The following is a 57,671-nucleotide window of genomic DNA, read 5'->3' on the forward strand; positions in this document are numbered from 1 at the left end:
ACCCGTACGAGCCGCCCGACCCGCACGCGCTCTTCCGGCCGCCCGCGCAGTCGCCGCCCGCGCAGCCGCCGTCCGCCGGGATGCCTGGTTCCCGCGGTCCCGCGGCGATCGAGTCCGCGCCGTCCGGGGGCGGTTCCGAGAGCCCGTACGGCGCCGCTGAGCTGGAATCCGTACGCCGCCCGTCGCCGCCCGTGCCCGCTCCCGGGTCCGGCGGCGCCGCCCAGGCGCGTGCCGCGCGCGCGGGCGCCATCGCCGCGTACCGCGCGGGTGCCCGAGCCGCCGCGCGCATCAGCGAGGAGGAGCGCCGGGCCGGTGCGGACGAGGCGCGGGACACCGGCACCCTGCCGGTCCAGCGCGAAGGTGCCGGTCCGGCCGGCCTGCTGCCGCCGGCGGGCTGGAGCCGTACGCCCGACGCCCAGGAGCCCTACGACCACGACGACGAGGACGACCCGTACGACGACGAGGACGGCGGGAGTGACAGCGGTGACGGCGGCGGTCAGGCTCCGCCCCGGCGGCTGCATCTGACGGGTTCCTGGGACGACGGCCCCGGCTCCGGGCGCCCGGTCCCCGCCGGCGGCTCCAGCGAGGACGCTCTGCGGGCCGACTCCCGGCGCCGGGGCGCCACCCCGCCCGCAGCCCGCCCGCAGCCGCTCGCGGAGCCCCCGGAGACCGCCCCCGGCCGCTGGGACGAGATCGTCGCCGGGAACCGCGACACCTCGGCCTACCGGGGCCCCGCCACCACCCTCGCCGCCGAGCGCGCACGGCAGGCCCGGATCGCCGTCGTCGGCGCCGTCACCGAGCGCTGGGCGCCCGAGCAGGCCGGGCCGGTCCACGAGAACTGGCGGCTGGCACCGCCCATCGGCCCCTCCACCGACCTCTGGGCGCTGGGCGCGCTGCTCTACCGCGCCGTCCAGGGCCATGCCCCGTATCCCGAGGAGAACGCCGCCGAGCTCGTCCAGATGGTCTGCGGTGAGCCGCCCGCCTTCGCTGAGGAGTGCGGCGCGCTGCGGCCCGTCGTCGAGTCGCTGCTGCGGCAGGACCCCACCGAGCGCCCGGACTTCGAGGAGCTGCGCGGCTGGCTGCGCTCCCTCGTACGGGCGGCGCCCGAGCCCGAGGCCGGTTTCGACGTCGTGCCGCTGCCGTCCGCGGACGACACCCGGCTGCCCGTCGTGCGCCGCCGGGGCGAGCTCGTCCGCAAGCGCCGCGGCCGCCGCAACGGCCCGGCGCACGGCCGCCACCGCCAGGGCAAGGGGCGGCCGGAGGCGGAGCCGGTACTCGCGGAGCCGCGCGAGCCCAGAGCCGTCAAGCCGCCGCGTGAGCCCAAGGGCCCCAAGGCGCTGCGCACCCCGCCCCGCCCGCCGCAGGACGGGCAGCGCGCGCCGCGACGGCTCGGCCGGCTGCTGCTCGTCCTGATACTGCTGGTGCTGGTCGCGGCGATCGTGTACGCCGTGAAGTTCATGCCCCAGTCCGGTGCGCAGTCCGGTGCGGGCGCCGGCCCGTCCCGTACGGCGACCGGAACGCCCGGTCCCGGCCCCAGTGAGCCCGCGCCGACCGGGTCGGGCGGTGCGCAGAAGCCGCAGACCAGCCGCTCCGCCGTCGCACTCGCGTCCGGCTACGTCCTGCGCAAGGACGACGAGGGCTTCGAGGTCGGGGTGCCCAAGGGGTGGCAGCGCAGCCCCGCCGACACGGACCGCCAGATCCGCTACGGCAGCGACGGCTTCACCCTGCTGGTCGTCCCCGGCCGCGACACCGTCAAGACGAACGGCGCCGACCCGCTCGCCTACCAGCGGGACAAGGAACCCGAGTTGAAGCCGTTCCGGGACTCCAGCTGGTCGTCCGCGAGCGGACTGCGCCGGATCGACGTCGGGCGACAGGCCATGGCGGAGGGCCAGTTCACCTGGCAGGACAGTTCCGGACGTGAGGTGTACGTACGCAACCTCGTGATGGTCGTCTCGGGCCGCTACCACATCCTTCAGGTCATCGGTCCGGAGGACCAGCGCGACAAGGTGTCGGACATCTACCAACAAGCCATCGCTTCCTACCGCGTGACGCCCTGATACGTGCGGGGACCCCAGAGCGACGGGCCGGCGCGACAAGCATCACAGTGCGATCTCGTGGGCGGTGCGAGGTTCCGTGGCCGCACCTCCCCTCCGTAACCTGTCATCCGAAGGAACGGGGCGGGTACACGTGGATCGATCACAGAACACGGACGCGGGACTGGTGCTGGCCGGGCGATACCGGCTCGGCGAAGTCCTCGGGCGCGGCGGCATGGGCAAGGTCTGGCGGGCGCACGACGAGGTGCTGCACCGCACCGTCGCCGTCAAGGAACTGACCGCCGGGCTGTACGTCGCGGAGGCGGACCGGCTGGTGCTGCACGCCCGCACCCAGAAGGAGGCCCGCGCGGCAGCCCGCATCACTCACCCTGGCGTGGTCACCGTCCACGACGTCATCGAGTACGACAACCGGCCGTGGATCGTCATGCAGTTCGTCGACGGACCGTCACTCGCCGACGCCGCCAAGGAATCCGGCGAGCTGGAGCCGCGCGAGGCCGCCAGGATCGGCCTCCACGTGCTGGGCGCGCTGCGCGCCGCGCACGGCGCCGGGGTGCTGCACCGCGACGTGAAACCGGGCAACGTGCTGCTCGCCCGGGACGGCCGGGTGCTGCTCACCGACTTCGGGATCGCCGCGATAGAGGGCGACTCGACGATCACCAGGACCGGTGAACTGGTCGGCTCCATCGACTACCTGGCGCCCGAGCGGGTGCGCGGGGGCGACCCGGGACCCGCGTCCGACCTGTGGTCGCTGGGCGCCACGCTGTACACCGCGGTCGAGGGCCGGTCGCCTTTCCGCCGCACCTCCCCGATATCCACCATGCAGGCCGTCGTCGCCGAGGAACCGCCGGCGCCCGTACGGTCCGGGGCGCTCGCCCCCGTCATCACCGCGCTGCTCCGCAAGGACCCCGCGGACCGGCCGTCGGCCGAGGAGACGGAACGGATGCTGCTGGAGGCCATGGAGGGGCGCGAGCCCCGGGCGGCCCAGGCGTACGTCCCGACGCAGCAGATGCCGGAGGAGGTCCTCCGCGCGATGGGCCCCGGCGGGATGTCCGGCGGTACGGCCCGGCTGCCCTACCCCGCCGCCCCGGCTCCCGGGTCCGCACCGGTGACCCGGCGCAGCCGCGGCCGGTGGCGCACGGCGATGCTGGTCGTCGCCCTGGCGGCGCTGCTCGGCGGTGGCGCGGGGATCGCCGTGATGAAGTACCGGGGCCACCCGGACGACAGCACCGCGAGCGGCGGCACCGGGACCCCAGGCGACCGGTCGCCGGACCCGGCGCCCCACAAGTCCTCGCCGGACTCCTCCCCGAAGCCCGACCCGACGCTGAAGGGTGTCCCCGACGGCTGGCAGCGGGTCCACGACCCGGAGGGGTTCAGCCTCCTCGTGCCCGACGGCTGGCAGCGCCGGAAGACCGGCGCGAACATCGACTACACCCCGGACGGGGGCAGGCGCTACCTCCGCATCAGCGTCGACGAGAATCCGGACTTCGAGAGCTCGTACCAGCACATGAAGAACCTGGAGACGAGCCTGCGGAAGCGGCTCCCGGCCTACCGGAACCTGGACCTGCGCAGCAACTTCTACCGTGACCACCCGGGATCGCTCTGGGAGTTCACCTGGACCGAGAAGAACGGCGAGCAGAGGCACGCCGTGGACCAGATGTACTACGGGGACGACGGCGGACCGGAGTACGCGCTGTACATGACGGGTCCGGCGGCGGACTGGGACACCACCCGCGAGCAGTTCGACACCATGCTGCGCGGCTGGCGCGCCCCGGGGGACTCCGACTGACGCGGTGGTGCGCCCACGTCCCGTCTGTCACGGGTGAGCCCCTGATCAGCGCTTATGTAGCCAGTAGCCACTGGCTCGATCGGCGGGTACCGCGACGGGCCGTTGTGGGGAGTATGAAAAGCTGTTACCCACGGGTATCCAAAGTATCCCGCTGGACGTACTCTCGGCCTCATGACGGACTCGCAGGCCTCCACGCCCACCTCCGCCGCCGGTGTCGGCACCAACCCGGTGGCGGCAGCGCCCGCGGGCGTGCGCACGGCCGCCGATGTCGTGACCCCCGAGGTGATCGCCCAGCTGACCCGTGGCGTCGTCGGCTCCGGCCGTACCGCCAACCACACCCCCTTCACCGGGGAGAAGCTGGCCGACCTGCCCGAGTCCACCCCCGAGGACGTGGCGACGGCCTTCGAGCGGGCCCGTGCCGCCCAGCCGGCCTGGGCCGCGACGGCCGTGCGGGCCAGGGCCGCCGTGCTGCTGCGCTTCCACGACCTCGTGCTCAGCCGCCAGTCCGAGGTCCTCGACCTCATCCAGCTGGAGACCGGCAAGGCCCGGCTGCACGCCCACGAGGAGGTGCAGGCCGTCGCCGTCGCCGCCCGGCACTACGGCCGCAAGGCCGGTTCGTATCTGCGGCCCAAGCGGCACACCGGAGTCGTACCGACCCTCACCAAGGTCACCGAGCTGCGCCAGCCGCGCGGTGTCATCGGCCAGATCGCGCCGTGGAACTACCCCCTCGAACTGTCAGTGGGCGACGCGCTGCCCGCGTTCGTCTCCGGCAACGCCGTGGTGATGAAGCCCGACACGGAGACCGCGCTGACCGCGCTGTGGGCCCGTGACCTGCTGATCGAGGCCGGGCTGCCCGCCGAGGTGTTCCAGGTCGTGCTCGGTGACGGACCCGTGGTCGGCCCCGAGGTCGTCAAGCACGCCGACTACGTCTCGTTCACCGGCTCCACCCGCACCGGCCGCGAGGTCGCCCAGGGGGCCGCGGCCCGGCTCGTCGGGGTCTCGCTGGAGCTCGGTGGCAAGAACGCCATGCTGGTCCTGAAGGACGCCGACGTGGAGAAGGCCGCCGCGGGCGCCGTCCGGGCCTGCTTCTCCTCCGCCGGCCAGCTCTGCATCTCCATCGAGCGGCTGTACGTCCACGAGTCGGTCGCCGACGACTTCGTGGCGCGGTTCGCCGCCCGTACCAAGGCCATGCGGCTCGGCAACTCCCTCGCCTACGGGGCCGACATGGGCTCACTGGTCGGTGAACGCCAGCTGGAGACGGTCAGCCGGCATGTCGCGGAGGCCGTCGAGAAGGGCGCCAGGCTCGTCGCGGGCGGGGTCGCCCGCCCCGACATCGGCCCGCTCTTCTACGAGCCGACCATCCTCGACGGCGTCGAGGCGCCGATGGCCGTCTGCACCGAGGAGACCTTCGGACCGGTCGTGTCCCTCTACCGCTTCAGTGACGAGGACGAGGTCATCGGCCTCGCCAACGGCACCCCGTACGGCCTCAACTCCAGTGTCTGGACCAAGGACGGCAGGCGCGGCCACCAGGTCGCCGCCCGGCTGCGGACCGGCACGGTCAACATCAACGAGGGCTACGCCCCCGCGTACGGCAGCGTGCAGTCCCCGATGGGCGGCATGAAGCAGTCCGGACTCGGCCGCCGGCACGGCTCCGAGGGCATCCTCAAGTACACCGAGGCCCAGACGGTCGCCCAGCAGCGGCTGATCCCGCTCGCCCCGTCCTTCGGGATGGACGACGAGAAGTACGCGGCCCTCATGAGCCGCAGCCTGAAGGCGATGAAGGCGTTCCGCCTGCGCTGACCCCCCGCACCACCGCAGCATTTCTGTCCTTTTCGTACGGAGGAGTGCCATGTCCCAGGACAGCCCTGCCCGGAACCAGGCCGGACCGCCCGGTGCGGCCGATGACGACGCCGCGTACGACTACGACGTACTGGTCGTCGGTTCGGGCTTCGGCGGTGCGGTGTCGGCTCTGCGGCTGAGCGAGAAGGGGTACCGCGTCGGCGTCCTGGAGGCGGGCCGCCGGTTCACCCCCGGCACGCTGCCCAAGAACTCCTGGGACCTGAAGAACTACCTCTGGGCCCCCGCCCTCGGCCTCTTCGGCATCCAGCGGGTGCACCTGCTCGGCAAGGTGATGGTGCTGGCCGGCGCGGGGGTCGGCGGCGGCTCGCTGAACTACGCCAACACGCTGTACGTGCCCCCGGCGCCCTTCTTCGAGGACCGTCAGTGGGCGCACATCACCGACTGGCAGGACGAGCTGAAGCCGTACTACGACCAGGCCACCCGGATGCTCGGGGTCCGGCTCAACCCGACGACGACCCCCTCGGACGTCCACCTGAAGGCCACCGCCGAGGCCATGGGGGTCGGTGACACCTTCCACCTCGCCCCGGTCGGCGTGTTCTTCGGCGACGGCAAGGACGCCGACGGCACGGCGAGGGCGAAGCCCGGCGGCACGGTCGCCGACCCGTACTTCGGCGGTGCGGGCCCCGCCCGCAAGGCCTGCACGGAGTGCGGCGAATGCATGACGGGCTGCCGGCACGGCGCGAAGAACACCCTCAACGAGAACTACCTCCACCTCGCGGAGAAGGCCGGGGCGGTCATCCACCCGATGACCTCCGTCGTCGCCGTCACGGACGACCCGGAGGGCGGTTACCGCGTCACCACCGTCCCCACCGACCGCCGCAGGAAGGGCAGGCCGACGCGGCTGCGCGCCCGCCAGGTGGTCGTCGCGGCGGGCACGTACGGCACCCAGACCCTGCTGCACACGATGAAGGACCGGGGACTGCTGCCCCGCATCTCGTCCCGGCTCGGGGAACTGACCCGGACCAACTCCGAGGGGCTCGTGGGAGCGCAGACCTCCGACCGGCGGTACCGCAGGAAGCACGGCCGCAAGGCCGACTTCACCAGGGGCGTCGCCATCACTTCGTCGATCCACCCCGACGAGAACACCCACATCGAGCCGGTCCGCTACGGCAAGGGGTCCAACGCGATGGGCGGGATGACCATCCTCCAGGTCCCCTACAGCACCCACCGGGTGCTGGGCTGGCTCGGCAACATCGCCAAGCACCCGACGCTCGCCGTTCGCTCGCTCTCCAACCGGCGCTGGTCGGAGCGGACCATCATCGGGCTCGTCATGCAGTCGCTGGACAACTCCCTGACCGCGTACCGCAAGCCCGGCGGCATCGGGAAGGGCCTGCTCACCGCCCGGCAGGGGCACGGCGCGCCCAACCCGACCCAGATAGCCGAGGCGACCCGGAGCGCGACACTGCTCGCCGACGAGATAAACGGCTTCGCGGGCTCCAACATCGGTGAGCTGATGGGCACCCCGCTCACCGCGCACTTCCTCGGCGGCTGCCCGATCGGCGCGAGCGCCGAGGACGGGGTGATCGACGCGTACCACCGGCTGTACGGCCACCCGGGCATCTCGGTGGTCGACGGTTCGGCGGTCTCCGCCAACCTCGGCGTCAACCCGTCGCTGACGATCACCGCGCAGGCCGAACGCGCCATGTCCTTCTGGCCGAACAAGGGCGAGCGAGACCCCCGCCCGGCGGCGGGCGAGGCGTACGAGCGGCTGGCCGCGGTCCAACCGCAGGCACCGGCCGTTCCGGAGGAGGCGTTCGGCGCGCTGAGGCTGCCGTTCCTGGGGATGCCCGCGGTACCGCCGAAGAAGACGGGGAAGACCGGGCAGACCGGGCAGACCGGGAAGGCCTGACCTGGAGCGGGACAGCAGAAGGGGCTGCACCCCCCTCCGAGTGCAGCCCCTCATGCTCTACCGGTGAAGCCGAGTTACGGATGTGACCGGTGGTTCCGCATGCATGACCTGCAAGGTGTCCCGATGGTTGTCCCGGGATTCACAGAATCTTTATGTGACGCCGCTCACGTCTGCTTCCGTGCTCAATCCGTGACCTGTGTCCGCGCAACTGTTCGTACGGGCCCGGGGTCGAACTCGTACCGCTGCCACAGCGGCCGCACAGTTCCCACCGACCCCCCCAGAAGGTCCCGCGATGAGAAGCACGACCCCGAGAGCGGCGCTGCGCCGCGCCGCAGGTGGATTCGCCGCCGCCGGTCTGATGGCCGCAGGATCTCTCGGCCTGACCGCTCCGGCGCAGGCCGCCGCCCCCGAATTCACGCTCGGCGGCCCGGCCGAGACCGCGCTGCACCCGTACCCGGCGACCGGTGCTCCGCAGAAGGCGTCCCTCGACTTCACGGTCAACAACCCGTCCGAGGACGAGGAGAACGGCGCCTTCCAGGGCGAGTACACCGTCCGCTTCGACCTCAGCGGGATCGAGGGCGTCGCGGATGTGTCCTTCGACAACGAAGGCGGTGCCGACTGCACCACCACCGGGACGAGCGCCGTCTGCCACGACTGGGGCATCTTCCCGGGCCTGAGCACGCTCGCCGAGCTCGACATCACCGCGGCCAAGGGCAGCGAGGACGGCGACACGGGCGCCATCGAGGTCACCGCGGAAGCGGACGGGGCCACGTTCACCTCGTTCACCGCCCGGGTCGGCATCGGCGGCCCCGACCTGTCGATGGAGCGGCTGCCCTTCAAGACGGAGCTCAAGCCCGGCGACGCCCAGCCGGTGCCCGTCACCTTCACGAACAACGGCACGCGCGCGGCCGACGGCGTGCTGCTCACCCTGCGGTACACCCGCGGCATGGAGTTCACCGAGCGGTACCAGAACTGCGAGTACAGCGAGTCCGACCTGGGCATGGGCAGTCCCGGCGTCTGGACCACCGCCCTGTGCTCCTTCGACGGCAGCTACGAGCCCGGCGTCACCTACACGCTCGCCGAGCCGCCCGCCATCAGGGCCACGAAGCGCGCGTTCTACGACTCGTTCCTCTACCGCATCGAGGAGGACGGCTCGACCGCCCGTGCGGCACAGCGGGCCGGTGCGCGGTACAGCCCCGGCAAGGGCGGCGCCACGCTGGCCCTGCGCAAGGCCCCGGAGGGCCTGACGGCCGACCTCGACCCGAGCGACAACCAGCAGGACGTCGACTTCCGTACCTCCAACAGCGCCGACTTCGTGGCCTACGGTGACCGGGCGAAGGGCGCCGCGGGCGACTCGGTCGAGGTGAAGGTCGGGTTCCGCAACCGGGGACCGGCGTGGATCGGGTACATCCGCTCCGGCGAGGACGTTGCCACCGTCGACGTCACCGTGCCGGAGGGCGCCACGGTCGTCGCCAAGCCCGGCACCTGCCGCGGCGTGACGGCCGACGGGGAGTACCGCGAGGACCAGACCGCGGCCCCGCGCTACTTCTGTTCCACCCCGATGTCCGTTCGCGAGGACGCCGACTTCGCCCTGCCCTTCGAGCTGAAGATCGTCAAGAAGGTCGAGGGGGCGTCCGGCAAGGTCGTGGTCCGCAACACCCACCTCGCGGAGCCGAAGCTGCCCTTCGACCCCGAGCCCGCCAACAACACGGCGTCGCTGGTGCTCAACGCCGACGACTCCGGTTCGGGCGACTCCGGAGCCACCACCGGCGACGGTGACTCGGCATCGGGCGGATCGGCGGCCACCGGCGGTTCCGCCGGGGGCTCGGGCGACTCCGGCGGCAGCGCGTCGGGGAGCTCGGAGGGCACGACCGGCTCGCCCTCGACGGGCACCACAGGCGGTGGCTCCGGCGGCGGCCTCGCCGCCACCGGGTCCGTCGCCCTGACGACCGGCGCCGCGGCCCTGGCCGCCCTGGTCGCGGGCGGTGTCCTCTACACGGTGTCCCGCCGCCGCGCGGCCCGCTGAACCGAACGGTTGCGCCGAACCGGAGCCGGACAGCAGAGAACGGCCGGCCCCGGGCGTCCCCGGAGCCGGCCGTCCTTTCGAGGATCCAGCCCCTCGGGGCGGACCTCCGGGTGACCGGGCTGCTGTCCCCTGCCGACCGGTCACGCACGCCGGTGCGTGGTCCCACGGCGTACATGCAGTACGCCACACGCCCCGGCGGAGCCACGCGTGGTTTCTTCCACAGCCGCCCCTGGCTGGCACGGACACCGGGACCAACGAAGCGGCGCCCGGCCCGGTCACGCGCCGTACGGGTGAGAGTCCGCCCGAACTGGGATACGCCCCTACAGCCCTGCGGCGGTACGGGCTGTCCGGCCCGCGGCGCGTCACACGCGGCCGCGGCACAGCTCCAGCAGCGTCATCGCGAGTGAGGTGCCGGGCTTGCCGAGCGCGTCCCGGTAGTGGCCCAGGATCTCCATCTCCCGGGAGAGGTTCACCCGGCGGCCCCCGGAGGTGATCCGGGCCTCCTGGATGACCGAGGAGACGGCCATCCGTTCCTGGACGAGACCGATGATCCGGTCGTCGAGGGCGTCGATGCGCGACCGGGCGTCGCCGATCAGGGACGCGGCCTCGTCGGTGTGCGCGCCGGTCTCCTCGGCGGCGGTGCGGACTGCGGTGGTGCGGGCGGTGGCGGTCCGGTCGGTTGCGGTGCTGGTCATGGCGGGTCTCCCGGTGGGGTGCGGCTCCCCGGGGCCGACCGGGCCCGGAACGCCAGAACGCCCCGGGCCTGTCGGCCCGGGGCGCCTGGAACGTTGCTTGTCAGTTGCTCAAGCAGCACGACCATGGCAGCCGGCGGGCCGGTTGCCATAGGTAAAGACGAAGGTCGTGTGCTGACGCATGGCAGACAGTATGGACCGGGCGGCGGACGGGAGCCAACGCCCGGCCCGGATGCTGAGACGGTCGTACGCCCGTGCCCCTGGACGGTGCGAGGGCGCCGGCCCCGCGCACCCCGTACCCGGCGCGACGAGCAGCGCCCCCGGCCGCCGGTAGAATCGGGAGGACCGACCCCTCTCCACCGCCGGAAGGCCGCCCCGTGCCAGCAGCACCCCCCGCCGCCCCCGACACCACCACCGACGTGGTCCTCGTTGTCGACTTCGGCGCGCAGTACGCCCAGCTCATCGCCCGCCGCGTCCGTGAGGCCCGGGTCTTCAGCGAGATCGTGCCGTCCACGATGCCGGTGGCCGAGATGCTGGCCAAGAACCCCCGGGCGATCATCCTGTCCGGCGGACCGTCCTCCGTGTACGCCGAGGGCGCGCCCTCGCTCGACCGCGCGCTGTTCGAGGCCGGGGTCCCCGTCTTCGGCATGTGCTACGGCTTCCAGCTGATGGCCACCACCCTCGGCGGCACCGTCGACGACAACGGTGCCCGTGAGTACGGCCGTACCGCGCTCGCCGTCTCCAAGTCCGGCTCGACCCTCTTCGAGGGCACCCCGGCCGAGCAGTCGGTGTGGATGTCGCACGGCGACGCCTGCTCCGCCGCCCCCGAGGGCTTCACCGTCACCGCGTCCACCGACGTCGTGCCGGTCGCCGCCTTCGAGAACGACGAGAAGAAGCTCTACGGCGTCCAGTACCACCCGGAGGTCCTGCACTCCACGCACGGCCAGCAGGTGCTGGAGCACTTCCTGTACCGCGGCGCCGGCATCGAGCCGAACTGGACGACCACCAACGTCGTCGAGGAGCAGATCGCGCTCATCCGCGAGCAGGTCGGCACCAAGCGCGCCATCTGCGGACTGTCCGGCGGGGTCGACTCCGCAGTCGCCGCGGCCCTCGTGCAGAAGGCCATCGGCTCCCAGCTGACCTGTGTGTACGTCGACCACGGTCTGATGCGCAAGGGTGAGACGGAGCAGGTCGAGAAGGACTTCGTGGCCGCGACCGGCGCGAAGCTGAAGGTGGTCGACGCGGAGAAGCGCTTCCTCGACGCCCTGGCCGGCGTGTCCGACCCGGAGCAGAAGCGGAAGATCATCGGCCGCGAGTTCATCCGGGTATTCGAGCAGGCCCAGCTGGAGATCCTCCAGGAGGACGGCCCGGAGGTCGCCTTCCTCGTCCAGGGCACGCTCTACCCGGACGTCGTCGAGTCCGGCGGCGGCACCGGCACCGCCAACATCAAGTCCCACCACAACGTGGGCGGGCTCCCCGACGACATCGAGTTCCAGCTCGTCGAGCCGCTGCGCCAGCTGTTCAAGGACGAGGTCCGGATGGTCGGCCAGGAGCTCGGCCTGCCGGAGGAGATCGTCCAGCGCCAGCCCTTCCCCGGCCCCGGACTCGGCATCCGCATCGTCGGCGAGGTCACCAAGGAGCGGCTCGACCTGCTGCGCGAGGCCGACGCCATCGCCCGCGAGGAGCTGACCGCGGCCGGCCTGGACCGCGACATCTGGCAGTGCCCGGTGGTCCTGCTCGCGGACGTCCGCAGCGTCGGAGTCCAGGGCGACGGCCGCACCTACGGCCACCCGATCGTGCTGCGCCCGGTCTCCTCCGAGGACGCCATGACGGCGGACTGGTCGCGGCTGCCGTACGAGACGCTCGCCAAGATCTCCACCCGCATCACCAACGAGGTCGCCGACGTCAACCGCGTGGTCCTCGACGTGACGAGCAAGCCGCCGGGCACCATCGAGTGGGAGTGATCCCCCTCCCGGTTCCCGCGTTTGATGCCGCCGTCCGTTCCCACGGGCGGCGGCATCGCCGCGTTCCCGCCCCGAATCGATGCACCGTGCCTCTGGTCACCTGCGGCAACCGGCGGTAGCTTCCGGTCCCTACGACTGATCCCGCACGACTGATCCCGTACGTCTGATCCGACACGTCTGATCCGATACGCCTGGGAGCACCGAGGAGCCGTCATGCCCGAGCCCACACCCATACCCGTGGAGCAACTGCACTTCGCGATGCCGCCCGCGCACGCCTCCGCCGGCGACGAGCGCGCGTACCGCAAGGAGCGGCTGGCCGGGGCGCTGCGGCTGTTCGGTGCGTACGGGTACGAGGACGGCGTCTCCGGGCACATCACGGCACGCGACCCGGAATTCCCCGACTGCTTCTGGGTCAACCCCTTCGGCGCCCCCTTCGAGGGGCTGCGCCCGGACGAGCTGATCCTGGTCAACGGGGAGGGCCAGGTCGTCGAGGGCCGCCACCACGTCAACCAGGCGGCGTTCGCCGTCCACGCCCAGGTGCACCGGGCCCGCCCGGACGTCGTCGCCGTCGCGCACACCCACTCCGTGCACGGCCGCGCCCTGGCCTCGCTGGGGGAGCTCATCGAGCCGATCACCCAGGAGTCCTGCGCCTTCTACGAGGACCACGCCCTCTACGACGCGTACACGGGGGTCGTCGTGGACGAGGAGGAGGGGCGCCGGATCGCGGCCGCGCTCGGCGCCCGCAAGGCGGTCATCCTGCGCAACCACGGGCTGCTGACCGTGGGCGACTCGGTGGACGCGGCGGCCTGGTGGTTCCTCACGATGGAGCGGTCCTGCCAGGTGCAGCTGGCCGCACGGGCGGCCGGGAAGCCGGTGCTGATCGAGCACCGGGACGCCGTCACCACCCGGGAACAGCTCGGCAGCGACCTGGTCGCCTGGATCAACTACCAGCCGCAGTGGCAGCGCATCGCTCGAACGTTCTGACGATCCAGGTTGCCCACCGCGCCCCGATGCGGGAGCAGCCCGCCCGGTACGGCACAATTCGCAGCAATCACAGCTGAGTTGGATTGAGCGACAGCTGTACCGGGGCGGGAAAGGGCGGCGTTCTCCGTGGCGTTGGACGAGGCACGACAAGGCACGCACGGCGGTGGCTGTACGTGCGGCGACTGCCCGCACGGAGCGCGCGAGGGACACCGGCGCGCGGTGGCCGCGTTCCTGACCAAGCGGGACGAACTCGCCGCAGGTCAGGGGCTGCCCAGCGGGGTCGCACAGTCCGCCTCCGCGACCCGGCAGTGGGTCTCGGACGAGCTGACCCAGTCGGCGCGCGCCGTCGCCGACCGCGGCCGGGAGGCGGGCGACGCCTGGCTGTACCGGGTGTGGCAGCGCACCCTGGTCATCGTGTGGGGCGCCGTCGCCGTACTCGCGATCACCGAGGCGGCCACCGCGATCGGGGCGGGCTGGACCCACGCCCGCACCGCCGGCCTGGTCGCCGGACTCGTCACCGCCGGGCTGCTGACCACCGCCGCCCACGTCCACCGGGCGCGCGGCGGTCTCCTCGCCCCGCTGATCGGTGAGGACAACCGGCTCTCCACCTCCCGCGCGGTCGCCGCGTCCTGGGTGCTGCTCGCGGTCTTCTCCGTACTCGTCCTCGCGCTCCAGCTGGCGGGCGCCTCCGGCCACGCACAGCGCGACGCGCTGATCGAGGGCCTGGACCTGGCGCGCGGCGCCGGGGTGGTGACCGTGCTGGCGCTGGTGTGCGCCATCGCCGTGGTGGTGCGGCGGGTGGTGAGCGTACGGGTGGTGTCCGGGCGGCTCCAGAAGCTGCGGGCCGACCGGCCGCGCGCCGCCGATCTGCTGACCGACGACTCCGGCCGGGGCGGCTTCACCGATGTGCAGTACGTGCTGGTGAGCACCGTCGCCGTGCTCTTCGCCGCGGTCCGGCTGGCCCGGCGGCCCGAGCAACTGCCCGATCTGCCCTGGGGGCTGGCCCTGCTGGTGGCCGTCTCCGCGGCGGCGTACTTCGCCGGGAAGTACACCGAGTCCGGCCGGCCGGTGGTGCTCTCGGTGGTCAGGGCGCGGGAGGCCGGCGATCTGGACGCCCCGATCCGTACCGGCGACGACATCGAGATCCGCGGCGCGGGATTCGTCCCGCCCGGCGCCGGGGCCCCCGACCGGCTGGCCCGCATGGTCGTCCGGATCGGCCCGGTCCACGTCCACGTCCCGCTGATCCCGGTCGCGGGCGGCTTCGCCAATCCGACCGACACGGTGCTGACCGTGCCGGTGCCGGTGGAGGTGGAGCCGGGGGTGGTCGAGGTGCAGGTGGTCACGGCGGCGGGGACGGAGTCGAACCGGGTCGAGATCGACGTGACCGACTGAGGCCTTCCGGGGCACGGGGCGGATCCGGCCGCATGTGACGTTCCGTCCGGCGACTCCCCGGCTCCCCCTTCCTGCCGCGGGGGAGGCCGTAAGGTCTGGTGACGGGTCGAACGGTCCGGCGAGGGTCGAATGGCTCTGTGGGTGGGACCCGGCGGTCCGCCGCGGGGCTGCGGAAGGCGGGAGAACCATGCACTACGGCATGAACGGGCGAGGTCTGGGCGAGGCCAGGAGCCTGCGGGAGCTGGCGCGGGAGCACGCTCTGCTGCCGCTGCGGATCTTCCTCGGGGTCACCTTCGTCTACGCCGGGCTCGACAAGCTGACCGACAGCGCGTTCTTCCACACCACCGGCAGCGGCTCCATCGGCGAGACCATGAGCGCGGTCCGGGACTCCTCCGCGATCCCGGCCCTCGTCGACCTCGCCCTCAAGAGCCCGTCCGGCTTCGGCCACGCCATCGCGATCGGTGAACTCGCCGTCGGGATCGGCACGCTCCTCGGCCTGTGGACCAGGATCGCCGCGCTCGGCGGTGCGCTGATCTCGCTGAGCCTGTGGCTGACCGTCAGCTGGCAGGCCGGGCCCTACTACCTGGGCAACGACCTGGCCTACCTCATGGCCTGGCTGCCGCTGCTGCTCGGCGGGGCCGCGTCCTTCTCCGTGGACGCCCTTCTCGCGTCGCGGCGGCGCCGGATCCGGTAGGACACCCAGGTGGTCAGGACGGCCAGCCAGAGGCCGCCGGTGAAGACCGCGACGAAGAACGGCCACGGAGCGTGCCAGACACCTGCGGCATCCGCCGCGTAACCGGCCGCCAGGCCCAGCATCACCAGGCCCGCCACGGCCCGTCCGGGCCGGATCTCATGACGCAGCACGGGCGACCTCCACCTGTCCGATGCCGACTTTCAGATCGAGTTCCACGGTGCCGGCCGGCGTGCCGCCCGACGGGGGACGCAGCGTCCGGTGCTCGTTCTCCGAGACCCTGAGGTCCACGTCGCCCTTGCGCCACTCGCCCGGCAAGGTGATGTCACCGAGACCGGCCCGCGCGTTCAACTGCACGGTGACTCCCTTCGGCACCCGCACGACGACCCGGCCGGCACCCACCTCCACCTGGGTCCTGAGGGTGTCGCCCTTCGGCACGGCGACCCGGGTGAGATCCAGATCCGCCACCCCGGAGCCCACTTCGTAACGTGGTTGCACCGCGGAGACCGAGGCGGGCCGCCACTCCTCGCGCATCCAGTGCGCGGTGATTTCGGCGGGGAGCGCGGACGCGCCCGCCAGCAGACCCGCGGTGATCACCGAGAGCAGCACCGTGCCGAAGCCGGTCCGGCCGACGAAGGCACTGACCAGCATCCCGGCCCCGAACACCGCGAGCGCGGCGGCCAGGCCGATCTGCAGACTCCTGCCCAGCGGCTGGGAGTCCCAGTTCGCCTGCGCGCCCACGACGCCCGCCACCACCGCCAGCAGGAAGACGGCCCCGGCGACCGAGGTCGCCTCCGGGTTCCCCCGCGACTGCCTGGGCGCCCGGAACGGGGCATCGGCCGTCGCCCCGCGCGGCCGGGCCGCCCCGGCGTCCATCACCGTGTCCGGGGGACCCCACAGATAGCCGGAGCCCACCGGTCCCGAGGTGCCGTCCTTGACGATCGGGTCCCGCCACCAGGACGGGCTGCCCGGCCGCGGCGGCGCCTTCACCTCGGGCGGCGCGTCCGACACCGCCTGCGCGGCTGCCGGATGCAGCGGGCCCTGCGGATCGGCCGTCCTGCGGTTCTGCGTCCAGACGGAGAAGCCGAGCACCGCCAGGGACAGCATCGCGGCGAACGCCAGCGTGCCGCCGTTGCCCAGCATGGACAGGAACAGGCCGCAGCCGATCAGCGCGAACAGCACCGCGATCAGCGACGCCCCCTCGACCCGGCCCGACAGCAGCCGGCGCGCCTCGTTCTCGTCCTCGCCCTCCAGCGGGACCAGCAGCCACGCGAAGCCGTAGAAGATCAGTCCGATACCGCCGGTCACGGACAGCACACCGAGCACGATCCGGAAGATCACCGGATCGACGTCGCAGTACCGGCCGAGGCCGCCGCACACTCCGGCCACCACCTTCTGCCGCGGGCTGCGCCGCAGCCGCGGGCCGGGCCCGGGGGGCGGTACGACGCCGGGCGGCGCATCCTGGGGAACGGTCATGGCTCCATGGTGACGGGCGCCGGGCCCGTGCGGCACCCGCCCCGACCCTGGCCGAACCCTGAGATCCGCGCCGTCCGACCCTGAAGGGGCCGTTCCGCCGCCCCGGCCCGTTCCCGTTCCGGGCGCCGGCTCTCAGGGTCGAAGTGGGGGCCGACCCTGATGCCACCACCCGCACGCCCGTGTGACGATCGGGTCATGTCAGCCGCCACCGCCCGAGCCGCCAGCTCCCTCAACTCCGACCCGGAGGAGCCACCGCTGCGCAAGCTGTACCGCAGCGCCGACGGGCGGCTGCTCGGCGGCGTCGCACGCGGCCTCGCCGGACACCTCGGACTGCCGGTCGCCTGGGTGCGGTTCGTCTTCCTCGGACTGTTCTTCGCGGACGGCCTCGGCGCGCTCCTGTACGCCGTGTTCTGGATCGTCGTCCCGCTCGGCGTCGGCGGCGTGGACAGCCCGCGCTCCCTCTTCGAGACCGCCCCCGACGGCAGACGCCGGCTCCGCAAGCCCGACCGGGGCCAGGTCTTCGCCCTCGTCGCGCTGTTCATCGGCGCCGTGATCTTCGTCGGCAACGTCGACATGGGCAGCAAGGCCGACCGCTACATCTGGCCGACGCTGCTGATCGGCGCCGGCTCCGTCCTGGTGTGGCGGCAGGCCGACAACGCCCGCCGCGCCCGCTGGATGGAGGTCGGCAGCCGCCGCCGGGTCCTGAACCTGGCCCGCGGGCTCGCCGGAGTCGCCCTGGTCGGCCTCGGCCTCACGGTCTTCCTGGTGGTACGCGGCTCCGCCGCCCAGCTGGGCAACGTCCTCACCGCGGCCATCGCCGTGCTCACCGGCATCGCCCTGCTGGCCGGGCCCTATCTCGTGCGGATGACCCAGGACCTCTCCGAGGAACGCCTGATGCGCATCAGGGCCCAGGAACGGGCCGAGGTCGCCGCCCATGTGCACGACTCCGTCCTGCACACCCTCACCCTGATCCAGCGCAACGCGGAGGACGCGGGCGAGGTGCGCAGACTGGCCCGCGCCCAGGAACGCGAGCTGCGCAACTGGCTCTACAACCCCGAGGGCACCGGCAAGGACGAGGACGACGAACCGGAGACCCTGGCCGAGGCCGTCAAACGCGCCGCCGCCGAGGTCGAGGACAAGCACGGCGTCCCGCTGGAGGTCGTCGTCGTCGGCGACTGCCCGCTCGACGAGAAGCTGACCGCACAGATGCAGGCCGCACGCGAGGCGATGGTCAACGCCGCCAAGTACGGTGGCGAGGGCGGCGCCGTCCAGGTCTACGCGGAGGTCGAGGGCCGCACGGTCTTCGTCTCGGTGCGGGACCGGGGCCCCGGATTCGATCTGGACTCCGTACCGGGGGACAGAATGGGCGTACGAGAATCAATCATCGGCCGGATGCAGCGCAACGGCGGTACCGCCCGGCTGCGTTCGGTGCCCGGCGGGGGCACGGAAGTCGAGCTGGAGATGGAGAGGACGAGCGATGAACGGGACCACTGAGGCGACCGGGGGCCACGAGGGTCCGGAGCGCCGGGTACGAGTCGTGCTCGTGGACGACCACCGGATGTTCCGCACCGGAGTACAGGCCGAGATCGGCCGCACCGAGGAGACCGGCGTCGAGGTCGTCGGCGAGGCCGCCGACGTCGACCAGGCGGTCACCGTCATCACGGCGACCCGCCCCGAGGTCGTCCTCCTGGACGTCCACCTCCCGGGCGGCGGCGGCGTGGAGGTGCTGCGCCGGTGCGCCCCGTTCATGGGCACGGTGGAGAACCCGGTCCGCTTCCTGGCGCTGTCCGTCTCGGACGCCGCCGAGGACGTCATCGGGGTCATCCGCGGCGGCGCCCGCGGCTATGTCACCAAGACCATCACGGGCGCCGACCTGGTCGACTCGGTCTTCCGGGTCCAGGACGGCGACGCGGTGTTCTCGCCCCGGCTGGCCGGCTTCGTCCTCGACGCCTTCGCCTCGACGGACGCGCCGCCGGTCGACGAGGACCTCGACCGGCTGACCCAGCGCGAGCGCGAGGTGCTGCGGCTGATCGCCCGCGGCTACGCCTACAAGGAGATCGCCAAGCAGCTGTTCATCTCGGTGAAGACGGTCGAGTCGCACGTTTCGGCGGTGCTGAGGAAACTCCAGCTGTCCAACCGGCACGAGCTGACGCGCTGGGCGACGGCCCGACGGCTGGTCTGAGCGCCCTGCTGGGTGACCGCGGACCGGCCGCCGGGTCACGGGGCAGAGGTCACCCGGCGGCCTCTCGGCCGGCCGGCCGCTCCGGGCCGAGCGAGATGTTCAGCTTCTCGCCGACCCCGCGGTAGCCGATCCCCGCGTAGATCCGTTCCACATCGGGGCCGCCCGGCTCCAGCCACACCACCCGGCAGCCCTGCGCGAACGCGGTCGCGGTCAGCCGGGCGGAGAGGGCGGCCCCGATGCCGCGGCGGCGGAAGTCCGCGGCCACGGCCAGGCCCACCAGCTCACTGAGCCCGTCGACCGGGACCGAGCAGCCGCCGACGCCCGCCGGGACGCCGTCCACGGTGGCGAGCGCGGCGACCCCGCCGCCCGCCGCCGCGTCGCGCAGCCACGCCGCCTGGCCGCTCTCGGGCTCGCCGGTCCCGCCGTACCCCAGGTGCTGCACGAGGGCGGCGGCGGCGTACTCCGCGTCCGTGGCCGGTTCGGCCGTCACCAGACCGTCCACCGGCTTCGGCGTCAGCAGGTCGCCGGGGGCGCAGGCGAGGATCGGGGCCCGGTTCTCGGCGGTGAACCCGGCGGCGAGCAGCGCGGGTTCGACCGCGGGTGCCCAGGTGGGCAGGTACTCCAGGCGCGGCATCCGGTCCCGCTCGCGGAACGCCGCGACCAGGGCGTCGAGTTCACCGGGTGTCGGTTCGGCGCCCTGGTCGGGGATCGCGTAATTGGCGTACTTCAGCGACCAGTTCACGTTGTGACGCACCGTGAACGGGCCGACCCGGTAGTGGTCCGGGGAGCGGAGGGTGAGCGTACGGGCGTGGGTCTGGACGTCGAAGTCCATCGGCATGTGGTGGGTGTCCCTCGGTCCGGTCGGTCGGATGTCCGCTCGGTCTGCTGTCTGGTGGGCCGGCTGTCGGGTGGGCCGGAGGGACGGGAGCCTATGCCACCCGGGCCGCTCCGGCGAAGGGTATTGCGTCGACCGGCGCGCTGCGGACCGGGGCTCCGGGGGCGCGGGGCGTGGATCTCCCGGGGGCCTACGGCTGCGCGGGAATCCGCGCCCGTGCACGGGCGAGCAGAGCGGCCGGATCCGGGTCCGCCTGAAGGGACTTCAGTATCAGCAGCCACCAGTGGTCAAGCTGCTCCCTCCACTTCCGCCCGCCCGGCAGGTCGTCGGTCAGCGTGCAGAGGCCGAAGAACGCGCACACGAGCGTCACGGCCGCCGCCGACGGATCCACCTCCGGCGCCAGTTCACCCCTCGTGCGGGCCTCGGCGAGCAGCCGGGTGACGGACAGGGCCCAGGCGTCGAACGGCGTGGGCACGGCGGACTCGATGCCGCGGCGCTCCGCCCACAGCCGCGCGCCCGCGCGCGCCACGACGTCCTCGTTGAGGGACTGTGCGACACCGAAGCTGAGGACGATCAGCTTCTCGAACGGGGGCATGTCGGCGGCGGCGTAGGGGGCGGCGAGCTGCGGCCAGGTGGAGAACTGCTCCCGCACCACAGCCAGTGCCAGCTTCTCCTTGCTGGCGTAATGAAAATAGATCGCCCCACTGGTTTTTCCCGAGTGATCGCTTATGTCATTTACGCTCGTTCCCGCATATCCCCGTTCGACAAATAGATGTGCTGCTGACTCCAGCAGTGCTTTTCGGGTTGCGTGGGCCCTGTCCTGCACTTCAGTTCCACCTTCGCTCAAACGTTCTGACGCTGCGACGGGGAATTCAGCCTCCCCTCGGGAGGACTCGGTCGCGGCGCGCGAAGATCTTATTATTTCGCCACGGCGCGCATGCGGGTGAGTGTTCACACAATCTGTCGCCCTGCCGGGAGAAATCGGTCCGCGTGAGCCCGCCGGCTCCGCCCCGAACGACGCCGCGGCGCACTGGAAGTGCGGCTCACCAGGCCCGATGAACGAATCCCGGGCGCCACGACCCCTCCTCCGTCCCGTGCGCGAGCCCAGGACGACCGCGGCCGCGGAATTTTCATGCACTCGAATTGGTGATTGCGGAAATCGGAGGGACGGAAATAACGTAATCGCTACGATGTTTTCGGCACGGGCCGAAAACGGCGATCTACGTCCGGCGCGACGCGCTCAGCGGCGCGCACACGCTCGCAGCAGCCGGCGAAATTTTTTCGGCCCCCCCATTTCTGCGAGTGGACCATCCGAATTCCGGCGCTCACCTGCACCCGTGAACCGAACAGGTCGGCGCAGACTCCGAGAACGGTAGTGACATGACAGCTCGTAACATCCTTTCGTGGTCCCCGTCCGCCATCGTCTTCGACTGCGACGGGACCCTGATGGACACGGAACGACATTGGCAGGAAGCCCGGACCAGCACCTTCCGGGCCTTCGGCCTCAAGCCGCCGGCCGGATTCGCAGGCCGTGCCAAGGGCGTGCACTACACCGAGTGCGGCGCGCTCATGGCCGAGGAGACCGGGAAACCGGATCTCGCGGACGACCTGGCCGACACGCTCCTCACCACCTTCACCGCGCTGGTCGACCAGGACCCCGTCACCATGCCGGGTGCTGCCGCGCTGGTCGGGCTGGCCGCTCGCCACCTCCCTCTCGCGGTGGCGAGCAACTGCCCTCGGGAGATGGTGGAATCGTGCCTCGGCCGGGCCGGTCTCCTCCGCTGCTTCAGACACGTGGTCGTCGCCGGGGAGGGCGTACGGCCGAAGCCGGAACCCGACGTCTACGAACTGGCTGCCCGCCTCTGCGACGTTCCGCCCGAGGAGGCTCTGGCCGTGGAGGACTCGATCACGGGCATGGAATCGGCCCGCCGGGCGGGCCTCCGCGTCATCGGCCTCGGCACCGTCCCGCCGGGTCCGGAGGCCGAGCAGGCCGATCTGTGGGTCGCCAGCCTCGCCGACCGTGAGCTGGTGAGGTGGGCCCGTAGCCGGATCGGCGAGTAGGCCCGGCCTGATCCGAACGGCAGGTCCTATGCCACCCGGGTCGCTCCGGCGAAGGGCATTTCGTCGACCGGCGCGATCCGGACCGGGGCTCCGGGACGCGGGGCGTGGATCATCCGGCCGTTGCCGATGTAGAGGCCGACATGGCTGATGCCCGAGAAGAAGAACACCAGGTCACCGGGGGCGAGTTCGGACCTCGTGACGCGCTGCCCGGCGTTGATCTGGGTGTACGTGGTCCGGGGGAGCGAGACACCCGCGGAGCGCCAGGCGGCCTGGGTGAGGCCGGAGCAGTCGAACGAGGAGGGGCCGGTGGCGCCCCACACGTACGGCTTGCCGAGGGCCCCGTACGCGAAGGCGACGGCTGCCGCGGCGCGGGCGTTCGGCGCCCGGTCGGAGCCGCGCGGGAAGCTGCGGTCGGCGTGGCCCGCGCCGCGGCCCCCGTCCGAGGCGTCGTACGCGGCGCGCTGGGCGGGGGAGAGGCGGGCCAGCAGCTCGCGGGCCTCGGACAGCTTGGCCCGGACCGTCGCCCGGTGCCTCTTCAGGTCGGCCTGGCGGGCGGTGAGCTCGGCCAGCTGCCCCGCCGCCTCGGACCGCAGCTGGGCCACGTCCGCGACCTGGCGCTGCACGGCGCGCACCTCGTCGGCCCGGCCGGCGGCGGCCCGCTCCACGTACGAGGCGCGCTCCAGGTACTGGTCGGGGTCCGAGGAGAGCGCCAGCTGGAGGGACGGGTCGAGACCGCCGGAGCGATACTGCGCTGCGGCGTACGCGCCCAGCGCGTCGCGCGAGGCGTTGAGCCGCTCGGTCCTGCGGGCGGCCTCGTCGCGCATCGCGTCGATGGACTCGGCGGTGGCCGCCGCCTTTACCTTCGCGCCGTTGTACTGCTCGGTGGCGACCTCCGCCTCCCGGTACAGCCGGTCCACCTCGGCCTTGACCCGGGCGGGAGTGGGCGTCGGGTCGGCGTGCGCGGATCCCGGCAGCGCGGCAGCGGTCGCGGCCCCGGCGAGGGCGAGGGTCGCTGCGGTGCGGGCGGCAGAGCCGGTGTAAGGGCGCTGCTTGGGTTTCCGGTGCGCGGCCACGAGGGCGGGGGTCCTTCCTGTCGACTGCCCGTCGGGGCCTACCGGCGGGCCCGCCCGGTCCGGCGGCGGGTCACCAACAGGGGGAGCGGCCCGCCGCCGGATCTCTCGGCGGGGCGACCGGACGGTGCCGTCCGGGTGCGGAGCGGCGGTGATCCGGTCACCTGGTAGGGACGCTAAACCCGGGGCACGGGCAGGAGTCGTAATGACGCCTATTGCCCGAATTTAGTGCAGCGTTGTTGCTGAATGACCGGAAAAATTGCACCAGAGTCAGGCAATTGGTGCATTTGTCGGTCAAGCCTCCAGTAAGCCTCACCTGGCTGCGGCAGGCTGATACGGCCAGGGCTAAGGTGCGGAACCATGCGTGTACTCATCGATGTCTTCGTCGCCCTGCACATCATCGGAATCGCCGCCCTGCTGGGGGGTTTCCTCACCCAGATGAAGGCGATGGGGGCGGGGACCGCGCGCTTCGTGCCGGGGATGCTGCACGGCGCGCTGACGATGCTGGTCACCGGTATCGCCCTGGTCGGGCTCGACCAGGCCGACGACCACCCCGTGAACAACGTCAAGATCGGCATCAAGCTGCTGATCCTGGTCGTCATCCTCGGGATCGTCTACGTCAAGCGGGACGAGGAGAAGGTCGAGAAGGGTCTCTTCGCGGCGGTGGGCGGACTGACGGTCGTCAACATCTTCATCGCCACGCTCTGGACCTGACGCGACCTGACCTGACGCGACGCGACCCGACCTGACCGGGCAGCAGCCGGCGGGTGGCCGCTTCCCGCGGGGCCACCCGCCGTACCGCAACGCCCCTAACCGGGCCGCACGCTCCCGTAGATCGGCATGTAGTAGATCGATTCCTCGCGCACGTTCGCCCCCGGCTTCGGCGCGTGGATCATCATGCCGTCGCCCTTGTAGATGCCGACGTGGCTGATGTCGTCGTAGAAGAAGACCAGGTCCCCGGGCCGCAGATCCGCCGTCGCGATCCGGGTGCCGACGTTCACCTGGTCCCAGGTGGTCCGCGGAATACTGACGCCCGCCGCCTTCCAGGCCGCCTGGGTGAGCCCCGAGCAGTCGTACGAGGACGGGCCGGTCGCCCCCCAGACGTACGGCTTGCCGATCTGGGCCCTGGCGAACGCGAGGACCTTCTCGGCCTTCGTCGTGGCGCTGCTGTCCGAGCCGGAACCCGTCCCGGTGCCCGTGCCGCTCCCGGTGCCCGTGCCGGTCCCGCTCCCGGCCTCCTTGGCCTTGCGGTCGGCCTCCGCCTCCGCGGCGGCCTGCTTCTTCGCCAGCTCCGCCGCCTTGCGCTCGGCCTCGTCCTTCTTCTTCTGCTCCAGCTCGGCGAGGCGAGCCTTCTCCTCGGCGGTGAGCTTCGACAGCAGCGTGCGGGCCTCGGTCAGCTTGTCCTGGACGTTCCGCTTGCTGGTGCGCAGCCTGGTCTGGGACGCGGTGAGCGTCTCCAGGCCCGTCACCGCCTCGGCGCGCTTCTTCGACGCCTCGGCCTGCTTCGTACGGAAGTCCGTGACGGCCTGCTGCTGGTTCGCGGCCATCCGGTTCATGAGGTGGGTCTGGTCGAAGAACGACTGCGGGTCGTTCGCCAGGAAGAAGGTGGCGGTCGGCGCGAGCGCACCGTCGCGGTACTGGGCTGCGGCGTAGTTCCCGAGCGTCCGGCGGGCGTCGTTCAGCTTGTCGGCGCGCTCGGCGATGTCGTCCAGCAGCGTGTCCACCTTGGTGCGCTGCTTGGCGGACGCCTCTTTCGCCTGGTCGTAGTGCTGGGTCGCGGTGCCCGCCTGCCGGTAGAGGTCGTCGACCTTCTTCTGGACGTCCTCGATGCTGGGCTTCGGGGCCGGGGCCGCCAGCGCGCTCTGCGTGGACAGCAGGGTCACCGAGGCGAGTGCGGCCGTCGTGAACCCGATGGCCGGGGTGGTGCTGCGCACCCGGGGGCGCGGTTTGCGATGCGACGCCAAGGCCGGCATCTCCTTCCGTGGACCGCCTACCGGGTTAGCTGTCGGGTTCGGGCGGAACGGAAGGCTGCCCTACGGTCCAGGTGGGGGATTCGGACCGATTCACCCCGGTGCTGCGTGTGGGTCCCCGGTTCCGGACTCCGTACGGGCAGCCCAGGATTCGGCGTGGACGCCCGCTCGGCGTGGTTCGCCTCTGGGGGTACGGGCCGCCCGAACGTGCACGCTAGCCAACTCATGGTGCCGCTGTGAAGGTTGATGTTCGATATGCCCGATACATTTTCGTGACCTTGGTGAAGTGGACGCGGTGCGGGCAGGTCAGGCGCGGGATCCGTCCACGCAGTGTGGGTCCGGCATCGCTCTGGGTGCCCGCGCGGCGGTGCGCGGAGGTGTGCGGTTCGCCATGCGGCCCCGGCCTTGATCCGCCGGACAGGCCCTAGACTCGGACAGCGATGAGCAGCCTCTTTGACGACAGTTTCCTGGCCGGCCTCCAGCACGCGGAGGAAGGGCCCCCGCCGCCCCCCGAGGACTCCGCACCCGAAGCGGTGCCGGAGGACCTCTTCGGGGGCGTGTTCGACGGGCCCCCGCCGCCCCGCGACGCGTACTACCGCGACGGGGCCCACCGCCCGGTGATCGACGCCGCCGCGCTGCTCGACGGGCTGAACACCGAGCAGCGCGCCGCCGTCGTGCACGCGGGGTCCCCGCTGCTCATCGTCGCCGGGGCCGGTTCGGGCAAGACCCGGGTACTGACCCACCGCATCGCCCACCTGCTCGCCGAGCGGGGCGTGCACCCCGGCCAGATCCTGGCGATCACCTTCACCAACAAGGCCGCCGGCGAGATGAAGGAGCGCGTCGAGCAGCTCGTCGGCCCCCGCGCCAACGCCATGTGGGTCATGACCTTCCACAGCGCGTGCGTCCGGATCCTGCGCCGCGAGTCGAAGAGGCTCGGCTTCACGTCCTCGTTCTCGATCTACGACGCCGCGGACTCCAAGCGGCTGATGGCCCTGGTCTGCCGCGATCTCGACCTCGACCCGAAGCGCTTCCCGCCGAAGTCGTTCACGGCGAAGGTGTCGAACCTGAAGAACGAGCTGATCGACGAGGAGACCTTCGCCGGCCAGGCCGCGGACGGTTTCGAGAAGACGCTCGCCCAGGCCTACGCGATGTACCAGTCCCGGCTGCGCGAGGCCAACGCGCTGGACTTCGACGACATCATCATGACGACGGTGCACCTGCTCCAGGCCTTCCCCGACGTCGCCGAGCACTACCGCCGCCGCTTCCGGCACGTCCTGGTCGACGAGTACCAGGACACCAACCACGCCCAGTACACGCTCGTACGGGAACTGGTCGGCCCGGCCGGTGCCGCCGACGCCCCCGGCGAGCTGTGCGTCGTCGGTGACGCGGACCAGTCGATCTACGCCTTCCGGGGCGCCACGATCCGCAACATCCTCCAGTTCGAGGAGGACTACCCGGACGCGACCACGATCCTGCTGGAACAGAACTACCGTTCCACCCAGACGATCCTGTCCGCCGCCAACGCCGTCATCGAGCGCAACGAGAGCCGCCGCCCGAAGAACCTCTGGACCAACGCCGGATCAGGCGCCCGGATCACCGGCTACGTCGCGGACACCGAGCACGACGAGGCGCAGTTCGTCGCCGACGAGATCGACCGGCTGACCGACGCGGGCGACGCCAAGGCCGGCGACGTCGCGATCTTCTACCGGACGAACGCGCAGTCCCGTGTCTTCGAGGAGATCTTCATCCGGGTCGGCCTGCCCTACAAGGTCGTCGGCGGTGTGCGCTTCTACGAGCGCAAGGAGGTCCGGGACGTCCTGGCCTACCTCCGGGTCCTCTCCAACCCCGAGGACACGGTCCCGCTGCGCCGCATCCTCAACGTGCCCAAGCGCGGCATCGGTGACCGGGCCGAGGCGATGATCGACGCCCTGTCGCTGCGCGAGAAGATCACCTTCCCGCAGGCGCTGCGCCGCGTCGACGAGGCGTACGGCATGGCCGCGCGCTCCGCCAACGCCGTCAAGCGGTTCAACACGCTGATGGAGGAGCTGCGCACGATCGTCGAGTCGGGCGCGGGCCCCGCGGTGGTGCTGGAGGCGGTCATGGAGCGGACCGGTTACCTCGCCGAACTCCAGGCCTCCACCGACCCGCAGGACGAGACCCGGATCGAGAACCTCCAGGAGCTCGCCGCCGTCGCGCTCGAATTCGAGCAGGACCGCGGCGAGGAGGAGGGCGCGGGCACCCTCTCCGAGTTCCTGGAGCGGGTCGCGCTCGTCGCGGACTCCGACCAGATCCCCGACGAGGACACCGACGGCTCCGGAGTCGTCACGCTGATGACCCTGCACACGGCGAAGGGCCTCGAATTCCCGGTGGTCTTCCTGACCGGCATGGAGGACGGCGTCTTCCCGCACATGCGGGCGCTGGGCCAGGTCAAGGAGCTGGAGGAGGAGCGCCGGCTCGCCTACGTCGGCATCACCCGCGCCCGCGAGCGGCTCTATCTGACCCGGGCGGCGATGCGCAGCGCCTGGGGCCAGCCCTCGTACAACCCGCCGTCGCGGTTCCTGGAGGAGATCCCGGAGCAGCACCTGGAGTGGAAGCGGAAGGGCCCGATGGGGGCTCCGGCGGGGCCGACGTCGGGCATCACCTCGTCGCTGTCCACGTCCCGTTCGCGCTCCGGGCCCTCGGGCTTCGCGACCCGGCGGACGTCGGACAAGCCGACGATCACGCTGGTGGTCGGCGACCGGGTCACCCACGACCAGTTCGGTCTGGGCACGGTGACGGCCGTCGAGGGCCTCGGCGACCAGGCGAAGGCCACGGTCGACTTCGGTGACGAGCGGCCGAAGAAGCTGCTGCTGCGGTACGCGCCGGTCCAGAAGCTGTAGCGCCCGTCCGGCGGGCCTGACCGGGTCAGCCCGGCTCAGGCCGCCTCAGGCCGGGTCGATGCCGTGGCTGCGGAGCCAGGGCAGCGGGTCGATGGCCGCGCCGCCGCCGGGCCGCACCTCGAAGTGCATGTGCGGGCCGGTCGAGTTGCCGGAGCTCCCGGAGTACGCGATGACGTCACCGGCCTTGACCGGGCCCGAGCGGATCCGGGTGCTGCTGAGGTGGCAGTACCAGGTCTCGGTGCCGTCGGCCATCGTGACGATCGCCATGTTCCCGTACGCGGTGTTGTACTGCGTCTGAACGGTGCCGTCGGTCGCGGCCATCACCGGGGTGCCGTACTGGACGGGGAAGTCGATGCCCGTGTGCACGGACATCCAGTTGACGCCCGCCTGGCCGAAGTACGCGCTGAGACCGTGTTCCTTGACCGGCATGACGTACTTGGGTCGCAGGGCCTCCTTGCGGGCGGCCTCCGCGATGCGCTTCTTCTTCTCGGCGGCCTGCCGCTCCTTCAGGTCGATGCGCTCCTGGGTGCGGCTGGCGCGGTCGGCGAAGTTCTCCGCGTCGGCGCTGAGGTTGGCGAGCTGGGTGTCCAGCTTGTTGTTGGCGGCGACCGGCTTGACCGTGCCGGGGTCGGCGGCCGCCATCGTCGTCGTATCGTCCTTCTTCTCCTCGCCGCCGCCCATTCCGCCCACGGAGGCGGCGGCGATACCGGCCACGCTCATCACGCAGGCGGAGGGAACGGCGACGGTGAGGAGAGCGGAACGCCTTGCGGGCGAACGCCTGCGGCTGCGGCTGCCGCCACCACGGGAGACCGGACGGCTCGCGGGGTGAGGGGCGTCGGCAGGGGCCGGGGCCGGAGACGGGTCCTGGTCCCGGGAGTGGTCTTCGTGAGTCTCGTACGTCTCGTGCGCCTCGTACGTCTCGTACGTCTCGTGAGTCTCGTGCGCCTCGTACATCTCGTGCGCCTCGTGCGCCTCGTACATCTCGTGCGCCTCGTGCGCCTCGTACATCTCGTGCGTCTCGTGAGTCTCGTACGGCTCGTGCGTCTCGTACGGATGCTGCTTTGTCTGTTCGGGCTCGTTCGACGCCGTCACATCTTGCGGTGATTGCTGTCCGTGCTCGGGCGTGGCGCCGGTGTTCCAGGCGGTGGCGTCATACGCACCGGAGTCGTGGACCGCCGTGTCGGTGCTTGACCACTGGCCGTTCGCGTACCACCCGGAGGTGTCCCACTGGCCGGACGAGTCAGGGGCGCCGCCCTGAGCCGGGATGTTCGCGCCGTAGCCGTCGGGCGCCACCCAGGTCGTGGTGGTGTCGTACTGCTGCGGGGCCGCGTCGTACTGCGGGGCCGCGGCGTACGGGGAGTACTGCTGAGGGTGGGGGGTGTAGGCCGCGTAGTCGGCGGCGTGGTCGTACGCGGCGGTCCGGTGTGCGCCGGTGTCCCACTGGGTGGTGTCGTACTGGCCGCTGTAACCGGCCTGCCCGCTGTCGTACGGGGCGGCGTATCCGGGCGTGGTGTCGTACGAACCGTCGTAGCCGTCGGGGAGGGAGCCGAAGAGCGGGTCGTTGTCGAAACCGCCCGTGGAGTGGCTGTCGTATCCGACGTAGCCGGCGTGGGGGTGCTGGTCGTTCACCAACTTCTCTCTCGCCTCGGCAGCAGGACCTGTGTCCGGGGCCCGTGGGGGGACACCGGAGGGGAAAGCAGTGGCCGCGACTGTACCCGGCGGTATGCGACGCCGACAATCTTCCACGGCTCGTCGGTGCTCAGGAAACGGGCAATCGGCCGTCTTTCGACGGACCGATCACACAGCCTTGGCCCTGTGTTCGAAATCCGTTCTATTTTTGAGCGAAAACCGCCGTTGACCGGACCGGCCGGACGGGGCGCGGCCTCCGGAATCCGGGGGCTCAGGCCACTGACGCGGCGCCGGTGGCCGCCCGGACCGGCTCGTGTGCGTCGTCGAGCACCTGACGGATCCCGGCAGCCACGGCCGGGTGCACGGGCAGTGCGAGATGGCCGATGCCGCTGACGCGTACGTTCGTCACGTCGAGGTCGGGGTGGTCGATGCAGGCCGCCTCGGCGGGGACGATCACCTGGTCCAGCTCGCTCCAGAAGCTGACGAACCGGGTGCGGCAGCCGGGCGCCGGCAGCCGCAGCTCCTCGATCGGAGCCGATCCGTTGCGCATCTGGCGCACGATCGGATGAGCGCTGGCCAGCGGGGCGACAGCGGTGCCCGCGTGCGGTGTGCCGAGAGTGACCAGGGTGCGGACCCGCCGGTCACCGCCGAGCCGCTGCACGTAGTAGCGCGCTATCAGGCCGCCCAGGCTGTGCCCGACGATGTCGACCTCGCGGTGCCCGGTGCGGGCGCAGATCTCCTCGATGTGGCGGCCGAGCAGCTCGGCGGCGGTGCGGATGTCGCAGGTCAGCGGGGAGTGGTTGAGCGACTCCAGATGACGCCAGCCGTGCCGGGCGAGGGAGCGGCGCAGCAGGACGAAGACGGAGCGGTTGTCGATGAATCCGTGCAGGAGCACGACGGGCGGCCGGTCTGTCTGCGCGGTGTTCCCGGCGCTCCGGGCGCTCCCGGTGTTCTTGCCGTTCTCACCGTTCTTGCCGTTCTCACCGTTCTTGCCGTTCTCACCGTTCCTGGTGTTCTTGCCGTTCCTGGTGTCCCGGGTGTTCCTGGTGGTTCCTGTCGGCAGGGCGGTGGTCCCGGACGGTGCGGGGACCGGACCGTCCGCCGGGCGTGGCGGGGTGCGCCGCTCGCCGGTGATGCCGGTGGGGTAGAGCAGCGCGTGTCCGGCGAGCACCACGAACTCCAGCGCGGTCGCTCTCAGCAGTGCGGACGACAGCCAGTCGTTGCGCGGGCAGGGCTGACGCAGAAGTGAGGGAAGAAAGGGCAGGGCCTTCATGGTCGACCTCCTGCTCCGGCACCCGGGGAGAGACGGATCCTGCCCGTATGCCCTCATGGGGTGCCGTATCCGGAAGTCCGGGCGGCAGTTCACCGTCCGGGACCCGCCGCCCGCCGTGCCTTCCGGATCACCCTCGGTGACCGGTCTGCGGGCGGTCGGTGAGCCGTACCACCGTGCCGTGCGGCTGACGGCGCGGTGGTACGACGACCTCGTGCGGCTCCCCGGCGGCCGGGTCCCGCACGGCAGGTGTGCCGCGTGCTGCGGGAAACGGCGCCCGGTGAACATGTCCCACGTGTGATTTCCCCCTCCCCGCCCACCGCGAAACAGCGGCTTGCGGGATGCTGTGGATAACGTTCGTTCACATCCCCGGCTCTTCAGGGACGGGAGACGCATGTGGAGGCAGTGATGGGTGTGACCGGTCCGATCCGAGTGGTGGTGGCCAAGCCTGGCCTCGACGGCCATGACCGCGGGGCCAAGGTGATCGCGCGGGCACTGCGCGACGCCGGTATGGAAGTCATCTACACCGGGCTCCACCAGACGCCCGAGCAGATCGTGGGCACCGCGATCCAGGAGGATGCCGACGCGATCGGCCTCTCGATCCTCTCCGGTGCGCACAACACGCTCTTCGCGAAGGTGATCGCCCTGTTGAAGGAGCGCGACGCGGAGGACATCAAGGTCTTCGGTGGCGGCATCATCCCCGAGGCGGACATCGCACCGCTCAAGGAGCAGGGAGTCGCGGAGATCTTCACCCCGGGCGCGACGACGGTCGAGATCGTCGCGTGGGTCAACGCGAACATCCGCCAGCCGGCGGAAGCCTGATCCCGCCCGACGCCTGACCCCGCTGTCCGTCCCACCGGGCCGGTCCGCCGGGATTCACCGGGCCGGTGCCAGCTCCGCGTCCATCGCCGCGCGGAGCCGCAGGGTGGAAACCAGCCGCTGGAACGCCTCCGACCAGTAGCCGTTCGCGCCGGGGGAGGCGTCCGCCGGTTCGTCGGGAGTCGTGGTGAGGACCTCCAGGCGGTCCGCCGCGGCCGGATTCAGGCAGCGTTCGGCGAGGCCCATCACTCCGCTGAAGCTCCACGGATAGCTGCCGGCGTCCCGGGCGATGTCGAGGGCGTCGACGACGGAACGGCCGAGCGGCTCCGCCCAGGGGGTCGGGCAGACCCCCAGCAGCTGGAACGCCTCCGACAGGCCGTGCGCGGCGATGAACTCGGCCACCCAGCCGGCGCGTTCGGCGGCGGGCAGCACGATCAGGAGCTTCGACCGCTCGGCGAGCGACGCCGTACCGGGGCCGTTCGACGGGGGTGTCGAGGGGGACCCGAGCAGCGCCCGCGCCCATTCGGGGTCCCGCTGCCGGACGGCGGCCCGGCACCAGGCCGCGTGGAGTTCCTCGCTCCAGCCGTCGGCCACGGGAAGCGCGACGATCTCCCGCGCCTCGCGTCCGCCGAACCGCGCCGGCCAGATCGCGAGCGGGGACGACTCCACCAGCTGGCCGAGCCACCACGACCGTTCGCCCCGCCCGGACGGCGGGAGCGCCACCACACCGTCGCGCTGCATCGCCGCATCGCATTCGTGCGGGGCCTCCACGGCCACGGACGGCCCGGTGCCGGTGAGGCCGGGGCTCACGCAGGACAGGGCGCGGTCCGCCATCCGGCGGGCGAGCGCCGATTCGGGAAGTGCGGAGAGCAGCTCGGCGGCCGTCGCACGGACATTGCGGCTGCGGTCGGCGAGGGCCTCCTCCAGGAAGGCCTCGTCGGCGCCGGAGAGCCCGGTACGCAGGGAGTCGACGAACATCAGCCGGTCCTCGGCCCGCTCGGTGGCCCAGGTGGTGGCGAGCAGGGCGAGAGCGGCGCCCGCCTCGTGCGCGCGTACCGCCGTGAGCAGAGCGACCCGTTCGGCGAACAGGCCTTCCTCCCACAGCCGGTGGACCGCTTCCGGGTCGGTCATGTCCGGCAGCAGTGAGGTGCCGGACGAGCCGCGCAGCGCGAACTTCCACTCGGGGTTCAGCCCGGCCAGCCAGAGGCCGCGCGGCCCGGCGAACGCCAGGGCCTGCGGCCGCAGATCGGTCCGCGCGCGGGCCGCGTCCAGCAGGGCGGGCAGGGCCGCGTCCGGTGCGCGGTAGCCGTGCAGATTGGCGGTGGCCAGCCACTGCGGAATCAGTTCCGTCAGGTCGGGAGCCGTGCCGCGTCTGCCGCCCGAACCGCTCGGTGCGGCCCGGTCCGCGAGCAGCCGCTCCAGCCGGCTCCGGGCGGCCCCCGGCAGCGGCTGCCGAGGGTCGGCGGGCGCGGGACCGGGCCGGGGGGCCGCAGGCGCGGGCAGCAGACCGGCCCGGCGCCGCACGGTGTGCAGGGCGGCGGCGTTCAGCAGCGCGGCCGCAGCGCCGTCCGGACCGGCCTGGCCCGGAACCTCGCCCGGCATCGTGCTCGGCGTCCCGCCCGGTTCGCTTTGCGGGCCGGAGTCGGATGCCGCCGCGAGGGGGCGGCGGTCCGTGCCGAGCAGCGCCGAGGTGACGAGCTCTTCCCACGGCGTCGCGGTGAGCAGGCCGGCGGTGGGGACGGACAGGGCGGCCGTCGCGGTCTTGGTGGGGGTGGCGGGTGTGATGGGCGTGGTGGTACGGGGCATCGGTCCTCCTCCTGGAGTCAGATGAGCGGCACGGTCTCGGCGTTGGCCGGCAGGGTGTGCGGGTCGTCCGCAGCCGTTTCGCCGCCGTCCTCGCGCACGGCCGGTGCCCAGGCCGCGAGCGGATCGAAACCGCGGTGACCGCACTCGCCGAAGACGGTGAGCGGGCCGCCGCCGGAGAGCGCGACGAGCTTCCACAGCGCGGGCCGGGACAGCGCGGCCGGGGCGACGGGCAGGGCCGAATCCCCTTCCGCGTCCGCCAGTTGCCAGCCGTCCTGGGACGGCACGGGTATGACGTCGCGCAGCGTCACCGGCCAGGACTCCAGCCACGGGTCGTCGCCCAGGGCCCGCCCGTACGCGGCGATCGCCCCGGTGACCGTGACACCCGGCGGCGGCGGGCCGGCCGGCACCGGCGTCCCGAACTGCGGTCCGGGCTCGGCCCGTAGCTGTCCCGAGCCCCGATAGGGCATGAGCTCGGCATCCAGCGTGACCCCCACCGGCAGGGCCTGGCCGGGGGAGCGGCCGGCGGCCCCGAAGGACAGCAGCAGCGCGGTCCGGCCCGACTCCCTCCCGTACAGCCAGATGCGACGGGCGACGATCTTGCCCTCGGGGGTGTCGTACTGAGCGAGGACCAGCCAGCGGTCGCGGACCGGCGGGCCATCGGCGCCGGCCGGCAGCCCGACCCGGGTACGGACCGTGGCCGCCAGCGGCGGCGGCAGCCGGTCGATGCCCAGCCAGCCCGTGTCCAGCAGATGCAGCAGTGCGCACTCCTCCAGCAGCCGCACCGGCCAGCCCGGCCCGGACGCGGGGATCGCGCCCAATTCCCGTACCCGGCCCGCGAGACCGGGCGCCTGGGCGTCGACCATGCGGGCCGCCGTCTCCTCCCACAGCCCGTACCCCGACTGCTCGGCCGCGGCCAGACCGCCGCGCACCAGATCCGTCAGGCGTCGTTCCAGCTCCCGCACCCCGCCGCTGATCCGCCCCGCCCGGCGCTCGGCCCGCCGCCGGGCGGCCGCCGGATCGGCGGGTCCGGCCGCAGCGCCCTCAGCCCCCTCCGGCCGCTCCCCCGCCTCCGCGGACTCCGTGCGCCGGCGTCGGCCCTCCAGCCACTCACCGGCCCAGTCCGGCGGATCGGCCGCCGGCAGGGCCTCCTCGGCGGACGCCCGGAGCAGCAACAGGCCCAGCGCGTGCTTGCAGGGGAACTTCCGGCTGGGGCAACTGCACTTGTACGCGGGGCCGGTGGTGTCGATCACCGTTCGGTACGGCTTGCTCCCGCTCCCCCTGCACAGCCCCCACACCGCACCCGGTCCGTCCCACCCGGTGTCCGACCACGGCCCGGCCGAACCGAGCCTGTTCCCCGCCTTGCGTGAAGCGTCGTCAGGAGCCAGGGCCAGGACCTGCTCCACCGTCCAGCGCACCGCCGGAGCGGCGGCGCTCAAGGGTTCTCCCCCGTCAGTCAGCAGCATGGATACGACGGTAGGCCGCAGCACTGACAACGGCTCCGACCTGCGGGAAAGCCGATTGTCAGTGCCATGGTGCACCGTGGGAACCACATCGGGTCGACCGATCTGGAGGGGGATCCATGACCGTGTCCGAAACCACCGCAGCCGTGGGCGCCGAGGCGCTGCGCCCGCACGCCGAGGACGCCTTCGCCGACGAGCTGAAGGCGCTCGCGTCCGCCGACGACCGCCCGCGGCCCGCCCGTTGGCGGCTGTCGCCCTGGGCCGTCGCCACGTACCTGCTCGGTGGCACCCTGTCCGACGGCACCGTGATCACACCCAAGTACGTGGGCCCGCGACGCCTCGTGGAGGTCGCCGTCACCACACTCGCCACCGACCGGGCGCTGCTGCTCCTCGGCGTCCCCGGCACCGCCAAGACCTGGGTGTCCGAACACCTCGCGGCCGCCGTCAGCGGCGACTCGACCCTCCTGGTCCAGGGCACGGCGGGCACACCCGAAGAGGCGGTCCGCTACGGGTGGAACTACGCCGAACTGCTCGCGCACGGCCCCAGCCGCGCCGCGCTGGTGCCCAGCCCGCTGATGCGCGCCATGTCCGAGGGCATGACCGCGCGGATCGAGGAGCTCACCCGCATCCCCGCCGATGTGCAGGACTCACTGATCACCATCCTGTCCGAGAAGACCCTGCCGCTGCCCGAACTGGGCCAGGAGGTCCAGGCGGTCCGCGGATTCAACGTCATCGCCACGGCCAACAACCGCGACCGCGGGGTCAACGAGCTGTCCAGCGCGCTGCGCCGCCGGTTCAACACGGTGGTCCTGCCGCTGCCGGCCACCCCCGAGGCGGAGGTCGACATCGTCTCCCGGCGCGTCGACCAGGTCGGCCGCTCGCTCGACCTGCCTCCCGCGCCCGACGGCCTCGCGGAGATCCGCCGCGTGGTCACCGTCTTCCGTGAACTGCGCGACGGGGTCACCACCGACGGCCGCACCAAGCTCAAGTCGCCCTCGGGCACGCTGTCCACGGCCGAGGCCATCTCCGTCGTCACCAACGGCCTCGCACTCGCCGCCCACTTCGGCGACGGCGTGCTGCGCGCGGGGGACGTCGCGGCCGGCATCCTCGGCGCGGTCGTCCGGGACCCGGCCGCCGACCGGGTGGTCTGGCAGGAGTATCTGGAGACCGTGGTGCGCGAGCGGGACGGCTGGAAGGACTTCTACCGCGCCTGCCGTGAGGCCTCCGCATGACCGGCGCCCCGCCCCCCGGCGGGCCGCTGCTGCTGGGGGTGCGCCACCACGGCCCCGGCTCGGCCCGTGCCGTCGGCGCCGCGCTGGAGGCCGCCCGTCCGCGGGCGGTGCTCATCGAGGGCCCGCCCGAGGGCGACGCGCTGCTGCCGCTCGCCGCCGACGAGCGGATGCGGCCGCCCGTCGCACTGCTCGCCCACGCGGTGGACGATCCCGGACGGGCCGCGTTCTGGCCGCTCGCGGAGTTCTCGCCCGAGTGGGTCGCGATCCGCTGGGCCCTCGCGCACGGCGTCCCGGTCCGCTTCATCGACCTCCCCGCCGCCCACTCGCTGGCCATGGCGGAGGAAGAGGAGCGCCGGGGCCCGGCGGAACAGGCCGGGGAGGCGGAACCCGCGCCCGTCCCGGTCGACCCCATCGGGGTGCTCGCCGAGACCGCGGGCTACGACGACCCCGAGCGCTGGTGGGAGGACGTCGTCGAACACCGCGCCCACGACGGCGGCCCCGGCGACCCGCTGGCGGCCTTCGCCGCGCTGGGCGAGGCGATGACCGCGTTGCGCGAGGTGTACGGGGACGGCGGCCACCCCAGGGACGCGGTCCGCGAGGCGTACATGCGGATCCGGTTGCGCACGGCGCGCAAAGAGTTCGGTGACGACATCGCCGTCGTCTGCGGCGCCTGGCACGTGCCCGCGCTCGGAGCGAGGACCACACTCGCCGCCGACCGGGCACTCCTCAAGGGGCTGCCCAAGGTCAGGGCCGAGCTGACCTGGGTGCCCTGGACCCACCAGCGGCTCGCCCGGCACAGCGGATACGGGGCCGGGATCGACTCACCCGGCTGGTACGCGCACCTCTTCGCTTCCCCGGACCGCCCGCTCGAACGGTGGATGACCAAGGTCGCCGGACTCCTGCGCGACGAGGACCGGTTCGTCTCCTCGGCCCATGTCATCGAGGCCGTCCGGCTCGCCGCGACCCTCGCCGCCATGCGAGGCCGGCCACTCGCCGGCCTGAGCGAGGCGACCGACGCCGTCCGGGCCGTGATGTGCGAGGGCTCCGACGTACCGCTGGCCCTCGTCCGGGACCGGCTGACCGTCGGCGGGACACTCGGAGAGGTACCGGACACCGCCCCCGCCGTGCCGCTCCAGCGCGACCTCACCCGCCGGCAGCGCACCCTGCGGCTCAAACCTGAGGCGTCCGAGCGGGACATGGAGCTCGACCTCCGCAAGGACACCGACGCCGCCCGCAGCCGGCTGCTGCACCGGCTGCGCATCCTCGGCGTCGGCTGGGGCGAACCCGCCGAGGGCCGGGGGAGCACCGGCACGTTCCGGGAGAGCTGGCGGCTGCGCTGGGAACCGGAGTTGTACGTGCGCGTCGCGGAGGCGGGCGTATGGGGCACCACCGTGCTCTCCGCCGCGACCGCCCGCGCCGAGTCGGACGCCCTGGCGGCGACCACCCTCGCCGAGGTCACCGCCCTCGCGGAACGGTGCCTGCTGGCCGAACTGCCCGAGGCGCTGCCCGTCGTGATGCGCGTGCTCGCCGACCGCGCCGCCCTCGACACGGACGTCGGCCACCTCGCCGACGCCCTGCCGTCCCTGGCCCGGACGCTGCGCTACGGGGACGTCCGGTCCACGGACACCGCGGCGCTCGGAGAAGTCGCGGCCGGGCTCGCGGAGCGGATCTGCGTCGGACTGCCCCCCGCCTGCACCGGACTCGACGCCGACGGGGCCGCCACGCTGTGCCGCCAGGTGGACGGCGTCCACACGGCGATCGGCCTGCTCGCCGGCGCCGTACCGGAGACCGCGGACGGGCTGCGCGAACGCTGGAGAGCGGTGCTGCACAAGCTCGCCGCCCGGGACACGGTCGCAGGCGTCATCCGGGGCCGCGCCGCCCGGCTGCTCCTCGACGACGGCCACCTCGAACAGGACGACGCGGCCCGGCTGATGGGCCTGGCCCTGTCGCCCGGCACACCGCCCGCCGACGCCGCCGCGTGGATCGAGGGCTTCGTCGGCGGGGCGGCCGGCGGCGGAATGCTCCTGGTCCACGACGAGAGGCTGCTCGCCCTGGTCGACTCCTGGCTGACCGGGGTCTCCCCGGACACCTTCACCGACGTGCTGCCGCTGCTGCGCCGCACCTTCTCGGCGTACGAGTCCGGCGTCCGGCGCACGCTGGGCGAACTCGTCCGGCGCGGCCCGGCCGCCGGGAGAACGGCCGCGGGCACGGGCGGGATACCGGGCGGCGGGGCGACGGCACCCGGATTCGGCCCCGTACTCGACGGGCCGCGGGCGGACGCGGTGCTGCCGGTACTGCGTCTGCTGCTGGGCCTGGACACGCACACGGTCACGGACACGGACACGGACACGGACACGCTGAGACACGACAACACCGAGGAACCGCTGGGGGCAACGGGATGACGACGGACGGGCCCGACAACTCGACGGGGACGGTGACGGACAAGCCGGCCGGGTCGGACAAGCCGGCCGGGTCGGACAAGCCGGCCGGGACGGACGAGACCGCTCGGGTGCACGGCGCGGACAACGGTGAACGGCTGCGGCGCTGGCGCCTGGTGCTGGGCGCGGACGGCGCGCAGAGCACGGGCCACACCCTCACCGGACGCGACGCCGCGATGGACGGCGCGCTGACCGCGCTGTACGAGGGCGGCGGCAGACAGCCCGGCGGCCGGGGCGGCAGCCGCCGCTCGGCCGGACTCGGCGCCTCCGCGCCCTCCGTGGCCCGCTGGCTCGGGGACATCCGTACGTACTTCCCCAGCTCCGTCGTCCAGATCATGCAGCGCGACGCCATCGACCGGCTCGGCCTCTCCGCGCTCCTGCTCGAACCGGAGATGCTGGAGGCCGTCGAGGCGGACGTCCACCTCGTCGGCACCCTGCTCTCGCTCAACAAGGTCATGCCGGAGACGACGAAGGAGACCGCGAGAGCCGTCGTGCGCAAGGTCGTCGAGAAGCTGGAGAGCCGGCTCACCACCCGCACCCGGGCGGCGCTCACGGGTGCGCTGGACCGCTCGGCGAAGGTCAGCCGGCCGCGTCACCACGACATCGACTGGAACCGGACCATCCGGGCCAACCTCAAGAACTATCTGACCCTCCCCGGCGAGGACGGGGCCGGGGACGGGGCCGGCACGATCGTGCCGGAGCGGCTCATCGGCTACGGGCGCGCGGCGCAGTCCGTGAAGAAGGACGTCATCCTCTGCATCGACCAGTCGGGTTCGATGGCGGCCTCCGTGGTGTACGCCTCGGTCTTCGGCGCCGTGCTCGCCTCCATGCGCGCCCTGCGGACCAGACTCGTCGTCTTCGACACGGCGGTCGTCGACCTCACCGACCAGCTCGACGACCCGGTGGACGTGCTCTTCGGCACCCAGCTCGGCGGCGGCACCGACATCAACCGGGCGCTCGCCTACTGCCAGTCCAGGATCACCCGTCCCGCAGACACCGTCGTCGTGCTCATCAGCGATCTGTACGAGGGCGGCATCCGCAACGAGATGCTGAAGCGGGTCGCCGCGATGAAGGCGTCCGGAGTGCAGTTCGTGACCCTGCTCGCCCTCTCCGACGAGGGCGCACCCGCCTACGACCGCGACCACGCGACGGCGCTCTCCGCGCTGGGCGCCCCGGCCTTCGCGTGCACGCCGGACCTCTTTCCGGAGGTGATGGCCGCGGCGATCGAGAAGCGGCCGCTGCCCGTGCCGGACAGGGAGGCCCATGGGTGACAGGCCGTCGTCCGGGCCGTCGTGCCCGCGCCGATTTGTCCACTGCGACCCGGCTACCAGGGCGATCTGTGACCGTAATCACCGCCCAGGTGTCATCTGTGATTTAGGGTCCTGCGGGGCACGGGGATAACCTGCGAGATGGACATGCCGCGTATTCGGTCACCGTGTGCGCCTTCCTTGTGACAGAGCAGTCACGTTGCCCCTCGCGGCACGCCCACGCAGAAAACCAACCGCGAGACCATTTGATAAGGGACGGACGCGCGTGGACCTGTTCGAGTACCAGGCGAGGGACCTCTTCGCCAAGCACGGTGTACCGGTGCTGGCCGGTGAAGTGATCGACACGCCTGAGGCAGCCCGCGAGGCGACCGAGCGGCTGGGCGGCAAGTCGGTCGTCAAGGCACAGGTGAAGGTCGGTGGCCGCGGCAAGGCCGGTGGCGTCAAGCTGGCCGCCAACCCCGACGAGGCGGTCGCTCGCGCGACCGACATCCTCGGCATGGACATCAAGGGCCACACGGTCCACAAGGTGATGATCGCCGAGCTGTCCCCGGAGATCGAGGCGGAGTACTACGTCTCGTACCTCCTCGACCGGACCAACCGCACCTTCCTGGCCATGGCCTCGGTGCAGGGCGGCATGGACATCGAGGAGGTCGCGGAGAAGTCCCCCGAGGCCCTCGCGAAGGTCCCGGTCAACGCCGTCGACGGGGTCGACATCGTCAAGGCCCGCGAGATCGTGGCCCAGGCGAAGTTCCCGGCCGACGTGGCCGAGGGTGTCGCCGAGGCCCTGGTGACCCTGTGGGACACCTTCGTCGCCGAGGACGCCCTCCTCGTCGAGGTCAACCCGCTGGTGAAGACCAAGGACGGTCGCATCCTGGCCCTGGACGGAAAGGTGTCTCTCGACGAGAACGCCGACTTCCGTCAGCCCGGCCACGAGGCGCTCGAGGACAAGGACGCAGCCAACCCGCTCGAGGCTGCTGCCAAGGCCAAGAACCTCAACTACGTCAAGCTCGACGGCGAGGTCGGCATCATCGGTAACGGTGCCGGTCTGGTCATGTCGACCCTGGACGTCGTCGCGTACGCCGGTGAGAACCACGGCAACGTGAAGCCCGCCAACTTCCTCGACATCGGTGGCGGCGCCTCCGCAGAGGTCATGGCGAACGGCCTTGAGATCATCCTCGGCGACCCGGACGTCAAGTCCGTCTTCGTCAACGTCTTCGGCGGCATCACCGCCTGCGACGAGGTCGCCAACGGCATCGTCCAGGCGCTTGAGCTGCTCAAGTCCAAGGGCGAAGCGGTCACCAAGCCGCTCGTCGTGCGCCTCGACGGCAACAACGCGGAGCTGGGTCGCAAGATCCTTTCCGACGCCAACCACCCGCTGGTCCAGCGCGTGGACACCATGGACGGCGCGGCCGACAAGGCCGCCGAGCTCGCCGCGGCTGCGAAGTAAGGAAGAGGGACTCAGACCACCATGGCTATCTTCCTCACCAAGGACAGCAAGGTCATCGTCCAGGGGATGACCGGCGCGACGGGCATGAAGCACACCAAGCTCATGCTCGCCGACGGCACCAACATCGTCGGCGGCGTGAACCCGCGCAAGGCCGGCACCTCCGTCGACTTCGACGGCAGCGAGATCCCGGTCTTCGGTTCCGTCAAGGAAGCGATGGAGAAGACCGGCGCGAACGTGTCCGTCCTCTTCGTGCCGCCGGCCTTCTCGAAGGCCGCCGTCATCGAGGCGATCGACGCCGAGATCCCCCTCGCCGTCGTGATCACCGAGGGCATCGCCGTTCACGACTCGGCCGCCTTCTGGGCGTACGCCGGCGCGAAGGGCAACAAGACCCGGATCATCGGTCCGAACTGCCCCGGCCTGATCACCCCCGGCCAGTCCAACGCCGGCATCATCCCGGGCGACATCACCAAGCCCGGCCGCATCGGTCTCGTGTCGAAGTCGGGCACGCTGACCTACCAGATGATGTACGAGCTCCGTGACATCGGCTTCTCGTCCGCCGTCGGCATCGGTGGCGACCCGGTCATCGGCACGACGCACATCGACGCCCTCGCGGCGTTCGAGGCCGACCCCGAGACCGACCTCATCGTCATGATCGGCGAGATCGGCGGCGACGCCGAGGAGCGTGCGGCGGACTTCATCTCGAAGAACGTCACCAAGCCGGTCGTCGGTTACGTCGCGGGCTTCACCGCCCCCGAGGGCAAGACCATGGGCCACGCCGGCGCCATCGTCTCCGGTTCCTCCGGCACCGCGCAGGCGAAGAAGGAGGCCCTTGAGGCCGCCGGCGTCAAGGTCGGCAAGACGCCGACCGAGACCGCCAAGCTGGCGCGCGAGATCCTCGGCGCCTGACGCCTGACGCCTCACCGCGTCGGAGCACCACCGCAGGTTCGCGTCACCGCAGGCAGAGAAGCGGGCCCGTACCCCCGACCGGGGGTACGGGCCCGCTTCTGCGCTCAACGCCCCGGGCTCAGCCCACTCCGGGAACCAGCCGGGCCGGACCGTGCACGAGTTCGCCGCCGAGCTTCTTCTGGAGCTTCTTGTCCTGCGGCGTGAGCTTCTGCGGACCGCCGAGCGGCGGCACCCCGCCGACCCTCTGCGCGGGCGACTGGGGTGTCTCGTACTTCCTCGGGGCCGTGGCCAGGGTGATCAGCGTCAGGCCGATCAGCAGCACGGTGAACGCGACAGCCGCCCGCGCCCAGAGCTGCGCCTTGCGCTCGCTGCCGTTACGGATCAGCTCCGGGACCGGCAGCGAGGACGCGGGCTGGGCGAGGGCGAGCGCCCCGAGGTGCTCGTGCAGCAGCGCGGACTGCTCGGCCGGTGTCGAGGGCGCCGCGAGCTCGGGCACCTTCTCGCCGACGGCCGCACGCGCGGTCATCAGCCGGCCGGCCGCCGCCGGGGTGCTCGCCTCCGTCTCCGCCGCGGTCTCCGGCAGCCCCAGCCCGACCCCGTCGTGGAGCAACAGCGTGCGACGGTACGAGGGCGGCAGGGCCAGCAGCGCGTCGAGCAGCGCACGGGGGCCTGGCGCCTCGGGCGGCGGATCGGGGCGCCGGTGTTCGCGGCGCAGCCGGTGCCACGGCGACATGGCGTGTTCGTGGGCGGCCGCCCGTACCCACCCCACCGGGTCCCGGTCCACGGCCACCTCCGGCCAGCGCTGCCAGGCGAGGTCGAAGGCCTTGCGGACGGCCTCGCGGGAGAGGGCGCGGCGGCCGGTCAGCAGGTAGGTCTGGCGGAACAGCGCGGCGGCGGTGTGCCGGTACAGGGCGTCGAACGCCTCGGCGGGCGAGAGCGCGGCCCCGGCCGCATCGGTCTCGGCCCCGGTCCCGGAGACCTCTGGGACCTCAGAGACCTCAAGGACCCCCGGAACCTCAGGGGTCTTGAGGAGCTCGGCGGGCTCAGGAGCCTCAGGCACGTCAACGGCCTCAGCCTCAGTCCTGGCACCGCCACCGCCACCGCCACCACCACCGCCACCACCGCCACCGCCACCACCGGCACCGGCACCGGAACCGCCACCGGCATCCTTCGACCACGTGTCCGGGACGGCCGGCTTGACCTCGTCGGCGGGCGGCGTGGACGGCGCGTCACCCGTTCCGATGAGCCTGGCGTACGCCTCGCGCTTGCGCCCGCGCGGACTGGTGCGGCCCGTCTCCCAGGCCCGGACCGTGGCCCGGGTGACCCCCACGGCCGCTGCGACCTGCTCCTCACTCAGTGACTTCGCCTCCCGCAGCCTGCGACGCTCCTTGGGCGACGGGAGCGGGTAGGCGGCTGCCGTGCCGGTCGTGCTCTGTGTCATGAGGGCTCTCCGCCCGGCCTGCGCTGGGTGAAAAAGTACATAAACGTATATTGAGCGACACAGCGGTCATTCGCCCGTTACATGGATTAAGCGCGTGTCGTTGGGAGCATTGCGCTGTGACCCAAGTGACCGAACGCAGCCCGTCGTTGTCTGCAGAGCCAGGACGGCCCGCCGTACTGGCCTCGGCGCTGCTGCGCGGGGCGCTTGCCGCAGGGCTCGGACTGGGCTCTGTCGCCGCACTCGTCATGGTGCTGTGGATCAGTTCCCCGGCCTCCGACAGCGGTCCCGGCGAGGCCGTCCACACGGCCGCCGGCCTGTGGCTGCTGGCCCATGGCGCCGAACTGATCAGAACCGACACCCTGACGGGGACCCCGGCCCCCGTCGGGGTCGTCCCGCTCCTGTTCGCCGCCCTGCCGGTCTGGCTGGTGCACCGCGCGGCCAGGGATGTGCTGGAGCCCGGCGAGGGACGCGCGGCCCCCTCGCCCGCGGGTGCGTTCGCCCTGGTGACGGGCGGATATCTGCTGGTCGGGGCGCCTGTCGCGCTCTACGCGCGGGGCGCCTCGCTGTCCGCCGAGCCGCTGTCCCTGCTGTTCCCGTCGGTCCTTGTGGTGGCGGGCGCGGCGGCGGCCGGGGTGTGGACGGCCTCCGGGCGCCCGCTCGGACCGCCGCCCTCCTGGGCGCCGGTGCGGCTGCACGAGGCGATGGCGCGCTCCAGGTTCGTCCGGCGGGCGGAGGTGGTGGGCCGGTCCGCGGCGGCCGGGGTGATGGTCCTGCTGGGTGGTGGTGCGCTCGTGGTCGCGGCGGCGCTGGTGTGGCACGCGGATCCGGTCCAGGACTCGTTCCTGCGGCTCTCCGACGACTGGGCCGGGCGGTTCGCGGTGCTGTTCCTGGCGCTGTTCCTGGTGCCGAACGCGGCGGTGTGGGGCGCCGCGTACGGGCTCGGGCCGGGGTTCGCGCTCGGTACTGCGTCCACGGTCGGCCCGGTCGCCTTCGCGGGCCGCCCGGCGGTGCCGGACTTCCCGCTGCTGGCCGCGCTGCCGGCCGAGGGCGCGGGGTCGCCGCTGAACTGGGTGACCGCGGCGGTCCCGGTCGCGGCGGCGCTGACGGTCGCCTGGTTCACCGTACGACGGGCGGCGCCCGCCAACGGGGTGCGCGAGGAGGCGTGGAGCCTGCGGGAGACCGCGTTCACCGCCGCGCTGGGCGCGCTGGGGTGCGGGGTCGGCGCCGCGCTGCTGGCGGCGGCCGCCGGGGGGGCGCTCGGGACCCGGGCGCTGGCGGAGTTCGGCCCCGTGTGGTGGCTCACGGGGGCGGCGGCTCTCGCGTGGACGGCCGCGCTCGGTGTCCCGTTGGCGCTGCTGCTGCGGGCCTGGCGACTGCGTGGACGTACCGCACCCGAGCAGCCGGCGGCCGAGACACCGACTGGAGCGAACACGGCGGAAGCGGCGGAAGGGGCCGAAGCGACAGGAGCGACAGCAGAGGCGGCCATGCCCACCGGCCGCAGGCGGTGGCCGCGGTGGGGCAGCCGAAAGGCGGAACCGGAACCGGAACCGGACGGGGCGAAGGACGGGGCGAAGGCAGGGGCGGACCCCGCCCCCGCCCCCGGCCACGGTCCGGCATCCGTGCCCGCACCTGCGCACGTGCCCGCATCCGCATCCGCGTCCCTGCCCACGTCCCCGTCCGAACCCGGACCGGGCGGCTCCACCGGGATCACCGGGATCACCGGGATCACCGGTGCCGGCCTGGGCGACCCGGACGTCGAGGGCGGCGAGCTGTACGACTTCCTGCCGACCGATCCCTGGCACGCGAAGGCGCCCGGTGAATGGGCGGACCGGCCGGCGGATGCCGGACCGGTCCACCCGCCGGACGCTACTTCTTGACGCCGAAGATGGGTTCCAGCTGCTTCGGCAGCAGATCGTTGCAGGCCATCTGGCCCGACTTGGTGAGGGCGTCGTTCACGCAGGTGTAGTAGTCCCGGTAGACCAGCTGCATCGTGAACGACGCCGCGACGATCGACAGAGCGATCAGCGCCGTCACGAGGCCGCTGACCGCGGCGGTCGTCTGCTGCCGGCTGCCACGCTGAGCGACGGTGGCGCCCGGTGCTGCCGCGGATCCCGGAGCAGGGGCCGGGCCGGCGGCGATACCGGGCCCGGTGCCCTGCCCCTGGGCATCGGCATGCGCGCCGGCGTCCGCGTCCGAGGACGAGCCGGCCGCTGTCCCGCCTGTCGTTGACGGTTCCTTCGGCTTGGCCCGGAGTGCGCTGATGGACCAGTAGGTCGCGAGCGCCCCCAGCAGCAGGGCGATCTCCGGGAGATCGAAGATCGCGAAGAAGAAGGCCCACATGCCGGCGAGCAGTGAGTAACGCGCCCGGCGCTGGACGGGGTCGGTCGGGTCCCAGCGCATACCGGGCTTGCCCTCCGGGCCGCCCCGGCCGCCACCCTGTCCGTTCGGCCCGGCGGGTCCGGTGGGCCGCCCGCCGAAGTCGCCGCTCTGGCGTCCGGGCTGGTGGCTGCTCCACTGGCTGCCCCAGACGGGCCGGTTGTCGGGGGAGCCGCCCTCGGGCGCGTCCCCGCCGTCCCCGCTGTTCCCGCCGTTGCCGTTGGTACCGCCGTTGACCGGTTGGCGCGGCTGCCACGGCTGGTCGGGGCGGTTCTCCGGCGGCGGCGCGAAGGGGTTGTCGTTCTCAGGACCGGCCCCCTGGGACCCGGAGGACCCAGACGGCGGGAAGGAGGGAGACGAGGAAGAGGAAGAAGAGGGAGTGGAAGAAGAGGGAGAGGAGCCCGGCGTGGGGGACTGGCGCTCCCGCATCAGCAGTGAGGCCCGCTCGGGCAGCGGGTGGCGGAAGGCGGTGCGGCGGCGTCGGTCCGGCATATGGTGAACGTCTTCCCCATCTCGTCATTTCCGCCCTGTGGACGGTTCGCTGTCACCTGACGCTACCTCCCGGCGAGGAGGGGCCGAAAGCTGGGCGTGCACGCGCGATGGCCCACAGCCGCCGCCCGGAGCGCCCGCTCCCGCCCGAACCGGAGCGCCACCGGCCCCTCACCCCCGTCAGGCAGGGGCCTCGCGAGGTGCCGGTATCGTTGCTGACGGTCGACTCGTTCGTAGAGTTCCCCGTATTGGGGGGCGTGCTTCTTTCGTACGACCGTACAAACAGCAGGGCCGCCGTGCCACACCTCCCGCAATGCGGCAGGCGGTGCGGCCGCTCCGAACCGCTCCACACGCGAGAAAGGGCCCAGCCGTGGCCTCCCCGCTCTCCTCCGCCGCCCCGGCCCGACTGGTCGTGCTGGTCTCCGGTTCCGGTACGAACCTCCAAGCCCTGCTCGACGCGATCGGTGACGACCCCGAGGGGTACGGCGCACAGGTCGTCGCGGTCGGTGCGGACCGCGACGGCATCGCCGGTCTGGAGCGGGCCGTACGGGCCGGAATCCCCACGTTCGTGTGCCGGGTCAAGGACCACGCGTCACGCGCGCAGTGGGATGCCGCGCTCGCCGCGGCCACCGCCGCGCACCGCCCGGACCTCGTCGTGTCCGCGGGGTTCATGAAGATCGTGGGCAACGGGTTCCTCGCCGGGTTCGGCGGCCGGTTCATCAACACCCACCCCGCCCTGCTCCCCAGCTTTCCCGGTGCCCACGGCGTGCGTGACGCGCTCGCGTACGGCGTGAAGGTCACCGGGTGCACCGTCCACTTCGTCGACGACGGCGTCGACACCGGTCCGATCATCGCGCAGGGCGTGGTCGAGGTGACCGAGGAGGACACCCCGGAGGGCGAAGCGGCTCTCCACGAACGCATCAAGGAAGTCGAGCGCAAGCTGCTCGTCGAGGCCGTGGGGCGGCTCGCCCGTAACGGCTATCGCATTGAGGGACGAAAGGTTCATCTCGATCATGTCGGTGAATAAGCCCATCCGCCGCGCCCTGGTCAGTGTCTATGACAAGACCGGGCTCGAAGACCTCGCCCGCGGTCTGCACGAGGCCGGTGTCGAGCTGGTCTCCACCGGCTCCACCGCCGGGAGGATCGCGGCCGCCGGAGTGCCGGTCACCAAGGTCGAGGAGCTCACCGGCTTCCCCGAGTGCCTCGACGGCCGCGTCAAGACGCTGCACCCCCGCGTCCACGCCGGCATCCTGGCCGACCTCCGCCTCGACGCCCACCGCGAGCAGCTCGCCGAGCTGGGCGTGGAGCCGTTCGACCTGGTGGTCGTCAACCTCTACCCGTTCAAGGAGACCGTCGCTTCCGGCGCCTCGGCCGACGAGTGCGTGGAGCAGATCGACATCGGCGGCCCCTCGATGGTCCGCGCCGCCGCCAAGAACCACCCGTCGGTGGCCGTCGTCACCAGCCCCGAGCGGTACGCCGACGTGCTCACCGCGGTCAAGGCCGGCGGCTTCGACCTGACCGCCCGCAAGCGGCTCGCCGCCGAGGCCTTCCAGCACACCGCCGCGTACGACGTGGCCGTCGCCTCCTGGTTCGCCGCCGACTACGCCGCCGCCGACGACTCGGGCTTCCCCGACTTCTTCGGTACGACGTACGAGCGCCAGAACGTCCTGCGCTACGGCGAGAACCCGCACCAGCCCGCCGCGCTCTACACCTCCGGCGCCGGCGGCCTGGCCGGTGCCGAGCAGCTGCACGGCAAGGAGATGTCGTACAACAACTACACGGACACCGACGCCGCGCGCCGGGCCGCGTACGACCACGCCGAGCCGTGCGTAGCGATCATCAAGCACGCCAACCCGTGCGGCATCGCGATCGCCGACGACGTCGCCGAGGCGCACCGCAACGCGCACGCCTGCGACCCGCTGTCGGCGTACGGCGGTGTCATCGCCGTCAACCGTCCGGTGACCGTCGCCATGGCCGAGCAGGTCGCGGAGATCTTCACCGAGGTCATCGTCGCCCCGGCGTACGAGGACGGCGCGGTCGAGGTGCTGTCCCGCAAGAAGAACATCCGCGTGCTGCGCTGCCCCGAGGCTCCTTCGGCCGAGGTCGAGGTCAAGCCGATCGACGGCGGTGCGCTGCTCCAGGTCACCGACCGCCTCCAGGCGGACGGCGACGACCCGGCCAACTGGACGCTCGCCACCGGCGAGGCGCTGACCGCCGATGAGCTGGCGGAGCTCTCCTTCGCCTGGAAGGCGTGCCGCGCGGTCAAGTCCAACGCGATCCTGCTCGCCAGGGACGGCGCCTCGGTCGGCGTCGGCATGGGTCAGGTCAACCGCGTCGACTCCGCGAAGCTCGCCGTCGAGCGGGCGGGCGAGGAGCGGGCGCGGGGCGCCTACGCGGCCTCCGACGCCTTCTTCCCGTTCCCCGACGGGCTGGAGATCCTGACCGCGGCCGGTATCAAGGCCGTGGCCCAGCCGGGCGGTTCGGTCCGGGACGAGCTGGTGGTCGAGGCCGCGAAGAAGGCGGGCGTGACGATGTACTTCACCGGCACCCGGCACTTCTTCCACTGACCCGAGCCGCACCCGGGTGGCCCGGGTAGCACTGAAGGCCGCCGATTCCCCGGAACGTACGGGGAGTCGGCGGCCTTCGCGGGTGGTGAGGGTGGTCAGACCTTCAGCGTGCTCACTTCGTCTTGACGACGATCGTGGCGGCGGCGCGGTCGTGCCAGCCCTGGAGCTTGCCCGAGTTGTCGAAGAAGGGGGAGAGGTAGACCAGCAGCGTACCGAGACCGCAGAAGAGCGAGCCGACCATCGGGATGATCCAGCGGATGAAGCCCGCACCCAGGCCGGGAGCCTGGCCGGTGCTCTCCTTGATGACCTTGACGTTGAGGACCATCTTGCCGAGCGTGGCGCCCCAGATGGAGACCATCAGCCACTCGTAGAGCAGTGCTATCAGCGCGAACACGGCGACGAAGCCGAAGAAGCCCGCGAGGATGCCGACGCTGGCCGAGGCCGCGTCGTTGACGCACTGGGTGTGGGCTGCGGTGCCGTACGCGGTGCTGCTGCAGTCGTCGACGGTCTTCGAGGCGCCCACCAGGCCCGCGATGCCGATTGCCGAGAAGATTGCGTAGAGGATGCCGTACGCGACGCCGTCCAGCGCACGCGCGCCCAGGCGGCGCCCCATCGTGGCGAGTTCGACGGTGCCGAGGCCCGGGACGTTGATGTAGCCGTTGTTGGCCTGGAGGGTGCCGCCCGGCTGCTGGGGCGGGTAGCCGTATCCGGGCTGGCCCTGCGGCGGGACGCCGGGCTGCTGCTGCGGGTAGCCGTATCCGGGCTGTCCCTGCGGCGGAACGCCCTGCGGAGCCTGCTGCGGGTAGCCGTATCCCGGCTGGCCCTGCGGCGGCTGGCCCTGCGGCGGCTGACCGGGCTGCTGGCCGGGCTGCTTGCCGTAAGGGTTGTTCGGGTTCGGGTCGCCGAAGCTCATCTGGGTGTTTCCTCCAACGGACATACGGGGACGAATGCGGCCGCACGGAGGAAAGAAAACATCAGCGGTCCGCCCCCCGGGTACTTCTGCGGCACTGCGGCCTTCATCGTTATAAGCGGGATGTAAGTTTGTCTAGCCGCGGTGCGAGAAGTTGTCCAAGTGCAACCTTGTGTCCACGGTCGGTACCTGTAATTGGTCCCGGGGTGGGTCATCCGCGAGAATGCCCGCATGACTGCCCAGATTCTCGATGGCAAAGCCACCGCAGCCGTGATCAAGTCCGATCTCACCGCCCGCGTGGCGGCCCTCAGGGCCCGGGGTGTCACCCCCGGCCTGGGAACCCTGCTGGTGGGGGATGACCCGGGCAGCAGGTGGTACGTGAACGGCAAGCACCGCGACTGCGCGCAGGTCGGCATCGGCTCCATTCAGCGCGAACTCCCCGACACCGCCACCCAGGAGGAGATCGAGGACGTCGTACGGGAACTCAACGCCGACCCCGAGTGCACGGGTTACATCGTGCAGCTCCCCCTTCCCAAGGGGATCGACACCAACCGCGTTCTGGAACTGATGGATCCGGCCAAGGACGCCGACGGCCTCCACCCGATGAGCCTCGGCCGGCTCGTGCTCAACGAGTCGGGACCGCTGCCCTGCACCCCGCAGGGTGTCGTGCAGCTGCTCCGCCACCACGGTGTGGAGATCAACGGGGCGCATGTCGTGGTCGTCGGACGCGGTGTCACCATCGGCCGGTCGATCCCGCTGCTGCTGACCCGCAAGTCGGAGAACGCCACGGTCACCCAGTGCCACACCGGCACGCGTGACCTCTCCGCCCACCTGCGGCAGGCCGACATCATCGTCGCGGCCGCCGGTGTGCCGCACATCATCAGGCCCGAGGACGTGAAGCCGGGCGCGGCCGTGCTCGATGTCGGGGTCAGCCGGGACGAGAACGGCAAGATCGTCGGCGACGTCCACCCGGGCGTGGCCGAGGTCGCCGCGTGGATCTCGCCGAACCCCGGCGGTGTCGGCCCGATGACCCGCGCCCAGTTGCTCGTCAACGTGGTCGAGGCGGCCGAGCGCGACTCCGTCCCGTCCGCGGGCTGATCCGAACCGGAAGGAACCCCATGGGTGCTGGTACGAGTCCGGCCGACCGGGCCGCCGCTGCGGACGGGCCGGTCGCCGAGCAGGCCGAGGTCCCGGCCGAGGTCCCGGACAGGGGCCCCGCCGACGCTCTGGCCGCCGACGCCGCTGATGCTCCGGCCGGCGAGGGGCCCGCGGCTTCGGACGAGGGGGCACCGGCCGCACCGGACGACGGTCCGGACGCCCGCACCGGCAGCCACCTGGCACCCGGTCCCGCGGCGGGCCGGCCGCGGGCGGCGGCCTCGCTCACCCGGGACACAGCGCGTCCCGAGGGCGGCGGCCGGGCGGCGGGCGGGGACGCCCCGGCGCCCGCCCGTCAGTGGCCGTTGCTCGCGGTGCTCGGCACGGCCGCGATCGGCCTGCTGATCGTGGCCTCCGACCCCTTCGAGGGGGCCTTCCGGATCGGCACGATACTGATCGGCGTGGCGCTCATCGGGGGCGCGGTGCTCCGCCTGGTGGTCCCCTCGGTGGGCATGCTCGCGGTGCGCTCCCGCTTCACGGACCTGGTGACGTACGGACTGCTGGGCGTCCTCATCGTGATGCTCTCGCTGATGGCGCAGCCCAAGCCGTGGCTGGACATCCCGTTCCTGGAGAACGCGGTCCACTTCACGATCCGCTGATCCCGCAAGGCAGGCATGATCCGAAGGGGAGGCCCCGGGGCCGCATACCGGGGCCCGTCCCCTCCCCCGAGAAGGGACGGACGCCGGAGGCGGGGCGCGCCCGGAGCGAAATGCTCCGGAATGCGGCGAGTTGAGCGGCCTTGCCCCGTCCTGACTCCAGCCTTGTGGTTGGGGGAGGTCTGTTCAAGGGTTGGCTGTGGCCTGTGGCACGGAAGTGACCATTCCGCCACGGTGTGATCGTCAGGCAACGATGGCAGACTGGCCCGGCAGGCGGCAGGCGGCAGGCGGCAGGGGCGTGCACGGGGGGTGTGCGCCGGACTTCCGAGTGCAACCGTGCGCTCTCGCTCCAGGAACTGGCGGCCCGCGTTCGCGCATCTCCCTGGGTAGTCCGGCGGAAGACCACCGGTTCCGGACAGAGGGCGAGCGGCGTGCGATGCGCCGGCGCGTTCGGGGGCAGCGGAAGCCGAAACGACGTGAAGTGGGAATGGGAAGCAGGGGGAAGTAATGCCTCGTTGGAAGGCACTGCCGGAGGATCTCGACCCACAGGTACGGGAGTTTGCCGGCCAGCTGCGCAGGCTCGTCGACCGCAGCGGTCTGAGCATCTCCGCGGTGGCCGACCGCACGGGGTACAGCAGGACGTCGTGGGAGCGGTATCTGAACGGGCGGCTGCTCGCCCCCAGGGGTGCGATCGTCGCGCTGGCCGAGGTGACGGGCACCAACCACGTACATCTGAACACCATGTGGGAGCTGACGGAACGGGCCTGGAGCCGTGCCGAGATGCGCCACGACATGACGATGGAGGGCATGCGGATAATCCAGGCGCGTGCGGCGCTCGGCGAGACCGCACAGCCGTCGCGCGGCCACGGCAGGAGCCGCCCCTCCGGTGCCGTCGGCACGGCCGAGGGCGCGGCGGGTGCGAGCGACGGCTCGCCGTCCGTACCGGTCCGGCGCGGGACCGTTCCGCAGGTACCCCAGCAGCCGTACGCCTGGCCGGACCAGCAGATGGACGCGGGGCCCGGCCTGCCGCCCGCACACCGTGGCACTGGTGGTGGACGTCGCCGTGACCGCGGCCGCCGCAAACAGCTCGTGGTCGCCGCGGCCGCGGTGGGTGTCCTGCTGGCGGTGACCGGCGTCGTCCTGCTGACCGGTTCGGGTGGTGACCCCGACGCCGACAAGGCCGCCGCCCCTTCCCCGACGCCGACGGCCAGTGCGCCGGAACTGCCGGCCGGGGTCGGGTGCAGCGGCTCCGACTGCACCGGACAGGACCCCGAGGACATGGGCTGCGGCGGCGAGTACGTCCGTACGGTCTCCAGCGCCACCGTCGGCGGAAGCGTCGTCGAGGTGCGCTACAGCAAGACCTGCGGGGCGGCGTGGGCCCGGATCACCAAGGCGGCCACCGGCGACACCGTACGGATCAGCGCGGGCGGTGCGGGCCAGGACGGCACGGTGTCCGCCGCCGCGGACACGTACACCCCGATGGTCGCGGTGAAGCGGATCGCCGACGTCAAGGCGTGCGCCACCCTCGCCACCGGCACGAAGGGGTGCACGGCCGAAGCGTCCGGGTGAGCGGGGGGCGCGGGGGGAGCGGTCGCGGTGGGCGAGCCGGTGATCGGGGAGTGACCGGTTGTGTGCGCTGCCACAGGGGGCCGGGCGGCCACGGGGTTCCGGGTCGGATAGCCTGATCGCTGGATATCTCTTCACATCAAGATTCAGGGATGTCCAGCACCAGGGGCCAGGAGCCCCCACCGCCAGCTGTCTAACGGAGATCGCCATGACCCGCACTCCCGTGAATGTCACCGTGACCGGCGCAGCCGGCCAGATCGGCTACGCGCTGCTCTTCCGCATCGCCTCCGGCCACCTGCTCGGCCCGGACGTGCCGGTCAACCTGCGTCTCCTGGAGATCCCGCAGGGTCTGAAGGCCGCCGAGGGCACCGCGATGGAGCTCGACGACTGCGCCTTCCCGCTGCTGCGCGACATCGAGATCACCGACGACGCCAATGTCGGCTTCGCCGGCGCGAACGTCGCCCTGCTCGTCGGCGCCCGCCCGCGCACCAAGGGCATGGAGCGCGGCGACCTGCTCTCCGCCAACGGCGGCATCTTCAAGCCGCAGGGCAAGGCGATCAACGACAACGCCGCGGACGACATCAAGGTCCTCGTCGTCGGCAACCCGGCCAACACCAACGCGCTCATCGCGCAGGCCGCCGCCCCGGACGTACCGGCGGAGCGCTTCACCGCGATGACCCGCCTCGACCACAACCGCGCGATCTCGCAGCTGGCCGCGAAGACCGGTGCCGCCGTCTCCGACATCAAGAAGCTGACGATCTGGGGCAACCACTCGGCCACCCAGTACCCGGACATCTTCCACGCGGAGATCGCCGGCAAGAACGCCGCCGAGCTCGTCAACGACGAGGCCTGGCTGGGCGACACCTTCATCCCGACCGTCGCCAAGCGCGGCGCCGCGATCATCGAGGCCCGTGGCGCGTCCTCGGCCGCCTCCGCCGCGAACGCCGCCATCGACCACGTGCACACCTGGGTCAACGGCACCGCCGCCGGCGACTGGACGTCCATGGGTATCCCGTCGGACGGCTCCTACGGCGTTCCCGAGGGCATCATCTCGTCCTTCCCGGTCACCACCGAGAACGGCACGTACAAGATCGTCCAGGGTCTGGACATCAACGACTTCTCCCGTGCGCGCATCGACGCGTCGGTCAAGGAGCTCACCGAGGAGCGCGACGCGGTCCGCGAGCTCGGCCTCATCTGATCCACCGCCCGTTCGCGGGTACGCCGACGCCCCCGGCACAGCGTTCAGCCGCTGTCCGCCGGGGGCGTTCGCGTTTTCGCGCGTACGGGAGCTGGGGCTCAGGCCGTCCGCAGCCCGTCGGCGATCCCGCGTACGGCGGCCATGGCCCGGTGCTGGAGACCGGGGCCGAAGGTGATCCGGGCGGCGCCCAGTTCCCCGAGCCGGCGCGGCCCCGGACCGTCCGGCCCGGCCAGCGCGTTGAGCGGTGCGGGTACGGCGGCGGCCAGGCGGGGGAGCGACTCGGCCGGGGCGCCGATCGGGTAGACGCAGTCCGCGCCCGCGGCCACGTACAGCAGGGCCCGGCGCACGGTCTCGGCCTCCTGGTCCGTGCCCGCCGGGACGCCGCGGACATAGGTGTCGACGCGGGCGTTGACGAAGAGCCGGTCCCCGGCCGCCGCCCGCACCTCCGCCAGCCGGTCCGCCTGCCGGTCCGCGTCCCTCAGGACACCGTCCTCCGAGTCCTCCAGATTGCAGCCGACCGCCCCGGTGGCGAGCAGCCGCTCCACCAGCTCCTTCGGCGCCAGCCCGTACCCCGCCTCGACATCGGCCGACACGGGGACGGGGACGGCGCGGGCGATCCGGGTCACCGCGGCGAACATCTCGGCCGCGGGCGTCCGGCCGTCCTCGTACCCGAGCGACGCCGCGACGCCCGCGCTCGGCGTGGCCAGGGCCGGGAATCCCGCGTCGGCGAAGACGCGGGCGCTCGCGGCGTCCCACGGGCCGGGCAGGACCAGGGGATCGCCTGCGGTGCGGCCGTGGTGCAGCGCGCGGAGGTCGGACGCGGTCATCGCGGTGGCTCCTGAGTCGGATCGGGGGTACGGGTGAGCGGATCAGCGGTTGTCGCCGGGGGTGTAGTGGCCCGGGACCATTCGGGTGGTCACGGCGAACCGGTTCCAGGCGTTGATCGTGATGATCGCGGCGATGAGGTGGGCGAGCTCCGCCTCGTCGAAGTGCTTCGCGGCCTTCGCGTACACCTCGTCCGGCACGAAACCGTCGGTCAGGACGGTCACCGCCTCGGTCAGCTCGATCGCCGCGATCTCCTTCGGCGTGTAGAAGTGCTGCGACTCCTCCCACGCGCTGAGCTGCACGATCCGCTGGACGGACTCACCCGCCGCGAGCGCGTCCTTGGTGTGCATGTCCAGGCAGAACGCGCAGTGGTTGAGCTGCGAGGACCGGATCTTCACCAGCTCGGCCACGACCGGGTCGAGCCCCTTGCGGGACGCGGCCTCCATGCGGGCCATCGCCTTGTAGACGTCGGGAGCGTGCTCGACCCACTGCATGCGGGGCGTGTGCTCGGTGGTGTACTCGGACGTTGCGTGGCTGTGCTCGTTCGTCGTCATGCATACGACGCTACGGGGTGGGTGGCGCAGCGGTATGGTCCATTTTCATGACAGATTCCTGGGCCGCTTTCGGTGCCGACCTGCACATCGACCCGACCGGCGCAACCGGACTGCGGGCCGGACTGATGGAGGCCCTGCGCGAGGCGGCCCGGACGGGGCGGCTGGCGCCGGGAACCCGGCTGCCGTCGTCCCGCACCCTCGCGGCCGACCTCGGCATCGCCCGGAACACGGTCGCCGACGCCTACGCGGAACTGGTCGCCGAGGGCTGGCTCACCGCCCGGCAGGGCTCCGGCACCCGGGTGGCGCAGCGCGCCGAGCCGCGCCGGGCGTCGGCCAGGGCGCCGCGCTCCCGGCCGCCGCGCACCAGCCCCGCCTACAGCCTGCTGCCCGGCTCGCCCGACCTGTCGACGTTCCCGCGCGCCGAGTGGCTCAAGGCGGCCCGGCGCGCCCTCGCCGCGGCACCCAACGAGGCCCTCGGGTACGGCGATCCGCGCGGCCGCATCGAACTGCGCACCGTGCTCGCCGGCTATCTGTCACGGGCCCGCGGCGTGTACGCGGACCCCGAACGCATCGTCATCTGCTCCGGCTTCGTCCACGGACTGATGCTGATGGGGAAGGTGCTGCGGGAGCGCCGGGTGCGGGGGGTGGCCGTCGAGTCGTACGGACTCCATGTGCACACCCGCCTCCTCACCGAGGCCGGGCTGCGCATCCCCTGCCTGCCGCTCGACGAACTCGGCTCCAGGACCGGCGAACTGGCCGGGATACGGGGCGCGGGTGCGGTGCTGCTGACACCCGCGCACCAGTTCCCGACCGGGGTGCCGCTCCACCCCGACCGGCGGGCCGCCGCCGTCGACTGGGCCCGGAGCACCGGCGGCCTGATCCTGGAGGACGACTACGACGGGGAGTTCCGCTACGACCGCCAGCCGGTCGGCGCCCTCCAGGGACTGGACCCCGAACACGTCGTGTACCTCGGCACGGCCAGCAAGTCCCTGGCGCCGGGGCTGCGGCTGGGCTGGATGGTCGTCCCGCAGGAGCTGGTGGGCGAGGTGACGGCGGCCAAGGGGCTGAGCGACTGGGCGTCCAGCGCGCTGGACCAGCTGACGCTCGCGGAGTTCATAGCCTCCGGCGCGTACGACCGCCATGTGCGCTCGATGCGGCTGCGCTACCGCAACCGTCGCGACCAGCTCGTCGCGGCGCTGGCGGAACGGGCCCCGTCCATCAAGGTCAGCGGGATCGCCGCAGGGATGCACGCCGTACTCGAACTCCCGGAGGGAAGCGAGGCGGACGTGGTCCGGTCGGCGGCCTGGCAGGGGCTGGTGGTGGAAGGGCTGTCCTTCTTCCGCCACCCGGACGCCGAGGTGCGCCGGGAGGCGCTGGTCATCGGCTACGGAACCCCGACCGACAGCGCCTGGGCCGGCACGCTGGACGCGCTCGTACGGGTGCTGCCGTGAGGTGCGGTGCGCGGGTGCGCCGCCCGGCGCCGCCGGTGCCCGCCCCACGGCTGGAGCCCGGCCCGACCGGACGCGCCGCACGGCGAGTGTCACCAGCAGTCCGGCGGCGGGGTCGACCACGGTGAACGCGTCGGGGCACCCCGATTCCAGCCGCGCCATCGCCTCGTCCTGCTGTGCTTGCTCCTCGGCCCAGGCCCGAAGCCCGTTCAGCACGGTGCGGCTCCGCAGGATGGCCGACCGTACGCCCGCCCCTCCGGAACGCCGCGAGCCGGACCGAGCACCCGGCCCCTCCGCGAGCCGAACCGCCCGCCGCCGCAGCCAGCGCAGCGCGAGCCGGCGATTGCGCACCACGACCTCGCCCAGCGAAACGGCACGCTGCCCGTCGGTCACGGTGATCTCCGCCGCGTAGCCCGCACCGGTCATGCGATCCCACGCCGGGGGTGGCTCGCCGGCGTGATCAGGGGCGCGCTTCACGACGGCTCCTCGCGTTCTCCGTG

The 57,671-nt window shown here is 72.3% G+C and carries 44 protein-coding genes and 1 riboswitch (2 of these 45 running past the window's edge); of the genes, 28 read left to right on the forward strand and 16 right to left on the reverse strand.

Translation table 11 applies throughout. The features are described from left to right. From AB0I52_RS07810 to AB0I52_RS07830, 5 genes are all read left to right on the forward strand, one after another. Positions 1–2,057: the 3' portion of a protein kinase gene (locus AB0I52_RS07810; RefSeq protein ID WP_363069985.1), read on the forward strand. The gene continues 817 nt to the left of window position 1, outside the view; 2,057 of the gene's 2,874 nt are visible here — the last part of the coding sequence; its start codon lies off the left edge, out of view; it ends in the stop codon at positions 2,055–2,057. Between the two features lie 130 nt (positions 2,058–2,187). Then, a complete protein-coding gene (locus tag AB0I52_RS07815; protein WP_363069987.1) occupies positions 2,188–3,840 on the forward strand; it encodes a serine/threonine-protein kinase in 1,653 nt (550 codons plus the stop codon). A 171-nt stretch (positions 3,841–4,011) separates the two neighbouring features. After that, positions 4,012–5,640 (forward strand): succinic semialdehyde dehydrogenase, encoded by a 1,629-nt coding sequence (locus tag AB0I52_RS07820; RefSeq protein WP_363069989.1) that lies wholly within the window; start codon positions 4,012–4,014, stop codon positions 5,638–5,640. Positions 5,641–5,689: 49 nt separating this feature from the next. Further along, positions 5,690–7,549, forward strand: a complete 1,860-nt coding sequence (locus tag AB0I52_RS07825) for a GMC family oxidoreductase (protein ID WP_363069991.1) — start codon at positions 5,690–5,692, stop codon at positions 7,547–7,549. Positions 7,550–7,841: 292 nt separating this feature from the next. Then, positions 7,842–9,575 (forward strand): peptidase, encoded by a 1,734-nt coding sequence (locus AB0I52_RS07830; protein WP_363069992.1) that lies wholly within the window; start codon positions 7,842–7,844, stop codon positions 9,573–9,575. A gap of 362 nt (positions 9,576–9,937) precedes the next feature. Here AB0I52_RS07830 and AB0I52_RS07835 read toward each other — a convergent pair whose 3' ends face one another. After that, positions 9,938–10,270: a chorismate mutase gene (locus AB0I52_RS07835; RefSeq protein ID WP_363069994.1), complete on the reverse strand. Its 333-nt coding sequence runs from the start codon at positions 10,268–10,270 to the stop codon at positions 9,938–9,940. Positions 10,271–10,644: 374 nt separating this feature from the next. Between AB0I52_RS07835 and guaA the strand changes: the two genes are divergently transcribed. The 4 genes from guaA (at position 10,645) to AB0I52_RS07855 (ending at position 15,301) form a co-directional block, all read left to right on the forward strand. Beyond that, positions 10,645–12,231 carry a glutamine-hydrolyzing GMP synthase gene (guaA, locus tag AB0I52_RS07840; RefSeq protein ID WP_363069996.1) on the forward strand — a complete coding sequence of 529 codons (1,587 nt, stop codon included), beginning with the start codon at positions 10,645–10,647 and terminating at the stop codon, positions 12,229–12,231. 213 nt (positions 12,232–12,444) lie between these two features. Beyond that, entirely contained in the window at positions 12,445–13,215 is a 771-nt protein-coding gene (locus AB0I52_RS07845) for a class II aldolase/adducin family protein (RefSeq protein ID WP_363069998.1), read from the forward strand. A gap of 126 nt (positions 13,216–13,341) precedes the next feature. Beyond that, on the forward strand, positions 13,342–14,607 hold the full coding sequence (locus AB0I52_RS07850) for a hypothetical protein (RefSeq protein WP_363070000.1): 1,266 nt from the start codon (positions 13,342–13,344) through the stop codon (positions 14,605–14,607). Between the two features lie 187 nt (positions 14,608–14,794). Beyond that, complete coding sequence (locus AB0I52_RS07855; RefSeq protein WP_363070002.1) at positions 14,795–15,301, forward strand: DoxX family protein; 507 nt, start codon at positions 14,795–14,797, stop codon at positions 15,299–15,301. Between the two features lie 156 nt (positions 15,302–15,457). Here the strand turns inward: AB0I52_RS07855 and AB0I52_RS07860 are convergent, their stop codons facing one another. Continuing rightward, complete coding sequence (locus tag AB0I52_RS07860) at positions 15,458–16,774, reverse strand: PspC domain-containing protein (protein WP_363070004.1); 1,317 nt, start codon at positions 16,772–16,774, stop codon at positions 15,458–15,460. A 195-nt stretch (positions 16,775–16,969) separates the two neighbouring features. Here AB0I52_RS07860 and AB0I52_RS07865 point away from each other — a divergent pair, with 195 nt between their 5' ends. Further along, on the forward strand, positions 16,970–18,268 hold the full coding sequence (locus AB0I52_RS07865) for a PspC domain-containing protein (RefSeq protein ID WP_363070006.1): 1,299 nt from the start codon (positions 16,970–16,972) through the stop codon (positions 18,266–18,268). Next, positions 18,252–18,956 (forward strand): response regulator transcription factor, encoded by a 705-nt coding sequence (locus tag AB0I52_RS07870; protein WP_363070008.1) that lies wholly within the window; start codon positions 18,252–18,254, stop codon positions 18,954–18,956. The genes AB0I52_RS07865 and AB0I52_RS07870 overlap by 17 nt, the downstream gene beginning before the upstream one ends. 49 nt (positions 18,957–19,005) lie before the next feature. On the opposite strand, the gene AB0I52_RS07875 is transcribed toward AB0I52_RS07870, so the two are convergent. Further along, positions 19,006–19,794 (reverse strand): GNAT family N-acetyltransferase, encoded by a 789-nt coding sequence (locus AB0I52_RS07875; RefSeq protein WP_363070010.1) that lies wholly within the window; start codon positions 19,792–19,794, stop codon positions 19,006–19,008. A 187-nt stretch (positions 19,795–19,981) separates the two neighbouring features. After that, positions 19,982–20,617 (reverse strand): ScbR family autoregulator-binding transcription factor, encoded by a 636-nt coding sequence (locus tag AB0I52_RS07880; RefSeq protein WP_363070012.1) that lies wholly within the window; start codon positions 20,615–20,617, stop codon positions 19,982–19,984. Between the two features lie 554 nt (positions 20,618–21,171). On the opposite strand from AB0I52_RS07880, the gene AB0I52_RS07885 reads away from it, so the two are divergent. Then, entirely contained in the window at positions 21,172–21,852 is a 681-nt protein-coding gene (locus tag AB0I52_RS07885; protein ID WP_363070014.1) for an HAD family phosphatase, read from the forward strand. Between the two features lie 26 nt (positions 21,853–21,878). Here AB0I52_RS07885 and AB0I52_RS07890 read toward each other — a convergent pair whose 3' ends face one another. Continuing rightward, positions 21,879–22,925, reverse strand: a complete 1,047-nt coding sequence (locus tag AB0I52_RS07890) for an NlpC/P60 family protein (protein WP_363070016.1) — start codon at positions 22,923–22,925, stop codon at positions 21,879–21,881. A gap of 357 nt (positions 22,926–23,282) precedes the next feature. On the opposite strand from AB0I52_RS07890, the gene AB0I52_RS07895 reads away from it, so the two are divergent. Next, complete coding sequence (locus AB0I52_RS07895) at positions 23,283–23,636, forward strand: hypothetical protein (RefSeq protein ID WP_363070018.1); 354 nt, start codon at positions 23,283–23,285, stop codon at positions 23,634–23,636. Between the two features lie 95 nt (positions 23,637–23,731). Here AB0I52_RS07895 and AB0I52_RS07900 read toward each other — a convergent pair whose 3' ends face one another. After that, a complete protein-coding gene (locus AB0I52_RS07900) occupies positions 23,732–24,895 on the reverse strand; it encodes an NlpC/P60 family protein (RefSeq protein WP_363070020.1) in 1,164 nt (387 codons plus the stop codon). Then, positions 24,894–25,059, reverse strand: a riboswitch (cyclic di-AMP (ydaO/yuaA leader). Its footprint overlaps the gene before it by 2 nt. Before the next feature lie 273 nt (positions 25,060–25,332). Between AB0I52_RS07900 and pcrA the strand changes: the two genes are divergently transcribed. Continuing rightward, positions 25,333–27,771, forward strand: a complete 2,439-nt coding sequence (pcrA, locus tag AB0I52_RS07905; protein WP_363070022.1) for a DNA helicase PcrA — start codon at positions 25,333–25,335, stop codon at positions 27,769–27,771. 45 nt (positions 27,772–27,816) lie between these two features. On the opposite strand, the gene AB0I52_RS07910 is transcribed toward pcrA, so the two are convergent. Next, the gene (locus AB0I52_RS07910) at positions 27,817–29,400 is read right to left on the reverse strand and encodes a M23 family metallopeptidase (protein WP_363070024.1); all 1,584 of its coding nucleotides are present in this window, start codon (positions 29,398–29,400) and stop codon (positions 27,817–27,819) included. 271 nt (positions 29,401–29,671) lie between these two features. Then, the gene (locus AB0I52_RS07915) at positions 29,672–30,673 is read right to left on the reverse strand and encodes an alpha/beta fold hydrolase (protein ID WP_363070026.1); all 1,002 of its coding nucleotides are present in this window, start codon (positions 30,671–30,673) and stop codon (positions 29,672–29,674) included. 405 nt (positions 30,674–31,078) lie between these two features. Between AB0I52_RS07915 and AB0I52_RS07920 the strand changes: the two genes are divergently transcribed. After that, on the forward strand, positions 31,079–31,492 hold the full coding sequence (locus AB0I52_RS07920; RefSeq protein ID WP_363070028.1) for a cobalamin B12-binding domain-containing protein: 414 nt from the start codon (positions 31,079–31,081) through the stop codon (positions 31,490–31,492). A gap of 54 nt (positions 31,493–31,546) precedes the next feature. Here the strand turns inward: AB0I52_RS07920 and AB0I52_RS07925 are convergent, their stop codons facing one another. Then, positions 31,547–33,295, reverse strand: coding sequence for a DUF5691 domain-containing protein (locus AB0I52_RS07925; protein ID WP_363070030.1), 1,749 nt, complete (start codon positions 33,293–33,295; stop codon positions 31,547–31,549). A gap of 17 nt (positions 33,296–33,312) precedes the next feature. Next, positions 33,313–34,758 carry an SWIM zinc finger family protein gene (locus AB0I52_RS07930; RefSeq protein ID WP_363070032.1) on the reverse strand — a complete coding sequence of 482 codons (1,446 nt, stop codon included), beginning with the start codon at positions 34,756–34,758 and terminating at the stop codon, positions 33,313–33,315. Positions 34,759–34,874: 116 nt separating this feature from the next. Between AB0I52_RS07930 and AB0I52_RS07935 the strand changes: the two genes are divergently transcribed. From AB0I52_RS07935 to sucD, 5 genes are all read left to right on the forward strand, one after another. After that, the gene (locus AB0I52_RS07935; protein WP_363070034.1) at positions 34,875–35,987 is read left to right on the forward strand and encodes an AAA family ATPase; all 1,113 of its coding nucleotides are present in this window, start codon (positions 34,875–34,877) and stop codon (positions 35,985–35,987) included. Next, a complete protein-coding gene (locus AB0I52_RS07940; RefSeq protein ID WP_363070036.1) occupies positions 35,984–38,389 on the forward strand; it encodes a DUF5682 family protein in 2,406 nt (801 codons plus the stop codon). The genes AB0I52_RS07935 and AB0I52_RS07940 overlap by 4 nt, the downstream gene beginning before the upstream one ends. Beyond that, a complete protein-coding gene (locus tag AB0I52_RS07945; RefSeq protein ID WP_363070038.1) occupies positions 38,386–39,696 on the forward strand; it encodes a VWA domain-containing protein in 1,311 nt (436 codons plus the stop codon). The genes AB0I52_RS07940 and AB0I52_RS07945 overlap by 4 nt, the downstream gene beginning before the upstream one ends. A 262-nt stretch (positions 39,697–39,958) precedes the next feature. After that, positions 39,959–41,140: an ADP-forming succinate--CoA ligase subunit beta gene (gene sucC / locus AB0I52_RS07950; protein WP_363070040.1), complete on the forward strand. Its 1,182-nt coding sequence runs from the start codon at positions 39,959–39,961 to the stop codon at positions 41,138–41,140. Between the two features lie 21 nt (positions 41,141–41,161). Further along, entirely contained in the window at positions 41,162–42,046 is an 885-nt protein-coding gene (gene sucD, locus AB0I52_RS07955; protein ID WP_363070042.1) for a succinate--CoA ligase subunit alpha, read from the forward strand. A 118-nt stretch (positions 42,047–42,164) separates the two neighbouring features. On the opposite strand, the gene AB0I52_RS07960 is transcribed toward sucD, so the two are convergent. Next, on the reverse strand, positions 42,165–43,487 hold the full coding sequence (locus AB0I52_RS07960) for a helix-turn-helix domain-containing protein (protein ID WP_363070044.1): 1,323 nt from the start codon (positions 43,485–43,487) through the stop codon (positions 42,165–42,167). Between the two features lie 125 nt (positions 43,488–43,612). Here AB0I52_RS07960 and AB0I52_RS07965 point away from each other — a divergent pair, with 125 nt between their 5' ends. Then, entirely contained in the window at positions 43,613–45,364 is a 1,752-nt protein-coding gene (locus tag AB0I52_RS07965; RefSeq protein ID WP_363070191.1) for a DUF6350 family protein, read from the forward strand. Here AB0I52_RS07965 and AB0I52_RS07970 read toward each other — a convergent pair. Further along, entirely contained in the window at positions 45,354–46,355 is a 1,002-nt protein-coding gene (locus AB0I52_RS07970; protein WP_363070046.1) for a hypothetical protein, read from the reverse strand. The genes AB0I52_RS07965 and AB0I52_RS07970 overlap by 11 nt on opposite strands. 367 nt (positions 46,356–46,722) lie before the next feature. Between AB0I52_RS07970 and purN the strand changes: the two genes are divergently transcribed. Together purN and purH are read left to right on the forward strand one after the other, a co-directional pair. Then, positions 46,723–47,379: a phosphoribosylglycinamide formyltransferase gene (purN, locus tag AB0I52_RS07975; protein ID WP_363070048.1), complete on the forward strand. Its 657-nt coding sequence runs from the start codon at positions 46,723–46,725 to the stop codon at positions 47,377–47,379. Continuing rightward, positions 47,366–48,919: a bifunctional phosphoribosylaminoimidazolecarboxamide formyltransferase/IMP cyclohydrolase gene (gene purH / locus AB0I52_RS07980; protein ID WP_363070050.1), complete on the forward strand. Its 1,554-nt coding sequence runs from the start codon at positions 47,366–47,368 to the stop codon at positions 48,917–48,919. The genes purN and purH overlap by 14 nt, the downstream gene beginning before the upstream one ends. A 112-nt stretch (positions 48,920–49,031) precedes the next feature. On the opposite strand, the gene AB0I52_RS07985 is transcribed toward purH, so the two are convergent. Further along, positions 49,032–49,832 carry an RDD family protein gene (locus AB0I52_RS07985; protein WP_363070052.1) on the reverse strand — a complete coding sequence of 267 codons (801 nt, stop codon included), beginning with the start codon at positions 49,830–49,832 and terminating at the stop codon, positions 49,032–49,034. Positions 49,833–50,060: 228 nt separating this feature from the next. Between AB0I52_RS07985 and AB0I52_RS07990 the strand changes: the two genes are divergently transcribed. The 4 genes from AB0I52_RS07990 to AB0I52_RS08005 all read left to right on the forward strand — a co-directional run bounded on the left by AB0I52_RS07990 (position 50,061) and on the right by AB0I52_RS08005 (position 54,344). Further along, positions 50,061–50,927 (forward strand): bifunctional methylenetetrahydrofolate dehydrogenase/methenyltetrahydrofolate cyclohydrolase, encoded by an 867-nt coding sequence (locus tag AB0I52_RS07990; RefSeq protein WP_363070054.1) that lies wholly within the window; start codon positions 50,061–50,063, stop codon positions 50,925–50,927. A gap of 20 nt (positions 50,928–50,947) precedes the next feature. Next, entirely contained in the window at positions 50,948–51,583 is a 636-nt protein-coding gene (locus AB0I52_RS07995) for a DUF3017 domain-containing protein (protein WP_363070056.1), read from the forward strand. 504 nt (positions 51,584–52,087) lie between these two features. Further along, positions 52,088–53,149, forward strand: a complete 1,062-nt coding sequence (locus tag AB0I52_RS08000) for an XRE family transcriptional regulator (RefSeq protein ID WP_363070058.1) — start codon at positions 52,088–52,090, stop codon at positions 53,147–53,149. Between the two features lie 205 nt (positions 53,150–53,354). Further along, entirely contained in the window at positions 53,355–54,344 is a 990-nt protein-coding gene (locus AB0I52_RS08005; RefSeq protein WP_363070060.1) for a malate dehydrogenase, read from the forward strand. A 98-nt stretch (positions 54,345–54,442) separates the two neighbouring features. On the opposite strand, the gene AB0I52_RS08010 is transcribed toward AB0I52_RS08005, so the two are convergent. Beyond that, positions 54,443–55,171 carry an isocitrate lyase/phosphoenolpyruvate mutase family protein gene (locus tag AB0I52_RS08010; protein ID WP_363070062.1) on the reverse strand — a complete coding sequence of 243 codons (729 nt, stop codon included), beginning with the start codon at positions 55,169–55,171 and terminating at the stop codon, positions 54,443–54,445. Between the two features lie 42 nt (positions 55,172–55,213). Next, positions 55,214–55,723, reverse strand: coding sequence for a carboxymuconolactone decarboxylase family protein (locus AB0I52_RS08015; protein ID WP_362954102.1), 510 nt, complete (start codon positions 55,721–55,723; stop codon positions 55,214–55,216). A 47-nt stretch (positions 55,724–55,770) separates the two neighbouring features. Between AB0I52_RS08015 and AB0I52_RS08020 the strand changes: the two genes are divergently transcribed. Beyond that, positions 55,771–57,174 (forward strand): PLP-dependent aminotransferase family protein, encoded by a 1,404-nt coding sequence (locus tag AB0I52_RS08020; protein ID WP_363070064.1) that lies wholly within the window; start codon positions 55,771–55,773, stop codon positions 57,172–57,174. A 470-nt stretch (positions 57,175–57,644) separates the two neighbouring features. Here AB0I52_RS08020 and AB0I52_RS08025 read toward each other — a convergent pair whose 3' ends face one another. Continuing rightward, positions 57,645–57,671, reverse strand: partial view of a hypothetical protein gene (locus AB0I52_RS08025; RefSeq protein ID WP_363070066.1) — the final stretch only. The gene runs 153 nt beyond the window's last position; the window shows 27 of its 180 coding nt (coding positions 154–180); its start codon lies off the right edge, out of view; its stop codon occupies positions 57,645–57,647.

It is taken from the genome of Streptomyces sp. NPDC050423 (assembly GCF_040655445.1).
GTDB lineage: Bacteria > Actinomycetota > Actinomycetes > Streptomycetales > Streptomycetaceae > Streptomyces.

What these genes read in the sequence shown, in the direction of transcription:
- sucD (WP_363070042.1), top strand. Translation starts at nt 41,162, where the DNA reads ATGGCTATCTTCCTCACCAAGGACAGCAAGGTCATCGTCCAGGGGATG.
- AB0I52_RS07960 (WP_363070044.1), bottom strand. Translation starts at nt 43,487, where the DNA reads ATGACACAGAGCACGACCGGCACGGCAGCCGCCTACCCGCTCCCGTCG.
- AB0I52_RS07820 (WP_363069989.1), top strand. Translation starts at nt 4,012, where the DNA reads ATGACGGACTCGCAGGCCTCCACGCCCACCTCCGCCGCCGGTGTCGGC.
- AB0I52_RS07940 (WP_363070036.1), top strand. Translation starts at nt 35,984, where the DNA reads ATGACCGGCGCCCCGCCCCCCGGCGGGCCGCTGCTGCTGGGGGTGCGC.
- AB0I52_RS07845 (WP_363069998.1), top strand. Translation starts at nt 12,445, where the DNA reads ATGCCCGAGCCCACACCCATACCCGTGGAGCAACTGCACTTCGCGATG.
- AB0I52_RS07930 (WP_363070032.1), bottom strand. Translation starts at nt 34,758, where the DNA reads ATGCTGCTGACTGACGGGGGAGAACCCTTGAGCGCCGCCGCTCCGGCG.
- AB0I52_RS07855 (WP_363070002.1), top strand. Translation starts at nt 14,795, where the DNA reads ATGCACTACGGCATGAACGGGCGAGGTCTGGGCGAGGCCAGGAGCCTG.
- AB0I52_RS07875 (WP_363070010.1), bottom strand. Translation starts at nt 19,794, where the DNA reads ATGCCGATGGACTTCGACGTCCAGACCCACGCCCGTACGCTCACCCTC.
- AB0I52_RS07920 (WP_363070028.1), top strand. Translation starts at nt 31,079, where the DNA reads ATGGGTGTGACCGGTCCGATCCGAGTGGTGGTGGCCAAGCCTGGCCTC.
- AB0I52_RS07870 (WP_363070008.1), top strand. Translation starts at nt 18,252, where the DNA reads ATGAACGGGACCACTGAGGCGACCGGGGGCCACGAGGGTCCGGAGCGC.
- AB0I52_RS07830 (WP_363069992.1), top strand. Translation starts at nt 7,842, where the DNA reads ATGAGAAGCACGACCCCGAGAGCGGCGCTGCGCCGCGCCGCAGGTGGA.
- AB0I52_RS07900 (WP_363070020.1), bottom strand. Translation starts at nt 24,895, where the DNA reads ATGCCGGCCTTGGCGTCGCATCGCAAACCGCGCCCCCGGGTGCGCAGC.
- pcrA (WP_363070022.1), top strand. Translation starts at nt 25,333, where the DNA reads ATGAGCAGCCTCTTTGACGACAGTTTCCTGGCCGGCCTCCAGCACGCG.
- AB0I52_RS07995 (WP_363070056.1), top strand. Translation starts at nt 50,948, where the DNA reads ATGGGTGCTGGTACGAGTCCGGCCGACCGGGCCGCCGCTGCGGACGGG.
- AB0I52_RS07945 (WP_363070038.1), top strand. Translation starts at nt 38,386, where the DNA reads ATGACGACGGACGGGCCCGACAACTCGACGGGGACGGTGACGGACAAG.
- AB0I52_RS07895 (WP_363070018.1), top strand. Translation starts at nt 23,283, where the DNA reads ATGCGTGTACTCATCGATGTCTTCGTCGCCCTGCACATCATCGGAATC.
- AB0I52_RS07990 (WP_363070054.1), top strand. Translation starts at nt 50,061, where the DNA reads ATGACTGCCCAGATTCTCGATGGCAAAGCCACCGCAGCCGTGATCAAG.
- AB0I52_RS07885 (WP_363070014.1), top strand. Translation starts at nt 21,172, where the DNA reads ATGACAGCTCGTAACATCCTTTCGTGGTCCCCGTCCGCCATCGTCTTC.
- AB0I52_RS07825 (WP_363069991.1), top strand. Translation starts at nt 5,690, where the DNA reads ATGTCCCAGGACAGCCCTGCCCGGAACCAGGCCGGACCGCCCGGTGCG.
- AB0I52_RS07935 (WP_363070034.1), top strand. Translation starts at nt 34,875, where the DNA reads ATGACCGTGTCCGAAACCACCGCAGCCGTGGGCGCCGAGGCGCTGCGC.
- AB0I52_RS07860 (WP_363070004.1), bottom strand. Translation starts at nt 16,774, where the DNA reads ATGACCGTTCCCCAGGATGCGCCGCCCGGCGTCGTACCGCCCCCCGGG.
- AB0I52_RS07915 (WP_363070026.1), bottom strand. Translation starts at nt 30,673, where the DNA reads ATGAAGGCCCTGCCCTTTCTTCCCTCACTTCTGCGTCAGCCCTGCCCG.
- AB0I52_RS08010 (WP_363070062.1), bottom strand. Translation starts at nt 55,171, where the DNA reads ATGACCGCGTCCGACCTCCGCGCGCTGCACCACGGCCGCACCGCAGGC.
- AB0I52_RS07970 (WP_363070046.1), bottom strand. Translation starts at nt 46,355, where the DNA reads ATGCCGGACCGACGCCGCCGCACCGCCTTCCGCCACCCGCTGCCCGAG.
- AB0I52_RS07835 (WP_363069994.1), bottom strand. Translation starts at nt 10,270, where the DNA reads ATGACCAGCACCGCAACCGACCGGACCGCCACCGCCCGCACCACCGCA.
- AB0I52_RS08015 (WP_362954102.1), bottom strand. Translation starts at nt 55,723, where the DNA reads ATGACGACGAACGAGCACAGCCACGCAACGTCCGAGTACACCACCGAG.
- AB0I52_RS08005 (WP_363070060.1), top strand. Translation starts at nt 53,355, where the DNA reads ATGACCCGCACTCCCGTGAATGTCACCGTGACCGGCGCAGCCGGCCAG.
- purH (WP_363070050.1), top strand. Translation starts at nt 47,366, where the DNA reads ATGTCGGTGAATAAGCCCATCCGCCGCGCCCTGGTCAGTGTCTATGAC.
- AB0I52_RS07985 (WP_363070052.1), bottom strand. Translation starts at nt 49,832, where the DNA reads ATGAGCTTCGGCGACCCGAACCCGAACAACCCTTACGGCAAGCAGCCC.
- AB0I52_RS07925 (WP_363070030.1), bottom strand. Translation starts at nt 33,295, where the DNA reads ATGCCCCGTACCACCACGCCCATCACACCCGCCACCCCCACCAAGACC.
- AB0I52_RS08020 (WP_363070064.1), top strand. Translation starts at nt 55,771, where the DNA reads ATGACAGATTCCTGGGCCGCTTTCGGTGCCGACCTGCACATCGACCCG.
- AB0I52_RS08000 (WP_363070058.1), top strand. Translation starts at nt 52,088, where the DNA reads ATGCCTCGTTGGAAGGCACTGCCGGAGGATCTCGACCCACAGGTACGG.
- AB0I52_RS07865 (WP_363070006.1), top strand. Translation starts at nt 16,970, where the DNA reads ATGTCAGCCGCCACCGCCCGAGCCGCCAGCTCCCTCAACTCCGACCCG.